This window comes from uncultured Lactobacillus sp. (genome assembly GCF_947367125.1).
Classification (GTDB): Bacteria; Bacillota; Bacilli; order Lactobacillales; family Lactobacillaceae; genus Lactobacillus.
This window is the reverse complement of record NZ_CANBCQ010000023.1, coordinates 1-41,601: the sequence shown is the minus strand read 5'-3', so window position 1 is coordinate 41,601 and position 41,601 is coordinate 1. Positions and strand designations below refer to the sequence as shown.

Here is a 41,601-nt window from a genome sequence, read left to right as displayed (position 1 = left end):
AAGAACCAAACAGCCTTTTAATGGTTGCTTGATTCTATTCATTTACTCATTATCAACAGGATTTGACAAAGAGCCATATTTTACTCATTTTCTATTTACGTTTACGTGGCAAAATCTTGATTGGTGTACCTGTAAAATCAAAATTCTGTCGTAATTGATTAATTAAAAAACGTTCATATGAAAAGTGCATTAATTCTGGGTCATTAACAAACACTACAAAGGTTGGAGGGTTCGTACTTACTTGTGTCATATAGTAAACACGCAATCTCTTGCCTTTGACCATTGGTGTTGGTACTAACTTACTTGCTTCAAGCAACAAATCATTTAAAACACTAGACTGAATTCGCTGATTTTGATTATCATAGACCTCTTTAACCATGTTAGGAATTTGATCTAATCTTTGTCCCGTCTTAGCAGAAACAAAAAGGATAGGGGCATAATCTAAATATTGAAATTCTTCTCTAATTTCACGCTCAAATTCTTTTGCACTAGTACTATTCTTTTTTGGTAAATCCCATTTATTAACGACAATGATAATTCCTCGTCCTGCTTCATGGGCATATCCGGCTACGTGCTTGTCCTGTTCTCTAATGCCTGTACTTGCATCAAGCACAAGCAAAACCACGTCTGAGCGTTCAATAGCACTCATAGCGCGCATTACAGAATACTTTTCCGTCTTTTCGTAGACTTTACCTCTTCTTCTAATGCCTGCCGTATCAACTACTTTGAATTTTACTCCATCATGAATAAACGGTGTATCAACAGCATCACGAGTTGTTCCTTCTTCATTAGCTACAATTACTCGATCCTCACCAAGTAATTTATTAACAATCGAGGATTTACCCACATTTGGTCGGCCAATTACACTAAAGGAAATAACATCATCAGCTTCAGTAGATTTGTCTTCTGGGAAGTCATTAACAATTTCATCAAGTAGATCACCAATACCCGTCCCATGACTACTTGAAACAGGGATTGGATCACCTAATCCTAAGCTATAAAAGTCATAAATATCACTTCTTTGTTCAGGATTATCTGCCTTATTAACAGCCAAAATGACTGGTTTTTTAGTGCGGTAAAGCAAATGAGCTATTCTTTCATCTAAATCAGTTACATGATTTACAACATTAGTTAGCATTACAATAACATCTGCTTCTTCAATGGCAATCTCAGCCTGAGCTCTAATCTCCTCTTCGATTTTGCCACCTTCCCAGGTAATACCACCAGTATCGATCAGATCAAACTTATGTCCCATCCATTCAGCTTGCGCATAATTACGATCTCGAGTAACACCTGGTTTATCCTCAACGATAGCCAAGCGTTGATTAATTATTCTGTTGAAAAGCGTTGATTTGCCTACATTGGGTTGCCCAACAATTGCAACAACTGGTAAAACCATTTTCGCCCTCCTTTATAAATCTAAACATAAATAAAAAAGCCGACTTAAGTCGGCTTTTTTATTTAAATGACTACTTACGGTCCTTTAATTGGTCACCAATGATGTCACCTAATGCAAAGCCGTTGTCGTTATCACTCATGTACTTCTTGTTTACTGAATTTTCGTTACGTGAACGACGTGGACGAGAATTATGACTTTCTGAAGAAGCATTTGAGTCAGCAGCCTTGATTGAAAGTGAGATTCTTCTATCACTTGGGTCAATGTTCAAAACCTTAACCTTAACGCTTTGACCAACCTTTAAAACATCACTTGGCTTGTCAACGTGCTTGTTTGAGATTTCTGATACGTGTACCAAACCTTGGATACCATCAGCTACTTCAACAAAAGCACCAAAGTTAGTTAATGACTTAACTTCACCTTCAAAAATATCGCCTTCATTTAAATCAGCAGTTGCTTGTTCAAATGGAGAAGGTTCAGTTTGCTTAATAGACAGGGAAATACGATGTCTGTCATTGTCAATACCAATGACCTTAACTTTAACATCTTGACCAGCCTTCAAAACATCACTTGGCTTGTCAACGTGCTTGTAAGAAATTTCTGAAATGTGAACTAAGCCGTCAACACCACCAACATCAATGAATGCACCAAAGTTAGTCAAACGAGAAACCTTACCTTCGACAACATCACCAACAACTAATTGTGATGCAACCTTATCGAATGCTTCTTCACGTTCTTCTTCAACTAAATCCTTGTGTGAAAGTATTAAACGGTTCTTGTTAGGATCGATTTCGGTAATCTTAAGCTTCATAGTCTTACCGATGTATGGCTTAAGATCTGAAACATAGCGGTTTGAAATTAATGAAGCTGGTAAGAAACCACGTGTACCAACATCAACAAGTAAACCACCACGAACTGATGAAGTTACAGTACCTTCGATAGCATTGCCTTCTTCAAAGTCCTTTTGTAACTTATCGTAAGCTTCTCTTTCCTTTAAGCGAGTAACTGAGAAGAAAAATTCACCATTTTCCTTGTCGCCACCGGCTCTTCTCAATACTAAGGCCTTGAACTTGTCACCAGGCTTAACCAAATCGCGTAAGTCTGCGTTGCGGTCTGAAGTGTATTCACGACGAGTGATAACACCTTCAACACCTGCGTTTTCAACACCAACATCGATTTGGCCGTCTTCAACGTCTAATACTTCGACATCGACAATATCTCCGACCTCAACTCCTTGCATTTGCTTTAATGCGTCTAAAAATTGATTACTGTTTTCTGACATATGTACCTCCCAATATCATGTCCCATTTTATAGGAAACTAAGATATTTTTCTACTATTTTGTGCTATTTTTTATAATTTTTTTGTTTTTTTTCGATTTGAGCTAAAATTGCCTCTACAACCTGGTCGATTGACATATTTGTAGTGTCAATTTCAATTGCATCATCTGCCTTTTTTAGTGGTGAAATCTTGCGATGAGAATCTTTATAGTCTCTTGCCGCAATATCTTTTTCAATTTCATCAACTGTTTGTTCAGACTTAATACCTCGCTCTTTAAAATCTAACATGCGTCGCTGAGCACGTGATCTAGCCGAAGCAACTAAAAAGATTTTTACTTCAGCATCAGGTAAAACAGTCGTCCCGATATCACGACCGTCCATAATTACATTCATCTTACCTGCCATCTCACGTTGCAGACTCACCATTTTTTCTCGTACTCGTGGTAAAGCAGATACTTCTGAAACGTTAGCCGAAATTTCAGGCGTTCTAATTTCTTTTGAGACGTCTTTTCCAGCTACATATACTTTTTGCTCACCATTTTCAGATTTCAATTCAATTCCATCTTCATCAATAGCTTGCAAAATACCCGCTTCATCACTATAACTTAACCCATGATTACGAGCAATTACTGTACATGCACGATACATTGCTCCCGTGTCAATATAGACAAAGGATAATTTACTTGCAATAATTTTAGCAACTGTACTTTTTCCTGCTGATGCAGGACCATCTACTGCTACTTGCATTCCAATAAAAAAGAGATCTTACCATTGACCCCTTTTATCCTTTCTGAAAGATTATTTCAACTTAAGTGTTTGGCCAGCTTCAACATTTGAAGAGTCTTTAAGATTATTTAATTTGGCTAATTCATCAACAGTCAAACCATGCTTTTCAGCAATTTCAGTCAAAGTATCCCCACTCTTAACTAAATATGTCTTAGGAGTAGTAGAACTAGTAGCTGAATTTGAACTAGTTTTTTCAGATTTTTTCTTACTCAAAGAAGATGATGAGGCTTTCTTAGCCTTCACAGATTTGGATGATTTAGAAGAAACCTTTTTAACTGTTTGAACTTCTTCAGCTTTTTCTGAATGGCCTGAAGCCAAACGATGAACAACTGGAATAAGTGCAATTAAAATAACTGCGAGAATTATAATAACTGCTATCCAACGTGCTGATCCGCTAGGCTGATTGTCCTGTGAGCTTCGCTTTTCAGTAGGTCGTTCATAATGCTTATATGGCCCCGTTGACTTTTTATCCATCAAAAATTCCTCCATTCACTTAACGGATTAATTTTAGCATATTTTACAATACTTTGAATATGAAAAATTCCATCAACTTTAAAAATTGATGGAATTATAACTTAATTTAAATTAAATCTCTTACGTACAAATGGCTTGATTGTCTTCAATGTAGCTTCAAATAACAGATAAACGGCTACCGCATTGATCAATCCTTTTAATAAATTAAATGGCACGATAATACTAAAAATATAGGTCGCCATTGATGGTAAATGTAATAATTGACCCAAATAAACTTTTTCAGTGAAGTTTAATAGTGCACCATAACCATTAATTGCTGGTAAATTAGGCACTGCAGTCACTGCATAAATCGGAGTTAGTACGTATGCATTAGCCAACGCCATTACCGCTGTCATCGCAATAATTCCAATTACCAATCCACAAATTGGTTTAATCCTGCCCAAGACTGTTTTCCGATTAGCTGCGGTAATATTTTTACTTAAACAATAAAATGGTATTGCAAAAGACATTGAAGCTAATAGTGCTGCTAAATTACCTACAAGACTCGGTAAAGCAAAGCCACTAAAAATTAAACTAAGTAGCATTCTAATTAAGGCAATGATAATTCCAGGTACAATTCCAAAAATAAACATTCCAATAGTAATGATGACATCCGAAAAATCAAACTTTAAAAATCCAACTCCAGGCATAATTGGAAATTCGAATTTCATAACCACAAATGCAATACAGCCAATCAAAGCATATGCAATAACATTAGTTAAATTACTATTCTTAACTTTTGTTTGATTCATAACTTACTTTCCTCTCTTACAACAAAAGGTCTACTGCCTCAGCAACAGACCTTAAAAAGTACAGTAAGTTTTTTTAGTCTGTCTTCTTCCATCTAGACTTTAACTATCGGTATCTAACGATTCAACCACTTTCGTGGGTCGCGGACTCTCACCGCCGGTCGGGATTTTCACCCTGCCCTGAAGACAATAACCCTTGATATTTAATTGACACTTATAATCTAATCCATCTGCATCAATTTGTCAACCTCATGCTTCGATAATTCCCGATACTGTCCAGATGTAAGCGAATCCAGAGTTAGAAAAGCATATTTTTCTCGAGCAAGTTTATCCACTAAATGTCCTACTGCTTTAAACATCCGCTTAACCTGATGATAATGTCCTTCATGAATTGTAATCTGAACGATTTGCGTATTTTTTTTATGATCTGTTTTCAGCACTTTAACTTTAGCTGGTGCCGCCTTAAAACGCTCCAGCTTTACTCCTTGCGTTAAAGTTTTGATCTCATCACTAGTCAAAACACCTTTAATTTTCGCTACATAGACTTTAGCTACTTCATTTCTTGGATGCATTAATAAATTGGCTAGCTTACCATCATTAGTCATTAAAAGCAACCCAGAGGTATCATAATCTAATCTACCTACTGGATACAAACGGTAGGGTATATCTTCAAAATAGTCTACTACCGTTTTTCTACCACGGTCATCTTCCACTGTTGAAACAACGCCTCGTGGTTTATAAAACAAATATGTGTGCAGACTTTCGCGTTCAATCGGTTCATCATCTACTGTAATGTTACTAAAAGTTTCAACTTTTGTACCTAATTTAGTAATAACATGTCCATCCACTTTAACTCGACCAGCTACGATCATTTTTTCTGCTTTTCTTCTTGAAGCAATTCCTGCTTCTGCAATTACCTTCTGTAATCGTTCTGCCATTTTATTCCTCTTTTTCTAAATCCTTATCTGCTTTCCCCTTAGAAGCAAATAAATCAACTTCTTCGCCATCCACTGCGTCTTTAAAGTCTTCAATTAATGGTAAATCAGCTAAACTACGATAATTAAAATATTGCAAGAAATAATCAGTAGTCACATATAATTTAGGATGACCTGGAGCATCTTTTTTACCATCTTGCTTAATCAAACCACGCCAAACCAATGTCTGTAGCGCTCCTGATGAATTTACGCCACGAATATCATCAATTTCAACCCTAGTAATAGGCTGACGATACGCAATTATTGCTAGAATTTCAAGAGCTGATTGACTCAAATTTTTAGTTAAATCTTTTTGAAAGTATCTTTCGATTATTTTTGATACTTGTTGACTAGTCGTCATCTTATAAGTATTGGCAATATGAATTATTTGCATTCCAGAATCTGGATCCGTGGCCATCTTCTGTTGCAAAAGTGCCACTTCTTGCTTCAGCTCATTGCCATCAATTTCTAGCAATTCAATTAAGTTTTGCTCCTCTAACCCATTATCACCTGCAACATATAAAAGGGCTTCTAGATTTGCTAATTTACTTGCCATTAGTATCCATTCTTTCTAAATTTAGATCACCAAATTCACGTGCTTGCTTAACTTGGATTTGGTGTTTTTTGCATAACTCCAACATTGCTAAAAATAGGCCAATAACATCTGAAATATTTTGCATTTGATCTACACATGCAAAAAAACTAATTTGCTTTTGTTGTTGTAATTGCCCGTGCAAAAAATCCATCATTTCATTAATTGGTGTTTCTGCTACCTTGATTGAAGCAGTATCTGTTTTATGCATTTTTAAGCGACGCAAAACCATCATAAAAGTCATCGTTAATTCTTGTGACGTTATTTGCCCTTTAGGAAGGGGCTGTATTTTTACAGTAGTTGATACACTCGCTTCTTTTGCAACTGTAATTGGAACTTCTTCATTACGTTCCTTAAAATATGCCGATATTTTCTTAAAAACAGAATATTGGACTAACTGCTGAACTAACTCGTCTCTTGGATCTTCATCAGGTTGAACATCATCTACAAAATCATTTTGTGGTAACAAGTACTGAGACTTAATTCGCAATAACGTAGATGACATGACAAAATATTCACCTGCAATTTGCAGATTTAAACTTTGCATTTTACGCAAATACTCTAAATACTGACTAGTTATCTGAGCAATTGGAATATCATAAATATCAATTTTTTGTGATTGAATTAAATGTAATAATAAATCAAGTGGCCCCTCAAAATTAGGCAATTCTAAAGTTAAATTACTTTTGTCCATTATCTTCTTCTACCGTCTTTAATAAATTTGTATATTCTGGTACTGCAGTTATACGTTTATCTGGATATTCATGTTTAAGCTCATTGATAATTTCACGTTCATAACTAATTTCACGAAAACCAGGCGCTAAAGATAAGTATCTAACAATTATAAATTGATTAGATAGTTGTGTTCCTAGCACACCTACCATATTATCCTGCTCATTACGATACAAATACAGAATAAAATCACTTTCATTTTGATTAAGCTCTATTTCTTCTCTTAAATTTTCAATATTTTTAAAATCAGGCAAATAGGATAATAATCCCATCGCTATTTTTTCATAATCTTTTTTATACTGGATTAACATTTCATCACCTAAAGACGTGGGTGTGTCTTTTGATAAACCTGTAAAATTTGTTTTTGCGATAAGTTGGTATAAATTTGAGTTGTACTGATATCAGAGTGTCCTAAGATTTCTTGGACAACACGTAAATCTGCACCATTTTCTAATAAATGCGTAGCAAATGTATGTCGTAAGGTATGAGGAGTAACGTCTTTTGTAATTGCAGCCATTTGACAATATTTTTTAATCATTTGCCAAATAGCTTGTCTCGTAATTTGCTTTCCTCGATTATTTAGAAAAATATGTTCATCATTTTTACCTACATGCAAAATGAGCGGATCTCGAACTTCTTTTTCGTATCTTTTTATCCAGTCAAGTGCAACCGGGCTGATAGGAATTAATCGTTCTTTCTCCCCTTTGCCCAAAACTCGAACCAATCCTAAATCATCATGTAGATCTTGCAATTCCAGATTAATTAATTCACTTACCCGCATTCCTGTAGCATACAAGGTTTCTAAGATTGCGCGATCACGTACACCGAGCTTGCGTTTAGTATCTGGCTGTTCAAGTAATTTATTCATTTCAGTTTGCGACAATGCTGTGGGCAAACGTCGCTCCTTCTTAGGTAAATCAATTTCTAACATTGGGTTCAGTTTTTGGATATTTTGTCGGGCGAGCCATTGATAAAATCTTCGCATGCTAGAAATTAATCGGCTAATTGAACTAGTTGCCTTATTTAAATCATGTTGTCGAGCTAAAAAAGCATCTACATCGCTTGCCTCAGTTGGCCATGAAGTCATACCCTCATTTTTAACAAAGCTGCGAAATTCTTCTAAATCTTGACGATATGCATTAATTGTATTATCACTTAGTCCACGTTCAACTTGGCTATAACGCAAATAATCATCAATTTGATCTTTTAAATTACTCTTCGCCATTCTCGTTCACTTCTGGATCCTTAATTAAAGTAATTGTTCCTGCTGTCTTATCTTCTTCAATTAAACCCGCTTTGAGCAAATGACCGATAGCACGTTTAAAAGCTGATTTGGAAATACCAAAATATGACTTAATCTCTTGTGCGCTTGATTTGTCATAAAAAGGCAAAGTTTTAGTTTCTCTTCTACGTAAACTCATTAAAATCATTTGTGCATCATCATCAATTTCCTCAAAAGCACGAGGTAAAGCACTTAAATTCAAGCGTCCATATTGACTAACACCAATTACTCTCCCTTTAAATTGCTCACCTAAGCGCATTGGTCGAGGCATCTGTGATTCATGTACAAAACCTAAGTAATAATCACTTGTTAAAACAAAAGCACCAATTTCACGTGTAGCATAAACTGTTGCAAAAATATTTTCATTATTCATCCCATGAGGAAAATTAGCTGCCAATTGGTCAAAAATATTTTCATCTGCTAGTTTAGCCCAAATACGATTTTTTTCATCTGTTTCTAGTCTTACTAAAAGACGATCATCTCGTCGTGGCCATCTCTCCTTATCTCTAGGAAGATCATCCATTGATAGCGCAACGTCTTTATCAGGTAACCCTACGTCAACAAAAACTCCTAGACCTGGACGAACTTCAGTGACTTTACCCCAACCATATTGATCTGGCTGAGCAAAAGGCAAAAACTGAGTCATTTCACGGTCATGTTCTTTATTATCATAGATAAATCCCTCAACTTCATCTCCTATCTTAGGAAGATCATCTTGTGTAATTTCAATCTTTTTTAACTCATAAGTTACACCATCGATTTGAATATAATAAGCTTTATCATTCTCATCGATAATTTTTCCTTTGCAAACTGTTCCAAGCATTTAAAATTCTCCTACTTTACATATTCTTACATATAAGTATAAGAGATTTTTGAGCAAAATAAAATAGCCAGCTCTAAAGCTGACTATTTTTTGATTAGCTAATCTATCTAAATTATATTCTCAAAATTAAAGATTTGAGATTTCGCCTTGGTAGATAGCACCACGACGAGCATCAACAGTAATAGTTGAACCATCAGAAATCTTACCAGTAGCATCAGTAGCACCAACAACAACTGGGATACCTAATGATAAACCGATAACTGCAGCGTGTGAAGTCAAACCTGAAGCTTCAACAACTAAACCTGAAGCCTTCTTGATAGCTGGGTTGTAGTCTGGGTCAGTAGTCTTAGCAACTAAGATGTCGCCTTCCTTAACCTTGCTGTTTGCTTCTTCAGCTGAGTTAGCTACAACTGCCTTGCCGATAACTGAACCGTTACCAACACCTAAGCCTTGAACTAACTTGTTACCGATAATTTGCAACTTCATCAAGTTAGTTGTACCTGAGTCACCAAGTGGAGTACCAGCAACGATAATTACAAGGTCGCCGTCCTTTACGTAACCCTTTTCCTTAGCTACCTTAGCAGCCATTTCAAACATGTCATCAGTTGACTTAGGCTTTTCAGTCAATACTGGTTGTACGCCCCAAACGATACCCAATGAGTGTTGGATCTTTTCGTCGAAGGTCATAGCAATGATGTCTGCATTTGGACGGTACTTAGAAATCATACGTGCAGTGTAACCTGAGTTCGTTGCAGTAATGATAGTCTTAACACCTAATTCTTGAGCAGTACGTACAACTGATTCACCAATAGCTTCAGTTACGTTTGAACCCTTGTAAGCTTCAAATCTTTGAAGTGCTAAAGTATTACGCTTAAGCATTTGCTTTTCAGTACGTTCGTCAATTTCAGCCATAGCCTTAACAGCCTTAACTGGGTAAAGACCATTTGCTGATTCACCTGAAAGCATGGTTGCGTCAGTACCATCAAGAACTGCGTTAGCAACGTCTGAAACTTCGGCACGAGTTGGACGTGGGTTTTCTTGCATTGAGTCAAGCATTTGAGTAGCAGTAATAACTGGCTTACCAAGTGCGTTAGCCTTACGGATTAAGCTCTTTTGTACAAATGGAACTTCCATGAATGGAATTTCAACACCCATGTCACCACGAGCAACCATTAAACCGTCTGAAACTTGTAAAATTTCGTCTGCGTTGTCGATACCTTCTTGAGATTCAATCTTTGGGAAGATCTTAACGTAGTCAGCACCTGCTTCTTCACAAAGCTTACGGATGTCTAAGATATCTTGAGCCTTACGTGCAAATGAAGCAGTAATGAAGTTAATACCGTAGTTCAAACCAAATTTAATGTCATCAGTATCCTTTTCAGTAATACCTGGAAGGCGAATTTCAACACCAGGAGCGTTAACCCCCTTCTTTGAACCAATAACACCAGTGTTTTGAGCTTCACAAACAAGTTCTCTCTTTGAGTCGTCCTTTTCTTTAATCAAAAGGTCAACCAAACCATCATCGATTAATACGTGACCACCAACGTGAGTATCATCGTATAAACCATCGTAGGTAACGTGAATCATGTCCTTGTTACCCTTCTTGGTAGCATCCATTGATACACGGATCATGTCACCAGTATTAATAGTGAACTTGCCACCTTCTTGTTCAGTGGTTCTGATTTCAGCACCCTTAGTGTCAAGGTCGATACCAAGAAGCATACCAGTATCTTTTTCCACTTGACGAACCATCTTCATACGAGCAAGGTGTTCTGGGTGGTCACCGTGTGAGAAGTTGAAACGGAATACGTTTGCACCAGCCTTAGCTAAAGCAGTAATAGTTTCAATATCGTTTGAAGCTGGCCCTAAAGTACTAACAATCTTAGTTTTCTTCATTATTAAAAAAATCCTCTCCAAAAATCAACCAAATTAATATTTAGTCATTTCTTCATTTACATCCAATAACGCATAGTCGCCTTGGTGTTTACCGTCAAACAGATCAAGAATGTCGTGGGTATTAAGTTCACCATTCTCCATGCCGACAGCTAAACCGCCCTTCCCATCGAGAAGTAACTTAACAGCATAATTACCCATCTTAGTAGCATTAACTCTATCTGTAACAGTAGGTGAGCCACCACGTTGCATATGCGCAAGGACATTAGCACGAGCATCAAAGTCACCATATTTAAGGAGTTCGTCCTTAAACTTATCAGCGGCCATAACGCCTTCTGCTAAGACAATGATACCATGATCTTTGCCATCTGCAAAACCACGAGTAAGAGTTTCTGCAATTTCCTTCACATCATATGAACGTTCAGGAATTACAATTGCGTCTGCTCCACTTGCTACACCGACACGCATAGCAATATCACCACATTCACGACCCATTACGTTGACAACGAATACGCGGTGGTGACTACTTGCAGTATCACGAATCTTATCGATAGCATCCATAGCAGTACGACAAGCAGAATCAAAGCCAATCGTGTAGTCAGTATAAGGAATATCATTATCGATAGTTCCTGGTAAACCGACTGAGTTTACGCCGTGGCGAGTCAAGGCTAAAGCACCATGGTATGAACCGTCACCGCCAATTACGATAACCGCATCAATACCGTGCTTCTTTAATTGCTCAACACCCTTTTGTTGCACTTCTTCTTGCGCAAATTCTGGGAAACGAGCACTGTACAAGAAAGTACCGCCTTCACTAATCTTATGGTCAACATTTTCCGTAGTAAGCGGAACAAAGTCACCTGCAACCAAACCAGCGAAACCATAACGAATTCCAAAGACTTCAAGTCCATGATGGATAGCTGTCTTTGTTACAGCTCTAATTGCTGCATTCATACCAGGGGCGTCTCCGCCACTAGTTAAAATACCAATCCGTTTCATGAATTCACCTCATCATGATTATTTTGTGTAATTTCTCACATCACATAAATATTAACATTTTTTAAGCCAAAAAGCTCACAAAAATTGGGCTAATTTCTGCTTTCTTTTCTTCTTTAAATTGTTAGCACTTACATGTCTTATCAATGGTAACTTCATAATTTAAACTTTATTCTTTAAAGTTGACTTTTCGCAAATTGGTTAAGAAATATTGCTTCTTATTCTGATTAAAACGATCTCCCTGAACCTTAACTCCTAATAAATAAATATTGCCTTCTTTTAAAATAGGAACTACTTTTTCATAAGTTTGTGGGAAAATAATAAATTCCTGTTCACTTGATGTATCAGCAAAACTAGCAAAAGCCATCGTTTTTCCGTTTTTGGTTCTAATTTGCTTTAATTTCGTTAATTTTCCTACACTAATTCCTGTCTCATTTAATTGAAATTGATTTAATGGTTGAGCATTAAACTTTTGGGCATATTTTTGAATAGCCATTAGAGGAGTAGTTGTCGTAGAAAAGCCAAGTGCTTTTTCCTCCATTTCTGCTTTTTGTGCGGCAGTTGGAGGATCGGCAGGCTTTAAGGGAGCATCCCCCAATATCTCAGATAATGACATATTTTGGCCGGTTAATTGCACATTAGCAATTATATCCTTACAGTTGATTAACAGCTCATTGCGATTATCTTCAATTTCATCAAAGGCTCCAGCCATAATCAGTGCTTCAATTGAATCAACTTGCAAAAACTTAACATTAATTTTTCGTAAAAAATCGTTAAACGATTTATATGTTTTAGTATTAGCAGCTATTTCTTTAGCAAAATCAATTCTTAAACCTTTAATTGCTTTTAAACCAACTAAAATTTTTCCATCCCGCAAAGTATAATTCAACTGACTATGATTAATATCAGGCGGCAGAATACGTACTCCTACTTCTTGAGCCTGCATTATATAGCCTTGTGCCTTAGCGGACGTTGCTGAATTGAGCATTGCCGTATAAAAAGCAGCTGGATAATGTACTTTTAAATATGCTAACCAAAAGGCAATTTTAGTATAAGCTACAGCATGTGAGCGATTAAAACCATAATTAGCAAATTGCTCAATATAATGATATACTCGCTCTCCAACTTCTTTAGAATGTCCATTTTTAACAGTACCTGCAATAAACTTATCACGTTCTTGTTCAATTACATCTTGTTTCTTTTTAGACATTGCACGCCGCAAGATATCAGCTTCTCCTAGTGAAAAACCAGCTAGTCTTTGTGCTGTTTGCATAACTTGTTCTTGATAAACCAAAATGCCATAAGTTGGCTGTAAAATTTGCTTCAAACTTGGATCTGGATACTGAACAGCAGCTTTACCATTTTTTCGCGCAATAAAAAGATCAATGTTTTGCATTGGGCCCGGACGATATAAAGCATTAACTGCTACTAAATCTTCAAAATTATCAGGATGCAGTTTACGCAAAACATCCCGAATACCATTAGACTCAAATTGAAAGATAGCATCGGTTTTCCCTTGCTGAAACAGTTTAAGCGTCTGTGGATCATTTAATGGAATTGTATTCGGATCTAACTTAACTCCTTGCCGCTGTATTAAAGCTAAAACATTTCCTAAAACGGTCAAATTGCGCAAACCCAAAAAGTCAATTTTTAATAGACCTAATGATTCAACATATTTTTTAGTTTGCTGAGTCACAGGGATGCCTAAAGGCCCAGCTTGCAAGCCTGAAATACCAGCAATTGAATCATCGCTAATTACCAAACCAGCAGCATGAATAGAATAATGTCTCGGTAATCCCTCAAGTTCTACAGCGGTTTTAAATAATAACTTATTCTCTGGCGTAGCATCAACAAGTAGCCTTAAGTCTCTTGATTCTTGGTATACCTGCTTTAAATCTATTTTATTCTTAGAATGCGGAATTGCATGAGTCCATTTATCAACTTCTGGCATAGTTAAACCAAAAGCTCGCCCTACATCTCTTAAAACTTGTTTAGCAGCCATCGTACCAAAAGTTAAAATTTGTGCAGCATGATCCATGCCATATTTTTGGTACATATATTTAATTACCATATTGCGTTGAACATCAGGAATATCCAAATCAATATCTGGCATTTCATGTCGAGCTGGATTCAAAAAACGCTCAAATAATAAATGATATTGAATGGGATCAACTTCAGTAATTCGCAAAGCGTAAGAAACTAGCGAGCCACACGCCGATCCACGACCAGGACCAGTAGTAATTTTAGTGCGATGACAATAATTGATTACGTCCCATACAATCAAAAAGTAATCATCAAATCCCATCTGGTTAATAACCCGCAATTCATAATTTAGTCTCTTTTGATATTCGGCTGGAATGTCTTTTTGACCAAATCTGGCTTGCAAACCGGTTTGAGCCAAATAATGCAAATATTCTTCTGAAGTCGAAAACTGATCTTGATGGTATTTAGGTAAGACTGGCTTTTGAAAAACTACCTCTGCATTACATTTTTGAGCAATTTTCCAAGTATTATTAATTGCTTCGTCTAAATCGAATTGGTGATAACGTTCCAAAATACTTTGAGCAGAATCTAAATAATGTGATCCAGCTTGCTTAGCTAAAGGCAAAATATCTTGCAGTTTCTCTCCTTTAGCAATTGATCGTAATGTTTTTTGTAAAAATTGATCATGCGGCTGTAGATACTGACTGTCTTCTACCGCAACCAAAGGCAACTCAAATTGCTTGCCAAGCTCACGCACATAATTAATATAATCTATACTTGCTTTTGAGGCATAAATACCCAAATACAGTTCTCCTGTTAACTGTTTTAACTGTCTCACATAATCACTGCCCAATGCTTGATTAGTATCATAAAGTGCCCTTAATTCACTTTTCAAATTGGCAGGTACAATAATTAACAGATCATTCAAATATTTAGTTAACTCTTTTAAGGTCAAAACCTTATCATTTTGACCATTCTCTGTTAACAAATTTACCGCACTCGAAAGTCGCAATAAATTATGATATCCCTGATTCGTTTTGGCAAAAACTAACAAATCGTATTTCTGAGTGCTATCAATTAAACCATTTAAGCGCAATTGCATCCCTAAAAGTGGTTTAATTCCCGCCTTTTTAGCCAATTCATAAAAATTGACCAAACCATAAGTTACATTTACATCTGCTAGTCCAATTGCAGGATAGCCTTTTGCTTTAGCTGTTTTTATTAAATCGTTTATCTTAGTCGGACTAGTTAACAAAGTGAAAGAGCTTAGGTTTTGGAGTGCTGCTACTTGCATAAACTAACCACCTTTCATCACTACATATATTAAATTAAGTATACCAAATTGACTCAATCAGGTTTGAATTTGCGCTTTATTTTTGATAAAATCTTACACGAAAGAAGGAATCATTATGGGTCGCTATATCATTACAATTGTATGGAGCGTAATCTACATGTTAGTTGTAGGCTTTATTGCTGGTCCTTTAACCCAAAGTGCTGCATTTGACGGTACAGACCTTAAGAACTGCGTAATCGTGGGTGTCATCTTTGGTATTCTTTTCTCAGCAATTATTGCAACTATTACCGCTCATTCACATAAAGACAATAGTAAATACAGTAAGTTAAAATAATTATTAAATTTAATAAAAAAGACGTGAGATGGTTTGTTCTCACGTCTTTTTTATTGTTTTCACTAATAAAACTTATAATTCTTTTTGGTATCTACTTTAACTGACCCATGAGTCAAGTACTCACTAAACATTTGTACATAGTCCTTATCCAAAGTGGTTTCAATTTTATCCATGCTATATTCAGGATAAAAACCACCGCCCATGGCCCGATAATTATTAACTGCTAAATGATAAATTTGATCATCCTTAATCGATTGACCATGCAAACTAAGTTTAGTTAACCGTTCACCTACTGGTTTTGATAAATCTGCCTCGTATTCAACTGGATAAAAGACATCAAAATGATAAAGCATTGGCTTAGGTTTAATCCAGCGATCAATAAAGCCAATTTTGCCATTTTCATCTTTCTTCAAAAAGCCAGCTGAATACTCAATAATATGACGTAGCTCTTTACCAGTCAATTTCACACGACATAATTGATTAGCATATGGATAATTTAATAAAACGTCTCTCATCGTAATTGTCTTATCAAAACCTTTAGCTGTCTCACTCATTACTGCAGTTGCTGAAACATCTGCCTTAGTAAACCATAATTGCATTTGCTGAATTAAGTTAATAAATGGGGCGCCTTCTATTCTACCCTTCATTGCATTCTCAATTCGCGCTGGTTGATCTAAATGAGCAATTGGTTGATCTAGCCATGCTTGCGTTCTTCTATCCAAATCTGACACAATATCAACAATTGCTGGATCAGGTTCATAATCCTTAGTATCAATCAACTTCGTGGTCATTGAATTAATCTTTTTAGTATTATCATCAATATCAAGAATAACTTCAGCAACAGCTTCACCGCGATAGCCAGGTTGAACAATAGCTGTATCACGAGTAACCAAATTCAAACGTCGATGTTGGTGACCAGTTAATAAAACATCAACTTCTGGAATTTCAGTTAAAATCTGATAAGCTTCATTTTCACCACTATGAGGCTCTGTGGCCCTTCCAGACTCAGGATCACTCTCAAACCCACCGTGATACATGACAGCTAAGACATTAACTTGTGGTCGTAAAATCTTAGCACAATGCTTAATTTTTTCATAAGCAGAAACAAATTTTAAACCAGCCACATTTTCTTTAGGCTCCCAATGTGGAATATATTGAGTTGTTATTCCTAATAAACCAATTTTTAAGCCATTTCTTTTGATAATAGTATATTCTCTACCAAAAAATGGGACTTCAGTTTCTGCATCTAATACATTGTCATTGATAATTGGAGCCTCATTATTATCCACATAATAGCTTAAATAATCTAAGCCAAAATTAAAGTCATGGTTACCTAAGCAACGTGCATCATATCCTACAGCGTTATATGCTTCTGTAAAAGTGCGCAGATCACTGTAATCACCCGTAGAGTGAGCATAAGAAGCAAGAGGTGAACCTTGCAAACAGTCCCCAGCATCAGTTACAACAACATTATTAGCGCCATATTTTTTCTTTTCTGCTTTTATAACTGAACTAACTCGGCTCAAACTAAAAGACGCATTATAATCCGTTTTATTCTGATAATCAGTTGGCAATAAAAAGCCATGCGTATCACTAGAATGTAAAAATACTAACTGCATAATCCTTTTCCTTTTTCTTAGGCATAAAAAAAGACACCATATTACAGGTGTCTTTTAACTAGTTATTGCTGTTGTCGTTGTTATTTACAACTTGACGACCCTTGTAATAACCCTTTGGTGAAACACGGTGGCTTAAGCGGTATTCACCAGTAGTTGCATCATAGTGCATTGCTGGAACACTCAACTTAATGTGACCACGACGTGAACGTTTCTTTTGTTTAGAAGTATGTCTTGCAGGAACTGCCATTTAATTGATCTCCTTTATTGTAGTCTTAAGCTTCAAAATCAAATGATTCTGAATTACTCACGTGATTCAATGATACTATTCAATTGCTAATAAATCAAGATCTATTCAGTTTTCTTTTCTTTTTTCTTGAAGATTCCTTTGGAATCACGATCAAAAAACCAAGCAATAATCATGCCAATAATTACCATTACTACTAATACAATAATTAATGGCAACTTTACTTTAAAAAAGCCAAAATTAATTGCAACAGGTGATGTATTTAAAACCACAAAAATAACTGCAATTAAAGCAACAATTGAACCTATAATTAAATTTCTTTGTTTTTCCATTTTCCCTTTACTTTCTAGAAGCAAACTTTAAAGAAATCTCATCACCAATTGTTGGAAACAGATTATACAGTTTAGCTGCTAAAGCCAAACTAAGTGGCAAGTTCAATTCACGTTTGTCACTACCAAAGAAGTGTACTACTTGCCAAGCAACATCGTCTGGATCTAGCATAAACTCTTGAACATTTTTGACATAATTTCCAGTCTTATCCGCTACATTAAAGAAATTAGTGTAAACAGGGCCCGGGTTAACTGTCATTACTTTAACGCCAAATGGCTTTAATTCTAACCGTAAGACATTTGAAAATTGAATTACAGCAGCTTTAGAAGCACTGTAGGCAGCTGACTTAGTAGTTGGTACTTTACCAGCAATTGAACCAAAGTTAATGATTTGACCGGTCTTTTGCTCCATCATGACCCGACCAACTAAACGAGTGAAGTACATCAAGCCTAAAACATTCACTTGGAACATGTTGGTAACATCTTGCATCTTTTGGTCCATAAACTCTTCAAACTTGCCAAAACCAGCACAATTAACTAAAAAGTCAATATGTTTTACTTGTTTAGTAATTGCATTAAAAGTTTGTTCAATTTCTTCTGGTTTACCCATGTCCGTTGGAAAAACATAAGCTTCAGCACCAGATAGTTCCTTAGCTTCTGCTGCAATTTCATCTAATTGTTCTTTTCTTCTAGCAATTAAAATTACAGTAGCACCACGTCCGGCACTTTCAAGGGCAATGGAGCGTCCAATCCCACTTGAAGCACCTGTAATTACAACAACTTTATTTCTTAACGAGTCTTTCATTTTTCTGAGCCTTTCATTGGAATATCAATTCGATCAAAATCATTAACTAATACTGTATTAGGAAATACTTTTTTAGCCTGCTTTTCTAATTTCTTAGCCTTTGCCCCCATATAACGAGCAGAAATATGATTTAGACATAATAATTTTACATTATCTTCTAGCGCAACCTTAGCAGCTTCAACCGAAGTCGAGTGATAATAATTATGTGCCATCTTCTGTTCATCCCCTGAAAAAGTTGATTCATGAACCAAAACATCTGCATCTTTAGCCAAACGAACAATGCTTGGCGTAGAACGTGTATCATAGATTACTGTCACAATTCTGCCTGACTTAGCAGGCCCGAGAAAGTTTTTACCATCCAAAACTGTTCCATCTGCTAAAGTTATTTGCTCACCATTCTTCAATTTTCCTAGAAGTGGTCCGTTAGGAACATTGTACTGTGCTAATTTATCAATTAATAATTCGCCTGGATGTGAAGCCTCAATTACTCTAAAGCCAAAACTAGGTATCCGGTGATCCAATTGCTCCGTATATACTTTAAAACCTTTATCTTCACAAATCAGTCCAGGTTTTGATAATTCCACAAACTTGATCGGGTATGATACTTTAGTCCGAGATATCTTGAGTGAAGTTCTAACAAATTCTTCAATACCACTTGGGCCATAAATAGTAATCGGTCCAACATCGCCCTGAAAAGAACGCGTTGATAGCAACCCTGGTAACCCAAAAATATGATCGCCATGATTATGTGAAATAAAAATTTTGGTAATTTTTCGTAATCTAATATTTGTTCTTAAAATTTGGTGCTGAGTTGCTTCACCTACGTCAAACAGCCAGATTTCATTCAATTCATCTAGCAGCTTAAGCGCAACGCTAGAAACATTGCGCTGCTTTGAAGGTTGCCCAGCGCCAGTACCTAAAAATTGTAATTCCATGAAAATCCTATTCTAATCTAAAATTTTGAATGCTTAACAATTGTTTTGGTAATCAATGCGCTATAATATTTTGACCCCTTTAAATTAGGATGGGTATGATCGCCGTAGAACCAATTAGGATGATTCTTCGAGTACGAGTACCAATCAATTATTATAAGATTATGATACCGTTTTGCACCTTGCTTTAGCAAATTATTCACTGAATTTTGCCAATCTCTAGTTGGAACATGAACATTAATCCAAAAAACTTTTCTCTTAGGCCCAGCTTGATGCATTATTCGATCGAGATCCTCCATTGAAAAAGGCCCGTTAGTTCCTAAGCCAATTAAGATATTATCTGCCAAAACTCCCTGATTTTGATAACTATCTAACAAACCAAAAGCAACATTCAATTGTCTTGAAACAGCGGCATCAATTAACGCTTTAGGCATTAATTGTTTTAAATCGTTACTTGAACCAGCCATTACCGAATCGCCAATCGCAGTTACTTGAACACGTTGAGCTAATTGCAAGTCTAACTGAGAAATGCCATATTTAACAAAAGACTTGTTAACAGGATGTTTTTTAGCTTGAAGCTCAGCTTCGCGAATAATTTTAGATTTCTTCTCTTTTTTCTTTTTCTCTTTCTTCAGCTTTTTAATTAATTTAGCATTATCTGTTTTTTGTTTTTTAGAATTTTGGTTGATTCGCTGTGCTAACTGACTTTTATTAAAGTCTTCTGCTTTTACTCGGGGTGAAATCGCAATAGCCGCTGAACCTAAAATTAAAATCAAAGCTGCTAAAGCTGCTTGACATTTCTTAAAGTAATCTCTTGTTTCAAGATTAAAAATTCGAGCAAAATACTGCTTAGTTTTATCCCAGCTAATCTTACTCATAGGTCTTTCAATCAAACGATAAGTAATTTCGGTAATCACTAAGATTAAAATCACTTCAATAATGTGATACAACACTGGATTATCGCCAATATTTACCTTATCTTCAAAAAAGATCATCACTGGGAATTGATACAGGTAGATACCGTAGCTTCGCGAGCCAATCCAATCAAATAATTTATTAGTTAGAATTTGATTCCAATGACTACCTGGATGGGCAATTACCGCTACTAAAATACATACATCTAGTGTAAATAGCAGCATCCCGCCAGCATAAGTAAAGGCTTGTTGAGGATTCATCCACCTAGAGAAAAACATCATTAACATTAAAGCAAATGAAGCCAAGCCCACCAAATCAAGCATCACACTGACTTTTCGCTCAACTTGTTGACTTAAGCCCTCAATCGGCCAAACCACTGCCAATGCTGCACCTAATCCTAAAGAAAAGAATCGAGTATCAGTTCCGTAATAAATTCGGTTAATATCTGCCTTTAAAAAGTACAGGATTGTCATTTCTAATGCAGAAACAGCCGACAAGCCAACTAAAATCCAAAAAATATTTTTCTTCTTTTTAGCAAGTTTAACTAATAAATAAATGACAATTGGCCAAACAATATAGAATTGTCCTTCAATTGACATCGTCCATAGATTAGTGAATGGTGATTCATTAGCCGCAAAACGCTCAAAATAACTTTGTCCATTATGAATTTGCCAAAAATTAAACATATTTAATAAATTCGCAAATACAATTTGATTTAATTTAGCCAGCAAATTGCGCTGAAAAATAAAGATATAAGCTGCACTTAGCCATAAAACAGTAATCAATTGCGGATATAATTTTTTTATCCGACTCAAATAAAAGTGACGATTATTATATGAACCTGTTTGATCATATGAATTAAGCATATGATCTGTCACTAAGTATCCTGAGAGTACGAAAAAAATCGGTACTCCCAGATATCCTCCTATAAAGGAATTAGGATCAAGATGATAAAGAATTACCCCAATAACTGCTAATGCTCTAAGGCCAGAATACCCTGTAATAAACCGATTTTTTTTCATATTCTATCTCTACTACTCTTATTGTACGAATTCAAAGACAAACTTGCCAATAGCCACATCGTCACCATTAACAGCTCCCTTTTCACGTAGTGCGTCATCAACGCCCAAGCGTTTAAGCCTTCTTGCCAAACGCATAATACCGTCTTGGTGATCTAAATTGGTCATTTGAACTAATCTTTCTAATTGTTCACCCTTAACGATAAATTCATGTTCACCGACTTGTTCAACTGTAAATTCATTCTTTTGTGGTGCCTGATATTTGTATTCTTTAGTCTTTTGTGCAAGCTTAGGTTGTACTTCAGCCCGTTCTTGTTCAACCTCAGCCACTAAGTTGGCAGTATCCGACATCAACTTGTTTACCCCTTTATGAGTTACACTTGAAATCTCATAAATAGGTTCATTATTTTCTTCTGCTTTTAACGCTTTTTTAAACTCAGCTAATTTTTCCTCAGCACCAGAAATATCCATTTGTGAAGCTACAATCAATTCTCGCTTCTTGGACAAGTCAGTTTCGTAATTTTTAAGTTCTTTTTTAATGGTATGGTAATCATCAATTGCTTCACGACCATTATTAGGATCCATTGAAACTAAATGTAAGATTACTTTGGTTCTTTCAACGTGACGTAAAAATTGAATTCCTAGGCCAACGCCTTGACTAGCCCCTTCAATTAATCCTGGCAAATCTGCCATTGAAAAATCACGACCATCTGGCAAAATAACCATTCCTAAATTAGGAGTCAAAGTCGTAAATTGATAAGCAGCAATCTTTGGCTTTGCCTTAGTTGTTACTGATAACAATGTTGACTTACCAACTGAAGGGAAACCAACTAAACCAACATCGGCCAGCAATTTCAGCTCTAAGCGTAAAACACGATCTTCACCTGGTTCACCATTTTCAGCAATTTCTGGTGCGGTATTAACACTAGTAGCAAAATGAATATTGCCGCGGCCACCGCGACCACCTTTAGCAACAACTAATTCTTGACCTTTTTCAGTTAAATCGCCAATCAATTCATTAGTATCATAATCGTATACAGTAGTTCCCACTGGAACCTTTAAATAAAGATCTTTGGCAGCACGACCATATTGTGACTTAATCCGGCCATTTTCTCCACTATCCGCCTTAAACTTACGCCGGTAGCGAAAATCCATTAAAGTTCTTAAGCCGCTGTCAGCAACAAAAATAATACTGCCGCCACGGCCCCCATCACCACCAGCTGGACCGCCATTAGGAACGTATTTTTCATGGCGGAAAGCCACCATGCCATCGCCGCCTTTTCCGGCTTGTACTTCAATTTTAGTTTGATCAACAAATGTAGGCATGTTTATCTCTTCCTTCCGTCTCAATCTAACTTTTAATACTATACCACAGAAACGCGCATGATATCGCGTTTTCTCGGATTACAATGTCAATTTTACTGTTTGTGCTTGAGGCAGTGTGAGTCCTGCTCGACGCAAGTCATCAATCGATGCCTCTTTAATTTTCTTCAGTGAACCAAATTTGCGCAAAAGTTTATTACGACTTTTAGGCCCAATGCCCTTAATCGAATCTAATCGACTAGATAAAGCATTCTTGGCATGTCGTCTTCTATGAAAAGTAATGGCAAAACGGTGAACTTCATCCTGAATTCGTGTCATCAAGTAAAAGCCTTCGGACTTTGGATTAAGCGGGATCAATTTCAACGGAATCCCGTTAATTGGATCACCAAACAGCAAGTGATTAGTCCTATGTTTATCATCTTTAACCATACCGGCAACTGGAATATTCAAATTGAGTTCATTGCGTAAAACATCTAAACAAGCATCAACTTGAATTTGTCCCCCATCCATTAAAATTAGATCAGGCATTCTTTTATGTTCACGCAACAATCTACCATATCTTCTTCTGACAACCTCTCTAGTGTTGCGGACTTCATCGCCACCATTTTGATGTTCAACTTCGCCCTTTAACTTATATTTCCGATAAGCTGTTTTCTCAGGTTCACCATCTTTAAAAACAACTAAAGCAGAAACCGGATCAGCACCTTGAATATGAGAGTGGTCAAAACTTTCAATAAAATGACCATATGGCAGGCCTAAAGCATCAAAAATTTCTTTTTGTGCTCCTTTAGTTTTACGATTACCTAACTCCAATAACCTAAACTTGTCATCTAATTTCAATTTAGCATTATCATGAGCCATCTCTAGCAATGATTTCTTTTGCCCCCGCTGCGGTGTTCTAACTGGCACCTTTAAAACCTCAGCTAAGGTAGCATTATCAAAGCCTTCAGGAATCAAAACTTCTTTAGGTAGAACTCTATTTCTTTGCCCATAAAATTGAACAATAAACGACGTGAATGCATCTTCAGGATCCGCCGCATCGGTTAAAGGAAACATTCTGGTTTCTCTACGCAATAATTTCGCCTGACGCAAGAAAAAGATTTGAATTGAAATCCATGACTTATCAACGTAATAATTAAAGATATCGCGTTGAGTATTGTCATTAGAAATAATTTTCTGCTTCTCAACCGTCTCTTCAATATACTTCAACTGATCTCGAATTTCAGCTGCTCGCTCAAATTCAAGATTGCCAGCTGCCTGTGTCATTTTTTCAGTTAAATTTTGCTTAACGCTAGCAATATCACCGTTCAAAAAGCTTTTAATCTTTTTAATCTGCTCATCGTACTCTTTTTGTGGCACTTTTTTAAAACAAGCGCCTAAGCATTGTCCCATATGGTAATAAAGACATGGTCTACCTTGATAGCCATGACACCGTCTTAATGGAAAAACTTTTTGAATAAATTTTAACGTAGCCTGAGCTGCGTATACATTGGGATAAGGGCCAAAATAATAGCCCCCATCTTTATGCACAATGCTAGTTAGCCGAGTTTGCGGATCATGTTCACGGGTGATCTCAATATAAGGATAACCGGTTCCTTGCTTTAACTGCACATTATAATATGGCTGATATTTTTTTATTAATGTGATTTCAAGTAAAAAAGCTTCCTTATCAGTTGAAACAGTAATAATGTCATAGTCCCGAATTTCACGAACTAATTCAGCTCTACGACCAACTTGTTTACTCTTAAAATATGAACGAACTCGATTCTTTAAATTTTTAGATTTACCAACATAAATAACCGTGCCGTTTACATCTTTCATTAAATAGCAACCTGGTTTTTCAGGTAAAAGTTTTAATTTATTTTCAATTAATTGTGTTGTCATTATCTCATCTCACTGAAAAAAATTGCATTTAATAGTTTAACACATACTGTTTAAGAAGATCTTAACTTTGCTTATAGAAATAGCTATTCCTAATAAAAATTGCTATATTTGTAATAAATCTTATTTAAGGAGGAACTTGATGACTAACCTAGTTTTTGACCTAATTGATCAATTCGGCTATCTAGCTATCAGCTTATTAATCGCAATTGAAAATATCTTTCCCCCTATTCCATCTGAAGTGATTCTTTCTTTTGCTGGCTTTGCAACTCATCATTCTCAAATGAACGTTATCGGTGTAATTATTGCTTCAACAATTGGAGCAGTAATCGGAGCCTTAATCTTATACTGGATTGGAACCTTGCTCAATCCTAATCGTTTAGAAAAACTATTTAACCATAAAATGTTTAAGCTATTAGGTTTTAAAAAGGGAAATGTACAAAAAGCAGTTAATTGGTTCGATAAATATGGCACCGGAGCTATTTTTTACGGACGCTGCATCCCTGTCATTCGCAGCTTAATTTCTATTCCTGCTGGCATTGCAAAAGTAAAATTACCTAAGTTTCTTATTTACACAAGCTTAGGAAGCTTAATTTGGAATACAATTTTAGTCGGATTAGGCTCTTATATGGGAGAAAATTGGGAACAGCTGGTCCTGATTTTCGAAGAATACTCTTTAATTATTGTTGGGTTTATTTTAATTGCCATAATTTATTTTTCCTGTAAATGGTACAAACAAAAAATTAAAGCCAATTAACTAAAGCGCTCTATGGGATCATGGAGCGTTTTTCTTCTTTCAAAAATTAAAAATATCATGTAAAATTAATCTAATCTATAAATAAGGGAAGTTTGCGAATGAAATTTAATCTTTTTAGAAAACAAAGCGTTCAAAATTATCTTGGCAAAGACATTAAATTTTCTAAGACAATGAATGCTGTCGACTTAATGTCACTTGGCGTAGGCGCTGTTATCGGAACTGGGATTTTTATCTTACCCGGAACTGTAGCAGCAACTTTAGCTGGACCAGGAGTAAGTTTATCATTTGTAGTAGCAGCAATCGTTTGTGCGCTAGCTGGAATGTGCTATGCCGAATTCGCTTCAGCAATTCCAGTCGCTGGATCTGCTTACTCATACGGTAACATCGTTTACGGCGAATTTACTGGCTGGATTATTGGTTGGGCTTTGATTCTAGAATATATGCTTTCTGTAGCAACAGTTGCAGCGGGCTGGTCATCATACTTCAGTTCATTCATTGCACCATTTAGCCTAAAAATACCGCACGCTGTCTCTGGTCCTATGGATCTTCATCATGGTGTCTACTTTGATTTAGTTTCTGTCTTGATTATTTTACTTATCAGTATTTTACTATCACGCGGAATGAAAAATTCAATCAAGATTAATGTAGTAGCAGTTTTTATTAAAATCGCCATTATTTTAATTTTTATTTTCGTTGGCTTGCAATTTATCAAACCAAACAATTACCAACCATTTTTGCCATATCATTTTTCAGGCGTTATTAAAGGAGCAACTACAGTATTCTTTGCCTTCTTAGGTTTCGACGTTGTCTCCTCATCGGCAGCTGAAGTTAAGAACCCTAAGAAAAATATGCCTTTAGGAATTATTGGTACATTAGCTATTGCTGCAGTACTCTACTTTGGCGTTTCAATTGTTTTGACCGGAATGGTTAATTACACCAAATTAAACGTATCTAATCCAGTTGCATTTGCTTTGCAATATGTTCACCAAAATTGGGTAGCTGAGCTTCTTTCATTTGGAGCAATGTTAGGAATGGCTACAATGATGCTCACCATGATTTACTCAAGTTCTCGCTTAATTTATGCCATGGCACGCGATGGTTTATTGCCAAGTGCTTTTAACAAACTAGACAAAAAACATAATTCTCCTCAAAATGCTTTAATTGTAGTAACCATTATCATTGCAGCTGGCGCGGCTTTCTTCTCTGTAGATCAATTAGCTAATTTAGTTAATTTCGGAACTCTTTTTGCCTTTACTTTAGTTTCCTTTGGGATTCTAAAACTAAGAAAGAGAACCGATATTGTTAACGATGGTTTCAAAGTACCTGGTTATCCTTATCTGCCAATCATTTCTGGCTTAATTTGCATCTTTATGATTTGTCATTTAAGCTCTGAAGTTTACCTAATGGCAGCAATTTGGTTAATTATTGGGGCAATAATTTATTTCGTTTATGGCTACCATCACAGTCAACTTGAGCATGATTAACATTAATAAAAATTATGTAAAGAAAAAGGCGATTCATTAGAATCGTCTTTTTTACTAGTTAGATTTATCATCTAATTAATTTGATTAATTGCCTTATTATCTTTAAAGAATGACAAAACATTATTAGCAGCTTCTTGAGAAAGATTAAATCTAGCAACATGAGTAGCTGAACCAACGTGAGGGGTCATAATTACATTATCCATTCCAACTAATTCTGGCTTTGGATATGGTTCATTTTCAAATACGTCCAATGCAGCTCCAGCAATTGAACCATTCTTTAAAGCTGCAATCAGTGCATCCCCATCAACTAATGATCCGCGAGCAACATTGACTAAAAAAGCAGTATCTTTCATCTTCTTTAAAAAGTCTGCATCAATAATATGATAGGTTTCATCAGTTGCAGGAGTGTGTAAACTCACAAAATCTGATTCCTTAGCTAAAGTATCTAAATCAACATACTTTGCACCTAACTCAGCAACAACTTTTTCATCTGCTTGATGACGATTATGATAAATAACCTTCATGCCAAATGCTCTGGCAAAGCGAGCAACCTGTTGACCAATTCGCCCTAAGCCTAAAATACCTAAAGTCTTACCCTCAATTGAGTATCCTTGATTGTCATATTCATCAGCATTTAGATATACGCCCTCACGTAAAGCATGATCATAATAATGCAGTCTACGAGCTGATGCCATAATCAAAGTCCAAGCCAATTCTGCAGTTGGACGCAATACACTCTTAGGACAATTAGAAACTACGATGCTCTTTTCTTTAGCATATTCAATATCAACATGATCAAAGCCAACACCATAGGTTGAGATTATTTTCAAATTTTTAGCAGCATCAATCATTTCTTGATCAAAAACCATTTTAGCCACAATGACGCCGTCATATTCAGCAATATGATCAAGTACCCATTCACGATCATCTTCAGGACGATGCCCCACTGGACCTATATCAACTTGACAAACCTCCTTCAAATCAGTTAGTGCATCTTCTCTTAGACCACCCAAAACTAAAATTTTTGCTTTATTCATTATTTCAGACCTCTATTCAATTTTTACCTTAAAGTAAAGATACCACTATTTAGTTAACAAAACATCCTACTTTAGAATTTTATTTATAGCAACTGCTACGCCATCATGATCACAATCAGCTGTAATTTCATCAGCATGCACTTTAGTATATTCAACTGCATTGCCCATTGCTACACCTAATCCAGCGTACTTTAACATTGGCATATCGTTAGCTTGATCACCTAAAGCCATCACATTTTTACGATTTATTTTCAAATAATCACACAGCCTTTTTAAGCCAGTTCCTTTATCAACTCCTGCAGCTGTGGCCTCATAATAAAATGGCTCCGTTTTCGAAAATACTATTCGCTCCTCCATCTTTTTAAATAATGGAGATTTTATCTTCTCATCCAAATAACCTGGATCATCAATGTACATGCATTTAATAATAGGGATTTGCCGCATTTCTTCTTGTGTACGGTATGACACTTCTAATTTTACCACCCGTGAATTGTAAATCGTATAATGTCCCAAATCACGGTTAGCGGTATAAATTCGATCTAATGATACACTATGAAAATGTAGCTTTAACTTCCGAGCAATTGCTTCTAAATCAATATATTCTTCATACTTTAAGCCTTGTTTGAAGATAACTTTTCCTTTAGTTGATTCAACGACTGCACCATTAAAACTAACGACATATTGATCATCTTGTCCATTGAGTCCCAATTCATTTAAATAGCGTTGGGCACCTGATAGAGGACGTCCTGTACAAATTACAATTTGTTTTCCTTGTTCTTGCGCCATCAAAACGGCTTTCTTAACGGCTGGCGTAATTTCTTTTTTAGAATTAGCTAATGTTCCATCAATATCAATCGCAATTAATTTAATCTCATCCATATTCTTTTTTCCTTTAAACAAAGAAAGCACCGCTTATGCGATGCCTTCCTTAAATAGCCATAGTTTGCATATTCTCTTTTAGCTCGACTAAATCATGCATATCGTCAGCACTTATCTTAAAATCAATATTTAGATTTTCTTTCATTTCTTTAATATTATCAGTTTTAGGTAATACGATACAACCCAACTGCAAATCAAATGCCAACATTAATTGTGCCGGACTAACATGATACTTCTTAGCATAAAGATTAATTTTATGATCATTAAATAGCCGGCCATGAGCAAGTGGAGAATAAGCTTCAATTTGAATTCCTAATTCCTCACAATATTGCATTAATTCAGTTGGAACTTGACCAATATGAACCTCAATTTGGTTAACAGCTGGCTTTATTGAGCCGTTATTAACTATATTGTCAACATCTTCTTGTAAGAAATTAGAAACCCCAATTGTTCTAACTTTTCCTGCTTTAACAGCTTCTTCCATTGCGCGCCAATTTTCCAAATTACCTTCAAAGTGCCGATCATCCACTCGGTTAACTTCAATCCATGGCTGCGGAGAATGGATTAGTAGCATATCAATATATTCTAAACTAAATCGATCCAATGCGTCATCAATGGCTTTTTTAGTACCTTTATAATCTTTAACTGCAGTTGGTAGTTTAGTTGTTAAAAAAATATCACTGCGTTCAACATCAGAATTCCAAATTCCTTTTCCAACCCCACTTTCATTGCCATAGTCTTTAGCAGTATCAAAAGCACGGTAACCCACATTAATTGCTTGGCGAATCACCTTCCGTACATCATCGTTATTGATTAGCCAAGTTCCTAATTGAATTTGAGGAATTTCCACTCCGTTATTAAGCATCAAAGTTTTAGCAGAGTACATATATTACACCTCTACATTTTTCTAATATGTCTCTGCTTCTTAATTCCTGTATGTGCATAGTGAATAAATGATACTCATTTTTATTCATCTAGCTGTTAATAGCATACACCAAAATTAGCTTAAATCCTATACATACACTTTAAATATTGTACTGCTTTGTTATTATTTTCAATATAAAATCATATCAGCAGTGCATTGATGAAATTATTCAGATAATCTGTTTTATTTTTATCCTATACAAAAGACATATTTTTAATATATAAAAAAGAAAGGGCTGATGATGTTTATCAACTCTTTCTCTTCAGTCTCTTAATTCCCAACTCATATAATACTATATTTGATTATTTTAACAAGACTTAAATTTCAATTCTAATAAGTACGTGTTATTTTAAGTCACATTCTATATGTTCTCTATAGAATTATTTACAAGCGATTATGTTATATTACAAAATTGTTACAGGATTTGCTTTTAATATAACTATGCATGAACACTATATTTTTGAGCAATAAATTGTAATAACTTTCTAGCGATTTTTTGTTTAGTCATTCGTTCCCATTTTTCGGCTGGAGCATGTGTTTGCAAAATCGTCACCTGATCTTCATCATTACCAAATACATTTTTTGAAACATCATTAGCCACAATTATATCTGCGCCTTTTGAAGCTAACTTCTTTTCAGCATTTTGCAATAAATCATTTGTTTCTGCTGCAAAACCAACAACTATTTGTCCTTTACTTTTATTATGAGCAACTTCATGCAAAATATCTGTTGTTTTAACTAAAGTTAAGGTCAAAGTCTGCTGATCTGCTTGTTTTTTCAATTTATGATCAGCTACTTGCTGCATCCGCCAATCCGCCACAGCAGCTGCCATAATCAATATATTACTATCCTTAAATTCTTTTTTAACAGCAATCAACATTTCCTCACTACTAGTTGTATGCAATAACTCAATCTTAGGATCTTGTGGTAATGGGACCGTAACATTACCATAAATTAACTTTACTTTCGCTCCCATTGCTGCTGCCTCGGTTGCAAAAGCAATCCCCATTTTTCCACTAGAACGATTACCGATAAACCTCACAGGATCAATTGCTTCTTCAGTACCACCGGCAGTAACTACAATAGTCTTTCCTGCTAAAATTTTGTGTTCATTCAAGTGATCTTCTATCCATGAAATAATTTCTTGGGGTTCTGGCATTCGGCCTTTAGCTGCATATCCTTCAGCTAGCATCCCTACTGCTGGCTCCATTATTTTTACTCCACATTGCTTTAAAAAAGTCATATTTCGCTTGGTAGCTGGATTATTCCACATTTGATCATTCATCGCTGGAACAAGTAATTTAGGTGCGTTCGTAGCTAAAATTGTTGTGCTAGCCGCATCGTCAGCAATTCCATTTGCCATTTTAGCAATAAAATTAGCTGTTGCTGGCAAAACTAATGCTAATTCAGTCCAACGCGCTAAATGTACATGCGGTATACTAGCTTCATTTTCCTTGCTCCACAAATCATCTAAAACAAGCTTTTTCGTCAAGGCCGCTACTGTATTAGAAGTTACAAAATGCTCTGCATTTTTAGTCATTACTACTCGAATCTCATGCCCCACCTTTTCCAGATCGCGGATAACATTAATTGCTTTATAATCAGCAATTCCACCTGTCATATAAACCGTTATTCGACTCATTTTTATCCTTCTTCTTTACTTAACTTATTTTTATTTTATCATCGTTCAGTTAATAGTAGAATATTGTATTGGGAGTTATTATATTGGAGGAAAAATTGAAAAATTTATCAAAAATAGTTTTATTAGTCGGCTTCTCGCTTAGTTTAACAGCCTGCAGTAAACAACAAACGGAGCCACAATTTGTACCACCTGATAAAAAGACTACTACTGTTAAAATCGTTAATAAACCACTTAAGCCACATAAACCAGCTAAGAGACTAACTAAACCCTTAAATGGATTTTTACCACATCGCTGCTTTCCTGCAAATAGCCAACAATCAAAAAAAGCAATTTATACTAATTTAAACGCAGTTCTAAAAAAGTAATAGGAGAAATGAGATTAACCATTTTTCCTATTTTTATATTCCTTAAGTTGTTCTGAAAATAGTTGTTTTCTAGCAACAGGTAATTTAAAATTTATGTAATACAGAAAGGAACTTTATATATGCCAAATTTATCTAGTGATTTATCCTCAATTATTAATGAAAGACTAAATAATTTAACTGCCTCTAAGATTCGTGCTTTCGATCAAAAGGTATCAAATATCCCTGGTATTATTAAATTAACCATTGGTGAACCCGATTTGGCTACCCCTGATCATGTTAAAGAAGCCGCAATCCGTGACATTCAAGCTAATGATTCTCACTATGCTCCTCAAGCTGGTAAGCCTGAGTTACTCGAAGCAATTAGTAACTACCTTGAGCGTTCAATTAATGTTCATTACGACCCTACTAGCGAAATTTGTGTCACTGTTGGTGCTACGGGAGCTTTGAACGATATCTTTATGACCTTACTCAATCCTGGAGATAAGATTTTGGTACCAACTCCAGTTTGGGCACTATACTTCCAACTAATTAAAATGACCGGTGCTATCCCAGTTCAGGTTGATACTAAAAAAGATGGTTTTATTTTAACGCCAGAGCATTTGCGCCATGTTCTTAATGGCCGCGGAAAAGGGGCAAAGGCCATTATTCTAACTGATCCTTCTAATCCAACTGGACGTGTTTACCCTGCTGATACACTTAAAGCATTAGCTGAAGTTATTAAAGAATACAAGATCTTTTCTGTAACTGATGAAATTTATGCAGAACTTGTTTACGGCAAGGCTCAACACCACTCACTTTCTGAATATATTCCTAATAGAAATATTTTGATTTCCGGTTTATCTAAAGCGTATGCTATGACTGGTTGGCGCTTAGGCTATATTGCTGCACCTAAGCAAATCATGAAGAGTATCCGCAAAATTAACTCTTTCTTAGTAACTTCAGTTACTGATAACGTCCAAATTGCTGCTGTAGAAGCATTAAACAATGGGCAAAATGATCCTAAAGAAGCGCGTAAAATTTACGAAGCACGCCTTACCTTTATGCAATCCGGTTTGGAAAAATTAGGTTTTGAAATGGCTACACCACAGGGAGCTTTTTATATCTTTGCCAAAATTCCTGAAAAATACGGTACAGATGATGAGCAGTTTGCTTTTGAATTAGCTCAAAAAGCTAAGGTCGGCGTTACTCCTGGTCGCTACTTTGGTAAAGGCGGTGAAGGTTACGTACGTCTTTCCTATGCTTCATCAACTGAACAGCTAAAAGAAAGCTTACATCGGATTAGTAATTTTGTTAACAATTTATAAATTTAATCACAAAAATAAGAGGTCTCATTTGAGAGATCTCTTATTTTTATGCGATTAATTACTTATCCCAAGTTGAATTTTCTGCAGCATCTTCAGCGGCCATCTTTTCAAGACGCTCTTCAGTTGCTTTTACACTATCTTGGTATTTTTCTTCAACTTCAATCCCCAAATCATTAAGTTGCTGGTCAGCTACTGGAGCTGGAGCATGCATCATTGGTTCTGAAGCAGAAGCATTCTTAGGGAATGCAGTAACGTCACGAATATTATCCTTATCAGCAAGCATCATTGCAAATCGATCAAGACCAATAGCTAAACCTGCATGTGGTGGGAAGCCCATGTCTAAGGCATCCATCAAGTAGCCAAATTGTTCATAAGCACGTTTCTTAGTAAAGCCAAGAGCCTTAAACATATTCTCTTGAATTGAACGCTTATGAATACGAATTGAACCACCACCCATTTCATCACCGTTCATAACGATGTCGTAACTACGAGCATGAGCCTTATGTGGATCAGTAGTTAAAAGCTTAACGCCTTCATCATCTGGCATAGTAAATGGGTGGTGAGCAGCTACCCAGCGACCAAGACCTTCATCATATTCAAACAATGGCCAATCAACAACCCATACAAAGTCATATACGCCCTTAGGAATAATGCCAGTTTCTTTAGCAAATTCACGACGAAGGTGGTCAAGAGAATCACAGCAGACCTTCCACTTGTCAGCTACAAATACAACTAATTCGCCGCCTTCAAGATCGAATTCCTTCTTCAAAGCTTCTTTGTTTTCATCAGTTAAAAAGCGTGCTACAGGACCTGAGAATTCGCCATCTTCAAACTTAACCCAAGCTAAGCCCTTAGCGTGGAAGCGTTTGATAAAGTCAGCCTTTTTATCAATTTTCTTGCGTGAGTATTCTTTAGCACCATTTTTAACGGCAATTCCTTTAACAAAACCGCCATCAGCAATTGCACCTGAGAACACCTTGAAGTCGCTGTCCTTAAAGATTGGACTTAAGTCATGAATCAACATACCATAACGAGTATCTGGCTTGTCACAACCGTATTTATTCATGGAATCAGTCCAAGTAATTCGCTTGATTGGTGTCTTAAGGTCGATTTCCTTAACATCCTTCATAATCTTCTTCAAAAGACCTTCAGTGTAGCTTTGAATCGTTTCTTCATCAGCAAATGACATTTCCATATCAATCTGAGTAAATTCAGGTTGACGGTCACCACGAAGGTCTTCATCACGGAAACAACGAGCTAATTGATAGTATTTGTCAAAACCAGCACCCATTAATAATTGCTTAAACAATTGTGGTGATTGTGGCAAAGCGTAGAAACTACCTGGGTAAATTCTAGAAGGTACTAAGTAGTCACGTGCACCTTCAGGAGATGACTTACCTAGGATTGGCGTTTCAATATCAATAAAACCATTTTCATCAAAGAATTCATGAGTTGCACGCAAAATCTTTGAACGTAAGATAATTGCTTGTTGCAATTCCGGACGACGCAAGTCAAGGTAACGATACTTTAATCTGGTTTGTTCTGAAATTTCTACATCATTCTTGATTTCAAATGGTGGATTCTTGGCCTTATTCAAAATAGTGATCTCAGTTGCATCAACTTCAACTTGACCAGTCTTCATATCAGGGTTAACTTCTGAACGCTTAACAACTTTACCCTTAACTTGAATAACGTATTCATTACCGAGGGAGTTGGCAATATCCATTAATTCTTTACCGGAATCTTTATTAACTACGATTTGTACAATACCTTCACGGTCACGCAAATCGATAAACACCAAGTTACCCAAGTTACGTACACGTTGTACCCAACCATAGAGGTTTACATCTTCACCAATGTACTTTTCGGTGATATTACCACAATAATCTGTTCTTTTTTCAATTTTTTCCATTGTTAATCCTTTAACTCTTTCATTACTTTACTCATATCATTAAGGTCTTCCAAACTTAAATCAATAGTCTTACCATCAGCTAAACGCTTAATGTTTAAAACACCATCGGCAAGTTCTTTTGCACCTAAAGTAATAACGTACTTAGCATCTTCACGGTCTGCCTTCTTGAACTGATTCTTTAACTTCTTTTGGTTAACATCAAAGTCCGCTTCAAAGCCTTGATTACGTAAACTTCTAGCAATTTCAATTGCTTTTTGAGCAGTACCTTCACCAATGTTAGTAATAAAGAAGTCAATGCCACGTTTTTCAAATAAAGCAGGATTTTGCTTTTCCAAAACTAGCATTAATCTTTCTTCACCAATACCAAATCCAACAGCTGGAGTAGCAGGACCATTAAATTCTTCTACTAGGTGATCATATCTACCACCACCAAGAATAGTAGTAGCACTTTCCCACAAACTCTTATCTTCAACCATAAATTCAAAGATAATACCTGTGTAATAATCAAGGCCACGGACAAGATCATCATCAATTACGTAATCAATTCCAAGTTGGTCAAGCATCTTCAAAATTGCTTCAAAGTTAGCTTTTGAATCATCATCTAAGAATTCACGAATCTTAGGTGCATTTGGTAAAAACTTCTTATCACGATCATCTTTAGAATCCAAAATACGTAATGGATTATCACGCAATCTTCTTTGTGAATCTTCTGATAATTCATCTTTAAGTGGCGTAAAGTAGTTAACTAAAGCATCGTGATAGTCTTGGCGTACTTGTTCATTACCCAAAGTATTAATGTGCAATTGATAGTTTTTAACGCCTAACTCACCTAATAAGTCATGCCCCATCATGATTGTTTGTACATCACTTAATGGATTGCTTGAACCGAAGCTTTCTACCCCGATTTGGTGGAATTCACGTTGTCGACCAGCTTGAGGTCTTTCATATCTAAAAGTTGATTCCATATAAAAGACATTGAACGGCTTTACAACTTCTGGAGCATACATCTTATCTTCTACATAAGCACGTACTACACCCGCTGTTCCTTCTGGACGAAGCGCAATATGGCGTCCACCTTTATCGTCGAAATCGTACATTTGCTTTTCAACAATTTCTGAACTATCACCACTTGAACGTGCAAAAATTTCATAATTTTCAAAACTTGGCGTGCGAATTTCACGATAGTTTGCTCGATTGAAGAAATTTCTTGCAGTTTCTTCAACTTTTTGCCAAGAACCTGATTGATCAGGCAAAATATCAACTGTTCCTTTAGGTTTTTGAACTCTCATTTAATCACCCTTTTTTATTCTTTGATAACTTATTAAAAATAAAAAGCGCCCTTGAACTGAATCAAGGGCGCATAAATTAGCACGGTACCACCTTTTGGTTTGCTGCGATTAACGCTCGCCAGACGATCCATTATCTGTTAAAGGTGTCACAGACCGCGATCTATCTGCTCTTTCACCACAATGAGCAGTCTCTTTAAATAGATCATTGCTAATCTACATTCTTTGTCATCGATAATTCTTTCTTAGCTTATATTTTTCTTAAGCCATTGTCAACCTTTGAAAATTATTTTTATTAAAGATCCAACACAATTGTAAATGGACCATCATTTTCTAGGCTAACTTGCATATCAGCTCCAAATTCACCAGTCTCTACATGAAAGCCATCATTTTCTAATTCTTGATTAAAGTCTTCCCATAGTTCTTTCGACTTAGGTGGACGCATTGCCTCAACAAAACTAGGCCGATTGCCTTTTTTGGTATTAGCCAACAAAGTAAATTGACTAACACTTAAAATCTCGCCTTGTACATCTTTTAGAGATAAATTAGTTTTGCCGGCTTCATCTTCAAAAATTCGCATCTTAGCAATTTTAGCAGCTGCTTTCTTGACTACTGGCAATTCATCCCCGTCTTTAATGCCAACTAATAATAAAAAGCCTTTACCAATTTTGCCAACCGTTTTGCCAGCAATATTTACTTGAGCATGATTTACTCTCTGAATTACAACACGCATTAATTATCTGACCTCTTAGTTTCATATACATCTGGGATATCACGCAACTTGCTTAAAATTTCATCCAATTGATCTGCATTTTTAACAGCAACAGTTACATACATATGAGCAATATTATCTTCATTTACTTTACCAGAGATATTATTAATATTTTTAGTAAGTGAATTTAATTTATTAATAACGTCACTAAGCAAGTTAGAACGATTATAGCCAAAGACTTCAATATTTGCATTGAATGATTGAACGCTGTTTTCTTCAACATTTTCCCATTCAACATCGATTAAACGACCTTGTTCTTCAGCTTCTTTAGTAATATTGCGGCAATCTGCTCGGTGAATAGTTACACCACGGCCTTTTGTTACATAGCCAATGATCTTGTCACCAGGAACCGGATTACAACACTTAGCCAAATGAAGCATTAAGTCACTAACGCCTTGAATCATGACGCCATTTTTATGTTTAACCTTCATTGCAGTATTGGAGTTCTTCTTCGGTTGTTCTTCCTGAACTGCTTGTTGACCTGAATTGAGAATTTTTTCTTCAAGTTCTTTTTGCTTTTGATTCTCTTCTTCGCGACGCAAATCAACAGTTAAACGGTTGACTACGGCTTGAGCAGAAAGGTCACCAAAGCCCACTGCGGCATATAGTTCTTCCGCAGTATGGTAGTTGAAATGCTCCAATAATTTTTCAATTGGTTCTTTTGCCATGAACTCTTTAGGTGAAAGATTTTCATTACGTAGCATATCAGCAATTAACTGTTCGCCATGTTGGATACTTTCTTCTCGGTCTTGACTTCTAAAGTAACGCCTAATCTTGTTGCGTGCTCTTGAGGTCTTCACCATATCCACCCAATCACGTGAAGGCGTGGCATTAGCTTGCGTCATGATTTCAATCACATCACCATTACGCAATTTATAATCTAGCGGCACTAATTTATTATTGACCTTAGCACCAACGGCATGGCTACCTACTTGAGTATGAATTGCATATGCAAAATCTAAAGTTACTGAACCCTTAGGTAATTCATATACTTCGCCTTTCGGAGTAAAAACATAAACTCGATCTGAAAAAATATCACTTTTAACAGACTTCATGAATTCGCCAGCGTCTTTAGTTTCATCCTTTAATTCAAGGATTTCCCGCACCATATCTAGCTTTTCGCCAGAAGTACTTTGTTCAACACCGGTAAAGTTCCCACGTTTATATGCCCAGTGAGCAGCCACACCATATTCAGCAACTTCATGCATCTGCTCAGTTCTAATCTGAATTTCAAGCGGACGTCCACCTGGGCCAATGATAGTAGTATGAAGTGATTGATAGCCATTAACCTTGGGCATCGCTATATAGTCTTTAAACCGTCCTGGCATTGGCTTCCATTCCGTATGAACTGCACCCAACACAGCATAACAATCACGTACATTTTTAACAATTACCCGCACAGCTAATAAGTCATAAATCTCATCAAAATCTTTATGCTTATTAACCATCTTTTTGTAAATTGAGTAAATGTGCTTTGGTCGACCGTAAATCTCGTACTTAATGCCTAATTCATCCAAAGTTTCCTTCAATGTTTTGATCGTGTCAGCAATATACTTTTCGCGTTGACTCCGCTTCACGTCCATTAAGTTAACAATACGATAATATGCCTCTGGATTAAGATAATGGAACGACATATCCTCTAATTCCCACTTAATGGTTCCGATACCTAACCGATCAGCTAATGGAGCATAAATATCCATCGTTTCTGATGCAATTCGCCGTTGCTTGTCTGGCCGTAAGTGCTGCAAAGTATGCATGTTATGCAAACGATCGGCTAACTTAACCATAATTACGCGTAAGTCCTTAGCCATAGCAATTAACATCTTACGGTGATTTTCAGCCAAAAATTCTTGATGGGATTTATATTCATATTTATTTAACTTAGTTACACCATCAACAATAAAAGCAACATCTTCGCCGAATTTTTCTTTTAATTCGTCATTAGTAACTGGCGTATCTTCTACAGTATCATGTAAAAAACCAGCCGCAACTGTATCAGGATCTAACCCTAAAGTTGCTAAAGTTCCCGCTACTTGCGTCGGATGAATAATATAAGGCTGACCGGATGCACGTTTTTGTCCAGCATGAGCTTTATTAGCAAATTCATATGCCTTTTCAACAAAAGCAACTTGATCATTATTCATATACTTTTTACAGGTATCAATTACCTGATCATGCGTCATTTCAATGTATTTGGACATTATGGTCATCCCTTCTAGCGGTAAACGTTTTTATTTATCAAACCGAAAGTTTCAATTATTAAATAAATTAAACCAAACATTAAATTATACAAAGCAAAATGCGGTAGCACTGCTAAGCAGAAAAGCACAGGCATTAAAAGAACCCACCACTTAGATAAATTAAGCTTGTTAATTAGAATGCCTAAGTGATAAGCAATAATACTATTAAGAATAAAAAATAATATTGCTTCACGCCACACTATTAGTATCCGACATAAACTAAAAATATACGGTAAAGCTACAACTAAAATACTCCACCAGACAAGTGGCATCCAAGGATGAGAATTCAGCTTCTTAATTATTGGAACTGCTTTAATTTTATCTCCTACTTTTTTCATCAAAAATCGAGCCTCTCATCAAAGTTTAATTTAATTGACAATATTCTACCATATTTATTTTTCTTTTCTAGTAATTACTAGTCCAACCCAACGTTCTTGACGCATTGTCAAGTCAATCTTAAAGCCATTCTCATCTAATGACTTTTCAATCTTAGGCAATTGTAAGTAATCAATTCCTGAGAAAATAACTCGACCACCATCATTTAAATGGGTATCCATTTGAGGAATCAAATCAAGTAAAATTTCTGCCAAAATATTAGCTACGATAATATCAAATTTACCTTTAACATCAGCTAATAAACTAGTTTTTTGAGTATGAATGTTTTTAATATTATTTAAGGCAGCATTTTGCTTAGCAGCCGTCATTGATTCATCAGAAATATCGGTAGCTAAAACATCAGTTGCACCTAACTTAGAAGCAGCAATGGCTAAAATACCAGAACCAGTACCAACATCCACTACATTCATTGGTTTAACCATTACTCGTTCTAGTCCCATCATTGCTAGTTTGGTTGTTTTATGGTTGCCTGTACCAAAAGCCAAGCCTGGATCTAATTTAATTATTTGTTGGTCTTTAAAAGCCGGCTTATAGTCTTCCCATTCTGGGACGATTGCCAAGTGACGTGAAAAATCGATTACATGGTAATATTTTTGCCAAGCAGTATTCCAATCCTGGTCTTGAATATAAGACGTGGTGATTTTGGCATCCCCAACATTTAAGCCATAATCTTTTAACTCTTTAAGCTTATCCTGAAATTTTTTGACTAAAGCATCTTTATCTGCTTCTTCATCAAAATAAGCATAAAAGTAGGTATCCTTAGGCAAGTCCTTGATATCGTCCATTTCAACAACGGTTGAATCATGTAACCAACTAGCTTGTTCAAAGTCACTACGGTTTCTTGATTCTACCCCTAGTGCATTTAAATTATCTAAAGCAAAGACACTCAAAGCGTCTTCAACTTCATGGCTAGTATCAATTTTAATAATTAGTAATTTCATTAATATAATCTCCTTTGGGATTTTCTTGGCATAATGCTATCATGATAAAAGGTGATAAATATGTCAAAAAAGAAAAATAAAAAGAACAAACTTGAAAAAACATTAGTCGAAAAGATTTTAGACCAAAATAAGATCAAGTATCGTCAAGCCCAGTTTGCAGTTTCCGAAGATAAAGGCGGAGTTGCACAAATGGACACTTCTATTCTAGAAGACAAAGAGCATTTAGTCTACAAAACTCTCGTCTGCGAGGGAAATAAAACCGGTCCTTTAGTCGGAGTTGTCCCAATTACTGAACATTTGAGCATGAAAAAACTAGCTAAAGTTTCTGGCAACAAAAAGTGTGAAATGTTGCCACTAAAGAAATTAGCTAAGACAACTGGTTATGTTCATGGTGCTAATACCCCAATTGGAATTTACTTCAAGGAAAAATTCCCTATTTATTTGGATGACTCGATGCAAGGAAATCCTGAAATTGGTGTTTCCAGTGGTGAAGTTGGACGCAGTGTTTTCCTAAACCCAGAAGACTTAGCCAAATTCTGTCATGCTCCGTTTGTTGATTTAAAAGAGTAAGAACGCTTACATTTTGTTGTGTCACTATTTTTCTTTTATGTTATAGTAATTATGTACTCATATAGAAACATAACATTTAAGTAGAAGAAGATGACTAAAATGAATGTATTGTTAGGAATTGTTGGCTTTACGGTTGCAATGATTGCCGCATTTGTCGTTACGGCTTTAGCGATTGCCAAATAAATAAAGTTAAAGATTAATAACAGCTCTAAAAAGACGTAGTTTAATATCGCGTCTTTTTTTGTCCTCGTTTTCTATATATTAGTTATTTGTTATCAAATAAAAAGTATTTAATATACAAGTATGGTCTATTTAAAGCTAAGGAGACTGTAAAATAGTTTGTGTAAGGATGAATGATTCCTTAAATTTATTTCTTTAAACATTAGAAAAAGGAGTTC

38 protein-coding genes and 1 riboswitch are annotated in these 41,601 nt (G+C 35.9%); of the genes, 6 read left to right on the top strand and 32 right to left on the bottom strand.

Annotated elements, in window-relative coordinates:
- Positions 1 to 91: 91 nt before the first annotated feature.
- From der to Q0Y84_RS07340, 14 genes are all read right to left on the bottom strand, one after another.
- Positions 92 to 1,399, bottom strand: a complete 1,308-nt coding sequence (gene der, locus Q0Y84_RS07405; RefSeq protein WP_297952253.1) for a ribosome biogenesis GTPase Der — start codon at positions 1,397 to 1,399, stop codon at positions 92 to 94.
- Between the two features lie 70 nt (positions 1,400 to 1,469).
- On the bottom strand, positions 1,470 to 2,678 hold the full coding sequence (gene rpsA / locus Q0Y84_RS07400) for a 30S ribosomal protein S1 (protein WP_297952251.1): 1,209 nt from the start codon (positions 2,676 to 2,678) through the stop codon (positions 1,470 to 1,472).
- Between the two features lie 63 nt (positions 2,679 to 2,741).
- Positions 2,742 to 3,422 carry a (d)CMP kinase gene (cmk, locus tag Q0Y84_RS07395; protein ID WP_297952249.1) on the bottom strand — a complete coding sequence of 227 codons (681 nt, stop codon included), beginning with the start codon at positions 3,420 to 3,422 and terminating at the stop codon, positions 2,742 to 2,744.
- 51 nt (positions 3,423 to 3,473) lie between these two features.
- Positions 3,474 to 3,935, bottom strand: coding sequence for an SAG1386/EF1546 family surface-associated protein (locus Q0Y84_RS07390; RefSeq protein WP_297952247.1), 462 nt, complete (start codon positions 3,933 to 3,935; stop codon positions 3,474 to 3,476).
- 101 nt (positions 3,936 to 4,036) lie between these two features.
- Entirely contained in the window at positions 4,037 to 4,726 is a 690-nt protein-coding gene (locus Q0Y84_RS07385; protein WP_297952245.1) for an ECF transporter S component, read from the bottom strand.
- A gap of 76 nt (positions 4,727 to 4,802) precedes the next feature.
- Positions 4,803 to 4,915, bottom strand: a riboswitch (FMN riboswitch).
- Between the two features lie 29 nt (positions 4,916 to 4,944).
- The gene (locus Q0Y84_RS07380) at positions 4,945 to 5,661 is read right to left on the bottom strand and encodes a pseudouridine synthase (RefSeq protein ID WP_297952243.1); all 717 of its coding nucleotides are present in this window, start codon (positions 5,659 to 5,661) and stop codon (positions 4,945 to 4,947) included.
- Position 5,662: 1 nt separating this feature from the next.
- Positions 5,663 to 6,253: an SMC-Scp complex subunit ScpB gene (scpB, locus tag Q0Y84_RS07375; protein ID WP_297952241.1), complete on the bottom strand. Its 591-nt coding sequence runs from the start codon at positions 6,251 to 6,253 to the stop codon at positions 5,663 to 5,665.
- Entirely contained in the window at positions 6,243 to 6,983 is a 741-nt protein-coding gene (locus tag Q0Y84_RS07370) for a segregation/condensation protein A (protein ID WP_297952239.1), read from the bottom strand. Before Q0Y84_RS07370 ends, scpB begins: the two co-directional genes overlap by 11 nt.
- Positions 6,970 to 7,332 carry a reductase gene (locus Q0Y84_RS07365; protein WP_297952237.1) on the bottom strand — a complete coding sequence of 121 codons (363 nt, stop codon included), beginning with the start codon at positions 7,330 to 7,332 and terminating at the stop codon, positions 6,970 to 6,972. Before Q0Y84_RS07365 ends, Q0Y84_RS07370 begins: the two co-directional genes overlap by 14 nt.
- A gap of 8 nt (positions 7,333 to 7,340) precedes the next feature.
- Positions 7,341 to 8,246, bottom strand: a complete 906-nt coding sequence (gene xerD, locus Q0Y84_RS07360) for a site-specific tyrosine recombinase XerD (protein ID WP_297952235.1) — start codon at positions 8,244 to 8,246, stop codon at positions 7,341 to 7,343.
- A complete protein-coding gene (locus Q0Y84_RS07355; protein ID WP_297952233.1) occupies positions 8,233 to 9,126 on the bottom strand; it encodes a S1-like domain-containing RNA-binding protein in 894 nt (297 codons plus the stop codon). The genes xerD and Q0Y84_RS07355 overlap by 14 nt, the downstream gene beginning before the upstream one ends.
- Before the next feature lie 126 nt (positions 9,127 to 9,252).
- Positions 9,253 to 11,022, bottom strand: coding sequence for a pyruvate kinase (gene pyk, locus Q0Y84_RS07350; protein ID WP_297952231.1), 1,770 nt, complete (start codon positions 11,020 to 11,022; stop codon positions 9,253 to 9,255).
- Positions 11,023 to 11,055: 33 nt separating this feature from the next.
- Positions 11,056 to 12,018 (bottom strand): 6-phosphofructokinase, encoded by a 963-nt coding sequence (gene pfkA / locus Q0Y84_RS07345; RefSeq protein ID WP_005720158.1) that lies wholly within the window; start codon positions 12,016 to 12,018, stop codon positions 11,056 to 11,058.
- A gap of 166 nt (positions 12,019 to 12,184) precedes the next feature.
- Positions 12,185 to 15,292 (bottom strand): DNA polymerase III subunit alpha, encoded by a 3,108-nt coding sequence (locus Q0Y84_RS07340; RefSeq protein WP_297952225.1) that lies wholly within the window; start codon positions 15,290 to 15,292, stop codon positions 12,185 to 12,187.
- A 115-nt stretch (positions 15,293 to 15,407) separates the two neighbouring features.
- Between Q0Y84_RS07340 and Q0Y84_RS07335 the strand changes: the two genes are divergently transcribed.
- Positions 15,408 to 15,626: a YjzD family protein gene (locus Q0Y84_RS07335; RefSeq protein WP_297952222.1), complete on the top strand. Its 219-nt coding sequence runs from the start codon at positions 15,408 to 15,410 to the stop codon at positions 15,624 to 15,626.
- 62 nt (positions 15,627 to 15,688) lie between these two features.
- Here Q0Y84_RS07335 and Q0Y84_RS07330 read toward each other — a convergent pair whose 3' ends face one another.
- The 8 genes from Q0Y84_RS07330 to uvrC all read right to left on the bottom strand — a co-directional run bounded on the left by Q0Y84_RS07330 (position 15,689) and on the right by uvrC (position 24,696).
- The gene (locus Q0Y84_RS07330) at positions 15,689 to 17,245 is read right to left on the bottom strand and encodes a bifunctional UDP-sugar hydrolase/5'-nucleotidase (protein WP_297952220.1); all 1,557 of its coding nucleotides are present in this window, start codon (positions 17,243 to 17,245) and stop codon (positions 15,689 to 15,691) included.
- 58 nt (positions 17,246 to 17,303) lie between these two features.
- Complete coding sequence (rpmF, locus tag Q0Y84_RS07325; protein ID WP_005720154.1) at positions 17,304 to 17,492, bottom strand: 50S ribosomal protein L32; 189 nt, start codon at positions 17,490 to 17,492, stop codon at positions 17,304 to 17,306.
- A gap of 101 nt (positions 17,493 to 17,593) precedes the next feature.
- On the bottom strand, positions 17,594 to 17,821 hold the full coding sequence (locus Q0Y84_RS07320; protein WP_195922504.1) for a lipopolysaccharide assembly protein LapA domain-containing protein: 228 nt from the start codon (positions 17,819 to 17,821) through the stop codon (positions 17,594 to 17,596).
- A gap of 7 nt (positions 17,822 to 17,828) precedes the next feature.
- Entirely contained in the window at positions 17,829 to 18,623 is a 795-nt protein-coding gene (locus tag Q0Y84_RS07315) for an SDR family oxidoreductase (protein ID WP_297952204.1), read from the bottom strand.
- Entirely contained in the window at positions 18,620 to 19,558 is a 939-nt protein-coding gene (gene rnz, locus Q0Y84_RS07310; protein WP_297952201.1) for a ribonuclease Z, read from the bottom strand. The genes Q0Y84_RS07315 and rnz overlap by 4 nt, the downstream gene beginning before the upstream one ends.
- Positions 19,559 to 19,575: 17 nt before the next feature.
- On the bottom strand, positions 19,576 to 21,492 hold the full coding sequence (locus Q0Y84_RS07305) for an acyltransferase family protein (RefSeq protein ID WP_297952199.1): 1,917 nt from the start codon (positions 21,490 to 21,492) through the stop codon (positions 19,576 to 19,578).
- Between the two features lie 18 nt (positions 21,493 to 21,510).
- Positions 21,511 to 22,815 (bottom strand): GTPase ObgE, encoded by a 1,305-nt coding sequence (gene obgE / locus Q0Y84_RS07300; RefSeq protein WP_297952196.1) that lies wholly within the window; start codon positions 22,813 to 22,815, stop codon positions 21,511 to 21,513.
- Positions 22,816 to 22,893: 78 nt separating this feature from the next.
- Positions 22,894 to 24,696 carry an excinuclease ABC subunit UvrC gene (gene uvrC / locus Q0Y84_RS07295; RefSeq protein WP_297952194.1) on the bottom strand — a complete coding sequence of 601 codons (1,803 nt, stop codon included), beginning with the start codon at positions 24,694 to 24,696 and terminating at the stop codon, positions 22,894 to 22,896.
- A gap of 139 nt (positions 24,697 to 24,835) precedes the next feature.
- On the opposite strand from uvrC, the gene Q0Y84_RS07290 reads away from it, so the two are divergent.
- Both Q0Y84_RS07290 and Q0Y84_RS07285 read left to right on the top strand, forming a co-directional pair.
- Complete coding sequence (locus Q0Y84_RS07290) at positions 24,836 to 25,450, top strand: DedA family protein (protein WP_297952191.1); 615 nt, start codon at positions 24,836 to 24,838, stop codon at positions 25,448 to 25,450.
- A 98-nt stretch (positions 25,451 to 25,548) separates the two neighbouring features.
- Positions 25,549 to 26,934, top strand: a complete 1,386-nt coding sequence (locus Q0Y84_RS07285) for an amino acid permease (RefSeq protein ID WP_297952189.1) — start codon at positions 25,549 to 25,551, stop codon at positions 26,932 to 26,934.
- Positions 26,935 to 27,005: 71 nt separating this feature from the next.
- Here the strand turns inward: Q0Y84_RS07285 and Q0Y84_RS07280 are convergent, their stop codons facing one another.
- From Q0Y84_RS07280 to coaBC, 4 genes are all read right to left on the bottom strand, one after another.
- Positions 27,006 to 27,971: an NAD(P)-dependent oxidoreductase gene (locus tag Q0Y84_RS07280; protein ID WP_297952187.1), complete on the bottom strand. Its 966-nt coding sequence runs from the start codon at positions 27,969 to 27,971 to the stop codon at positions 27,006 to 27,008.
- Positions 27,972 to 28,037: 66 nt separating this feature from the next.
- On the bottom strand, positions 28,038 to 28,850 hold the full coding sequence (locus tag Q0Y84_RS07275; RefSeq protein WP_297952185.1) for a Cof-type HAD-IIB family hydrolase: 813 nt from the start codon (positions 28,848 to 28,850) through the stop codon (positions 28,038 to 28,040).
- Between the two features lie 49 nt (positions 28,851 to 28,899).
- Positions 28,900 to 29,736, bottom strand: coding sequence for an aldo/keto reductase (locus Q0Y84_RS07270; protein ID WP_297952183.1), 837 nt, complete (start codon positions 29,734 to 29,736; stop codon positions 28,900 to 28,902).
- 478 nt (positions 29,737 to 30,214) lie between these two features.
- Positions 30,215 to 31,417: a bifunctional phosphopantothenoylcysteine decarboxylase/phosphopantothenate--cysteine ligase CoaBC gene (coaBC, locus tag Q0Y84_RS07265; RefSeq protein WP_297952181.1), complete on the bottom strand. Its 1,203-nt coding sequence runs from the start codon at positions 31,415 to 31,417 to the stop codon at positions 30,215 to 30,217.
- A gap of 95 nt (positions 31,418 to 31,512) precedes the next feature.
- On the opposite strand from coaBC, the gene Q0Y84_RS07260 reads away from it, so the two are divergent.
- Positions 31,513 to 31,782 carry a hypothetical protein gene (locus Q0Y84_RS07260; RefSeq protein WP_297952178.1) on the top strand — a complete coding sequence of 90 codons (270 nt, stop codon included), beginning with the start codon at positions 31,513 to 31,515 and terminating at the stop codon, positions 31,780 to 31,782.
- Positions 31,783 to 31,901: 119 nt separating this feature from the next.
- On the top strand, positions 31,902 to 33,086 hold the full coding sequence (locus tag Q0Y84_RS07255) for an aminotransferase class I/II-fold pyridoxal phosphate-dependent enzyme (protein WP_297952176.1): 1,185 nt from the start codon (positions 31,902 to 31,904) through the stop codon (positions 33,084 to 33,086).
- A 58-nt stretch (positions 33,087 to 33,144) separates the two neighbouring features.
- Here Q0Y84_RS07255 and aspS read toward each other — a convergent pair whose 3' ends face one another.
- From aspS to prmA, 6 genes are all read right to left on the bottom strand, one after another.
- The gene (aspS, locus tag Q0Y84_RS07250; RefSeq protein ID WP_297952174.1) at positions 33,145 to 34,998 is read right to left on the bottom strand and encodes an aspartate--tRNA ligase; all 1,854 of its coding nucleotides are present in this window, start codon (positions 34,996 to 34,998) and stop codon (positions 33,145 to 33,147) included.
- A 2-nt stretch (positions 34,999 to 35,000) separates the two neighbouring features.
- Positions 35,001 to 36,287: a histidine--tRNA ligase gene (gene hisS, locus Q0Y84_RS07245; protein ID WP_297952172.1), complete on the bottom strand. Its 1,287-nt coding sequence runs from the start codon at positions 36,285 to 36,287 to the stop codon at positions 35,001 to 35,003.
- A 292-nt stretch (positions 36,288 to 36,579) separates the two neighbouring features.
- Positions 36,580 to 37,017 carry a D-aminoacyl-tRNA deacylase gene (dtd, locus tag Q0Y84_RS07240; RefSeq protein ID WP_297952170.1) on the bottom strand — a complete coding sequence of 146 codons (438 nt, stop codon included), beginning with the start codon at positions 37,015 to 37,017 and terminating at the stop codon, positions 36,580 to 36,582.
- Complete coding sequence (locus Q0Y84_RS07235) at positions 37,017 to 39,257, bottom strand: bifunctional (p)ppGpp synthetase/guanosine-3',5'-bis(diphosphate) 3'-pyrophosphohydrolase (protein ID WP_297952168.1); 2,241 nt, start codon at positions 39,255 to 39,257, stop codon at positions 37,017 to 37,019. The genes dtd and Q0Y84_RS07235 overlap by 1 nt, the downstream gene beginning before the upstream one ends.
- Before the next feature lie 14 nt (positions 39,258 to 39,271).
- Positions 39,272 to 39,634, bottom strand: coding sequence for a hypothetical protein (locus Q0Y84_RS07230; RefSeq protein ID WP_297952255.1), 363 nt, complete (start codon positions 39,632 to 39,634; stop codon positions 39,272 to 39,274).
- A 54-nt stretch (positions 39,635 to 39,688) separates the two neighbouring features.
- Positions 39,689 to 40,633, bottom strand: a complete 945-nt coding sequence (gene prmA / locus Q0Y84_RS07225; RefSeq protein ID WP_297952165.1) for a 50S ribosomal protein L11 methyltransferase — start codon at positions 40,631 to 40,633, stop codon at positions 39,689 to 39,691.
- A 60-nt stretch (positions 40,634 to 40,693) separates the two neighbouring features.
- On the opposite strand from prmA, the gene Q0Y84_RS07220 reads away from it, so the two are divergent.
- Positions 40,694 to 41,203: an aminoacyl-tRNA deacylase gene (locus Q0Y84_RS07220; protein WP_297952163.1), complete on the top strand. Its 510-nt coding sequence runs from the start codon at positions 40,694 to 40,696 to the stop codon at positions 41,201 to 41,203.
- Positions 41,204 to 41,601 lie beyond the last annotated feature (398 nt).

Excerpts from the sequence above, each read along its gene's own strand:
- der (WP_297952253.1), bottom strand. The coding sequence starts at position 1,399 with ATGGTTTTACCAGTTGTTGCAATTGTTGGGCAACCCAATGTAGGCAAA.
- rpsA (WP_297952251.1), bottom strand. The coding sequence starts at position 2,678 with ATGTCAGAAAACAGTAATCAATTTTTAGACGCATTAAAGCAAATGCAA.
- cmk (WP_297952249.1), bottom strand. The coding sequence starts at position 3,422 with ATGCAAGTAGCAGTAGATGGTCCTGCATCAGCAGGAAAAAGTACAGTT.
- Q0Y84_RS07390 (WP_297952247.1), bottom strand. The coding sequence starts at position 3,935 with ATGGATAAAAAGTCAACGGGGCCATATAAGCATTATGAACGACCTACT.
- Q0Y84_RS07385 (WP_297952245.1), bottom strand. The coding sequence starts at position 4,726 with ATGAATCAAACAAAAGTTAAGAATAGTAATTTAACTAATGTTATTGCA.
- Q0Y84_RS07380 (WP_297952243.1), bottom strand. The coding sequence starts at position 5,661 with ATGGCAGAACGATTACAGAAGGTAATTGCAGAAGCAGGAATTGCTTCA.
- scpB (WP_297952241.1), bottom strand. The coding sequence starts at position 6,253 with ATGGCAAGTAAATTAGCAAATCTAGAAGCCCTTTTATATGTTGCAGGT.
- Q0Y84_RS07370 (WP_297952239.1), bottom strand. The coding sequence starts at position 6,983 with ATGGACAAAAGTAATTTAACTTTAGAATTGCCTAATTTTGAGGGGCCA.
- Q0Y84_RS07365 (WP_297952237.1), bottom strand. The coding sequence starts at position 7,332 with ATGTTAATCCAGTATAAAAAAGATTATGAAAAAATAGCGATGGGATTA.
- xerD (WP_297952235.1), bottom strand. The coding sequence starts at position 8,246 with ATGGCGAAGAGTAATTTAAAAGATCAAATTGATGATTATTTGCGTTAT.
- Q0Y84_RS07355 (WP_297952233.1), bottom strand. The coding sequence starts at position 9,126 with ATGCTTGGAACAGTTTGCAAAGGAAAAATTATCGATGAGAATGATAAA.
- pyk (WP_297952231.1), bottom strand. The coding sequence starts at position 11,022 with ATGAAGAAAACTAAGATTGTTAGTACTTTAGGGCCAGCTTCAAACGAT.
- pfkA (WP_005720158.1), bottom strand. The coding sequence starts at position 12,018 with ATGAAACGGATTGGTATTTTAACTAGTGGCGGAGACGCCCCTGGTATG.
- Q0Y84_RS07340 (WP_297952225.1), bottom strand. The coding sequence starts at position 15,292 with ATGCAAGTAGCAGCACTCCAAAACCTAAGCTCTTTCACTTTGTTAACT.
- Q0Y84_RS07335 (WP_297952222.1), top strand. The coding sequence starts at position 15,408 with ATGGGTCGCTATATCATTACAATTGTATGGAGCGTAATCTACATGTTA.
- Q0Y84_RS07330 (WP_297952220.1), bottom strand. The coding sequence starts at position 17,245 with ATGCAGTTAGTATTTTTACATTCTAGTGATACGCATGGCTTTTTATTG.
- rpmF (WP_005720154.1), bottom strand. The coding sequence starts at position 17,492 with ATGGCAGTTCCTGCAAGACATACTTCTAAACAAAAGAAACGTTCACGT.
- Q0Y84_RS07320 (WP_195922504.1), bottom strand. The coding sequence starts at position 17,821 with ATGGAAAAACAAAGAAATTTAATTATAGGTTCAATTGTTGCTTTAATT.
- Q0Y84_RS07315 (WP_297952204.1), bottom strand. The coding sequence starts at position 18,623 with ATGAAAGACTCGTTAAGAAATAAAGTTGTTGTAATTACAGGTGCTTCA.
- rnz (WP_297952201.1), bottom strand. The coding sequence starts at position 19,558 with ATGGAATTACAATTTTTAGGTACTGGCGCTGGGCAACCTTCAAAGCAG.
- Q0Y84_RS07305 (WP_297952199.1), bottom strand. The coding sequence starts at position 21,492 with ATGAAAAAAAATCGGTTTATTACAGGGTATTCTGGCCTTAGAGCATTA.
- obgE (WP_297952196.1), bottom strand. The coding sequence starts at position 22,815 with ATGCCTACATTTGTTGATCAAACTAAAATTGAAGTACAAGCCGGAAAA.
- uvrC (WP_297952194.1), bottom strand. The coding sequence starts at position 24,696 with ATGACAACACAATTAATTGAAAATAAATTAAAACTTTTACCTGAAAAA.
- Q0Y84_RS07290 (WP_297952191.1), top strand. The coding sequence starts at position 24,836 with ATGACTAACCTAGTTTTTGACCTAATTGATCAATTCGGCTATCTAGCT.
- Q0Y84_RS07285 (WP_297952189.1), top strand. The coding sequence starts at position 25,549 with ATGAAATTTAATCTTTTTAGAAAACAAAGCGTTCAAAATTATCTTGGC.
- Q0Y84_RS07280 (WP_297952187.1), bottom strand. The coding sequence starts at position 27,971 with ATGAATAAAGCAAAAATTTTAGTTTTGGGTGGTCTAAGAGAAGATGCA.
- Q0Y84_RS07275 (WP_297952185.1), bottom strand. The coding sequence starts at position 28,850 with ATGGATGAGATTAAATTAATTGCGATTGATATTGATGGAACATTAGCT.
- Q0Y84_RS07270 (WP_297952183.1), bottom strand. The coding sequence starts at position 29,736 with ATGTACTCTGCTAAAACTTTGATGCTTAATAACGGAGTGGAAATTCCT.
- coaBC (WP_297952181.1), bottom strand. The coding sequence starts at position 31,417 with ATGAGTCGAATAACGGTTTATATGACAGGTGGAATTGCTGATTATAAA.
- Q0Y84_RS07255 (WP_297952176.1), top strand. The coding sequence starts at position 31,902 with ATGCCAAATTTATCTAGTGATTTATCCTCAATTATTAATGAAAGACTA.
- aspS (WP_297952174.1), bottom strand. The coding sequence starts at position 34,998 with ATGGAAAAAATTGAAAAAAGAACAGATTATTGTGGTAATATCACCGAA.
- hisS (WP_297952172.1), bottom strand. The coding sequence starts at position 36,287 with ATGAGAGTTCAAAAACCTAAAGGAACAGTTGATATTTTGCCTGATCAA.
- dtd (WP_297952170.1), bottom strand. The coding sequence starts at position 37,017 with ATGCGTGTTGTAATTCAGAGAGTAAATCATGCTCAAGTAAATATTGCT.
- Q0Y84_RS07235 (WP_297952168.1), bottom strand. The coding sequence starts at position 39,257 with ATGTCCAAATACATTGAAATGACGCATGATCAGGTAATTGATACCTGT.
- Q0Y84_RS07230 (WP_297952255.1), bottom strand. The coding sequence starts at position 39,634 with ATGAAAAAAGTAGGAGATAAAATTAAAGCAGTTCCAATAATTAAGAAG.
- prmA (WP_297952165.1), bottom strand. The coding sequence starts at position 40,633 with ATGAAATTACTAATTATTAAAATTGATACTAGCCATGAAGTTGAAGAC.
- Q0Y84_RS07220 (WP_297952163.1), top strand. The coding sequence starts at position 40,694 with ATGTCAAAAAAGAAAAATAAAAAGAACAAACTTGAAAAAACATTAGTC.